We start from the raw sequence: 57,671 nt of genomic DNA, 5'->3' as shown, positions 1-57,671 counted from the left end.
TTCGACCACTCGGACATCTCTCCATATAGTATTTAATGCTTTATTATAATATCATATAATTGTTATCGATTCAACTGAATATTTTATATATAGAAATCCTATCATTTAATACAATAGAATCTATTTATTCATGTTCAATATAAACCATCATCCTTCCATCTTCGTAATTAATGCAAATAATAGGCAGAAATACTTAAAATTTAAGTACTTTTGCCTACTATAAATTACTTCTAAATTTAATTGACTATCATTTCTATAATGAAATAGATAGTAATACCACAAATTTATCTCTTAAAGTGCTTATCTAAACTTATTTATACATATACTCTCTAGTCCATGGTAAATCGTTGTTTACTCCTTTATTGAATACGAATTGATGAATACTTATATTTCCGGAGTTAAAAGATGCCGCACAAGCATTTAAATACAATCTCCACATTCTTATAAATGTTTCATCCTTAGTCTTCCTTATCTCCGGCAATGCATTCTCAAAGTTCTTTGCCCAATGCTCCAAAGTTCTTCCATAATGAAGTCTTAAGTTTTCTGCATCGATTAAAGTGAACTTTTCATCCGACATACAATTGATTAGCTCTCTAACTGCTGGAACATATCCACCTGGAAATATATATTTATCAATCCATGTATTATTTCCTCCAACCTCTGTTGATGTTATGCAGTGGAGTAAAGATACACCTTTATCATTTAATAAGTTATTGACATTTGAAAAATACTCTGCAAGATGATCTTGCCCTACATGTTCTAACATTCCCACACTAACTATTTTATCAAATGTTCTATTTTTTAGTTCCCTGTAATCTACAAGTTCAACTTCAAGAAGATCCTCTAATCCTTCATTTTTTATTCTTTCTTTAACTTTTGCTAATTGTTCAGAACTTAAAGTTATGCCCATCGCTTTTACCTTATATTTTTTTGCCGCAGATATTATCAGTTCACCCCAACCACAACCTATATCAAGTAGTGTTTCTCCTTCTTTTAAGTTTAACTTTTTAAGAATATGCTCTACTTTATTCTTTTGTGCTCGAGTTAATGAATCACTTTTTGATTTGAAGTATCCACATGAATATGTCATAGTATCATCTAACCATAATTTATAAAAATCATTTCCAATATCGTAGTGGAACTCAATATTTTTCTTGCTATTTTTGATACTATTTGTAGCCATCCTTAGTAAATTTGCATATTTGTCACTATTACTCAAAAAACTTTCCTGATTATTATATAAAGATTCTATAACCTTTTGAATGCTTCCTTCAATATCTATTTTTTTAGTCATATAAGCTTCACCAAATGTTAATGAAGGGTCCTTTATAATATCGGCTTTAGGAATAGGCTCATTAAATATTATTCTGAATTCTGGATTCCCTTCCCCATAAATTTCTGAACTTCCATCCCAAAGTTTTAATTCAAAAGTATCTGAAAATAAATTCTTAAATAATGTTTTGTAAAATATTTTATCAATAATCATGATAATCATCTCCCTATTTAAAATTAATTATTAAATATAGAACTTTAAACAGAAATATGCAAATTAAATTTCTAAATAGATTCTAAACAATATGATTTAATTCCAAGTGTTTTTGTGCCGCAATTGAAGCTGCATTAGAATCATGATCTTTTAAAGCTCTCCATATTTCTTCATGATGATTTTTTACAGGTATTTTATTAATAGTATGAACTTTTGAATTTTCAATATATTTTTCAACCAAAGAAGATATAGAAAACATTATAGTTGAAATTAAGTGATTGCCAGTAGCTTGCGCTATTTTATAATGAAATTTTTTGTCTAATATAGCACAGGCTTCAATATCTGAATTATTATTTAATTCGTCCATTATTTCCTTCAATTCTATAAGTTGTTCATCAGTTATATTTTTAGCAGCGATAGCTGCTGTTTCTGGTTCAATTATTTTTCTAAGCTCAAGAACATCCTCACTTTTGCTTCCTAGAAGTAAGAATACAATAGATAAAGGTTCAAGCAGACTATTTTCAAAATTTTCATTGATAAAATTCCCTTCCCCGTGCTTAGATTCTATAAGTCCAAGCATTTGTAAAGATTTTAGTGCTTCTCTAACAGATGCCCTGCTAACCTCAAGCTTCTCACATAAATCTCTCTCAGATGGTAACTTATCTCCACTCTTTAGTTCTCCTCTTTTAACAATTTCTTTTATTTGCTCTATTACTATTTCATATATTTTTGTACTCTTCACAGGACTTAACATCGATATCATCCTCTCAAAACTTTATATGTTTGCTTTTGATAAGTAGTTAAGTAATTCGTTGTAATTTTTTTCTGCTAACAGTTCTTTATTTTTTGAATTCTCTATTTTATGATTATGTATACTAATATTTTTTCTAAAGCTATCCAATGTGTTCATAATAGCAATTTTAAAAAGAGGAATACTATCAATTATTCTCTTTATTCCATATACATATTCATCATCACTTAGTTTAAAACATTGAAATAATCCAGAGGTCAACCTCCCATCAGAAAAGATATAAATATATCTATCGCTCATTTCATCAGATAAATTAACTTCTATTTTATGCTTATACAGTCTAAAAACAACATCTCTACTTTTTATAAATACTGGAAATATACTTGAAAAAAGCATCGCCATATTATTATCTTCCTCATCAATTAAACCAGAGAAGTCATTTTCATTAAGCTTCATTATAATTTCATCTGTGAATATGCTATTTTTTATCTCTTTTCCTAACTTTACTTTTAGCCTCTGTTCTCTCTCTTCAATTAATAAATTATCAATAGAACTAAATAACTTATTAATTGGACTCTCTCCCTTTTTGTAGTTATTTTTATCTCCATTCAAAGATAATCCCCCTAACTAATTTAAAAATACTGAAAATAAACTCCATAATACAGGTGCTATCAGTACAGTCACAATCCCAGAAATTGCAATAGTTAAACTACTCATAGCGCCTTCAATTTCACCTATTTCCATAGCTTTTGCTGTCCCAACAGCATGTGATGAACTTCCCATGGCAATTCCCATTGCTACTTTATCATTTATCCTTAATATTTTATATAGAAATGGTCCAATGATAGAGCCCAATATTCCAGTAATTATAATGGCAACAACAGCTACAGAAGGAAGCCCCCCTAACTGTTTAGATAGCGCCATTCCTATAGGAGTTGTTATGGATTTAGGAATTAATGATTTTGTAAGCTCGCTTGAAAGATTAAATGCCTTCGAAAGCAGAATTACAGATATCATCCCAGATACAGCTCCAAATAAAATACCTGATAAAATAGGCAGAGCATTTTCTTTAAACAAAGAAAACTTTTTATATAATGGTAATGCTAATGCAATAGTTGCTGGAGCCAAAAAGAAAGAAATTATTTGTCCCCCGCTATTATAATCATCATACTTAATATTAAATTTTAATAAAAATGTAATTAGAATTACTATTGCTATAAGTAATGGATTAAATATTGAAAGCTTAAGTTTTTGTTTTATTAAAAGACCTATTTCATAAGCAATAATAGATATTAAGACTCCAAAAACAGGTGAATTTATCATATCATTCATTTTGAAGTCACCTTCCTTAAAAATTTAACAACGTAGGCAGTCACAATCCAAACTACAAATGTAGAAATAACAATTATAGTGGAGAAAGGTATAATCTTGCCTTTAATTGCTTGAAATGATGTCACTAACCCTACCCCTGCTGGGATAAATAAGAATGACATATGAGTTATTAATACCTCACATATATCTTCAATCATCTCAACTTTAACAATTCCAAAATATAACGCTAAGAAAAGAAAAATGAGACCTAAAACTGTGCCTGGTATAGGTAATTTAAAAACTACTTGTACTATTGTTCCTAAAAAATATGATACTAGAATAATCATTAACTGCTTTAAATACTTCAACTAAAAATCACCTCTTGTTTAAAAATCATTGGTATAGTGGTCTGACCAGTTGCTATTACTATATCATATTTATTTTTATATCTCAACTTCATAATATTCTAAAAATGTGATTTTATTCCCCATATTTCCAATTGGCTCTCACTAACTACCTATATCTTTACTAATCTCTTTAAATAAGAAAAGCACCTTAAATCTAATACTTTTAAGATTTAAAGTGCATAGTTTATTTCTATATTGCAATAAAATTTAAAATTAATTCCATTCTTAACTATATATATTTTTTATAATTTATTTATACTTATTTCTTCTCTGGCAAAAAAACTCAAACATGATATCAGAACATTCTTTATCATATAGCCATTTGGTACTTACAAAAGAATTTAACCATTTATTATCTGTAACATCAATTACCGAACCACAAGCACCCATATCTTTATTAAATGTTCCTATATATACTTTAGATATTCTACTCTGAATTATCGCCCCTGCACACATGGGACAAGGTTCTAATGTAACATACATTTCAGCTCTATTTAATCTCCAATCTCCAATAAATTTCGAAGCTTCTTTAATAGCTAAAATCTCAGCATGAGCAGTACTATCATTTAAGGTTTCTTTTAAATTATGAGCTCTTCCTATTATTTTATCATCCAATACAATCACTGCTCCTACTGGAATCTCCCCTTTTTTCATTGCCATCTTAGCTTCTTCTTTTGCAATTTTTAGAAAATCAACCATTTGTAATGCTCCCATCATGAATTTTCTTGACTAAATATTTTTAATATTATATATGTTCCTTTCTCAATATTCTACCATATAATAAAAATATAAAATCATAAGTTTCATACTCATTATTATTAACTTATATTCAATAATCAAATAAAAATCCAAAAATATAGAAGGGATATATTTAAAATATCTCCCTCCTATATATGAATTCATCTAACTCGGCTTAATTTAATTCGTTTAGTGTCGGCATTGAGGCTATAGCCCCGTAGTTGGTGCATGTTATTGCACCTACCTTATTTGCAAATGAAACTATCTCTTTCCATCTATCAAAACTTATACTCTCTTTGTCATCAATATCGGATACCTGCCTTAATACTGCTCCAACAAATGCATCTCCCGCACCAGTGGAATCTACTTGCTTAATTTTTATAGATGGTATTACTTCATTCTTTCCATTAACACTTAAGTATGTGCCCTTAGACCCTAAAGTAACCGTTACAACCTTAACTCCAATTTCATGTAACTTGTTAACAGCGCTTTCTATATCTTTTTCTTTTGTTATTAAATATAATTCTTCATCACTTAGTTTCGTAAAGTTACTGTATCTCAAGAATTTAACACAATCCTCAACAAACAACTCTAACTTGTCTTGAGTGATTAGTGCATCGCGGTAATTAGGATCAAATGATACATATATGTTATTAGATTTCGCATATTCTAATAGTTTAAAATATGTCTTTTTTAACTCTCCATCTAAAAATCCCGTTGCAGACCCAAAATGAATTATATCTGAATTACTTATCTTTGATAAATCTATATTATCAAACGAATATTCCCCATCACTACCTCTTAGGAAGTCAAAGTTACGTTCACCATTTGCATCAATTCCAACTAATGCAATTGTTGTACTTCCTCTTTCTACAGTCATATCAGTATTTATATTCAAGCTTTTTAGCAGCTCAACTAAATGCTTACCAAAAAAATCATTACCTACTTGTCCTAAAAAATAAGCATTACCTTCTAATTTACAAATACTCGCCGCTACATTTGCTGGTGCTCCACCTGCTTTTTTCTCAAATTTCTCTCCATTTTTTAAACCTTTATTATCTACACAAACCATATCAATTAAAAGTTCCCCAATGCAAAAAACATTATTATTCATACTTCACACTCCTTAAGTTCCACATATTTAGCTCATTAATTGTAATTTTGCTATCATTTCTTATTTGAAGTTCTAATCCTTCACTCTTAGGATAATATGTTAATGTTGTTACTTCTAATCCATATTGATAATATATTTCCATCACAGAATTGTCAATGAATACATTCATTTTTAGTTCTTTTGAAGAATTTAATTTGAATTTTCTTATGCCTTTTCCGCCAATATTCATATTACTTCTATCAACTGTACATAGTTGTCTTTTATTATCATATGTTATCAGAATATATTCGTCATTAAATTTAAATTTAACTTCTGTAGATTCAATATCCTCAACTTCTATACTTATCATTATTTCTACTGAACGAGACTCTAAAGCTAAATTGTAGTTATTCAAAGTTAGCCCTTTAATATTTATTAATTCATTTTCTCTTAAATTTCTCATTTCATTAATGGGCTTTTGATAAAGGACATTATTCTTATACTCTAAAACTCTAGGCATAGTTAATGAATACATCCATCCATGCTCATATGTCGGGTATTCAGAGTCCCTATCTGGCATTCCGATCCATCCAATCATTATATTTTCACCATTATGCTTAAATATTTGTGGAGCATAAAAATCAAATCCCATATCTAATTCTTTAAATCTACTATGATTTTTCAACTCAACGCTCTCTATATCTAGCTCACCAATTACATACCCTGACTGATATAAATTTTGATTTTTCAATTCTTCTTTTTCTAAACCTTGTGGTGAAAATATAAATGCATGTTTGCCTTTACTTATCCTCATTATATTGGGACATTCCCACATGTATCCAAAGTCCTTCATATCGGTTTTTAACTCACCAAGCAAGTTCCATTTAACTGAATCTATTGATTCATAAATTAAAGCTCTTCCTTTTAAGTCTTCACTTTGAACACCTAATATCATGTAATAAGTGTCATCTTCTATAAATACATATGGATCTCTAAAGTGAGCTGTATATCCATTTGGCTGTTTATCTATAATTACTCCATGTTTCTCTATTATTCCATCTTTATGATAAATGGCTAAGCACTGATATGACTCTCTTTCTCCATTTGGACCTTTTACGTTTCCTGTGTAGTATAACTTTAACTCATTATCTTTAACCACTCCACAACCTGAATAGCATCCATTTCTATCGAACCAATCTTGAGGTTTTAACGCCATTTGGGGCTTAGTAAAGTTAATGAAGTTGGTTGTTGTTACTAATCCCCAGTGCTTTGTTTTATGCTCACATCCAAATGGATTCCATTGATAGAATATATGAAACTTATTGTCATAATAACTTAATCCATTTGGGTCATTGATCAAACCAAATGGCATCTCAATGTGAAAGTTGTTTCGCCATATACTCATTTCTTTATTACTGTAATAATTATTTAATTTTTGGTTTATTTCCTGGTATGATTTTGGGTTTGGCATCTTTCCTCTTCTCCTATTAATTTAATTAATCCCACCCACACTTTCTCTTTCTATTAGCTTCAAGGAAGTATCCTTATTCTCTTCTAACTCTTTTCCCTCTATTAAATCTAGGATTCCTTGAGCTGCTTTTATACCAATTAATTCATAATCAAAAGCTACTGTTGTAAGTGTAGGGTATGAAACACTTCCTATATCATATCCTCCAAATCCAGCTACTGAAATTTCTTCTGGAACTTTAATATTATTTTCATGTAAATATCTAAGTACTCCTAAACAAATATTATCAGTTGCACAAACTATTGCTGTGGGCTTATATTCTAATATCTGGCTAGCCTTACTGTATGCATTAGTAAATGAAAAATCAGTTTCAACAAATTGAACATTACAATCTGGATTATCTTTCTTCACAGCATCAATGAATCCATTTTTACGATCCACTCCTACTGCTATATCCCATTCATTTACTCCTAAAAACACTATATTTTTATGCCCCTTAGATTTAAAATAACTTCCAAGTATTTTTCCTGCTTCATAATCATCTATCTTTATATAATTAGTAAACTCATTTTTTTGTCCTGTAAATATAGTTGGAATACTAAGCCTACTAATTAATTGAATATGCTTTTTAGTAATAGCCATAGAATTAATGATTATTCCATCAACCCCTTGCTGATAAAGGCTATTAATGTTTGCTAGTTCTTTCTCTATATCTAATTCACTGATCAAAATAATTCCTTGATAATCATTTTCCATTAATTTTTTATTGATACCAGTTAATACTTTGCCTATTGTAACAGAATCGATTCTAGGAATTACAATTCCAACTAATCCACTTTTTTTAGTCTTTAATCTCTTTGCAAAAAAATTAGTTTCAAATCCGGTCTTTTCAATCGCTTCTTTTATCTTCTTAGCATTTTCTTCGCTCACATATCCATTATTCAAATATCTAGAAACACTACTCTTTGAAACATTAACCATATTAGCAATATCTTGAATTGTGACTTTTCGATCCATATTATCCTCCATATATGTTTTATATAAATATTATTATATATCATTAATACATATTATTGAAAAGATAACTTATAAACTTATATGGATATTAATATATAAAATATAGCTTTATATAGCTTGATAGATTTAGCAAGCAAAATTATCCCTACTAAATCTATCTGTAATTCATCTAAATATTTATTATTATTCCTATTCTTCTGGCTTGAAGAAGAACAATGTTAAACAAAAAGCAACCGCTATAGCCACAACGTTAACTAAAATGTAACTTCCAAGATTGTTCACATATAATAGCATACCTGGTAATGCTGTAATTCCCATTCCTGTACCTGCTAGGTGAAGTATTCCTGAAAGCATCCCTCCAACTGCTCCTCCTGCACATCCAAATATAAATGGCTTTATGAATCTCAAGTTAACACCAAATATTGCTGGTTCAGTAATACCTAAAAATGCTGGGATTGCTGATGAAATATATAATGAACGCTTCTTTTTATCTTTTGTTTTGAATGCTACTGCTAAAGCTGCCGCACCTTGTGCTACAATACCACAAGTTATCATTGCATTAAATGCATCTTTTCCTGTGCTAGATAGTAATTCAACTTCTAAAGCGTTTAATGCATGGTGAACTCCAGTAACAACTATAAGTTGATGTACTCCTCCTACAACTAGTCCACCTAATCCAAATGGAAGCCCCATGAATCCTTTGATTGCTCCAAATATTAATTGCTCAGCATTATGCATGATTGGCCCAACTATTAATAATCCTAGTACCATTGAAAATAATAATGTAATAAATGGAGTTACTATTAGATCCAATACATCTGGAACTACTTTCTTAAGTGCTTTTTGAGTTTTAGCTGCAATAATTCCTAATACTAATGCTGGCAATACAGATCCTTGATATCCAACTACAGGAATATTTAATCCTAGTATAGTTAGATTAATTGGAGTTGCTGTTCCCGCTGCCACAGCATAAGCATTTGGTAAGCTTGGTGATACGAGCATTAATCCTATTACTATACCTATTACTGGTGTACCTCCAAACTTTTTCATTGTTGACCATGCAACTAATGCTGGTAAAAATGCAAAAGCAGTATCTGTTAATACTTGAGTAAAGAGAATAAAATTCTCATTCATTTGGACTCCTAGATTTGTCAAAAGACCTCTTAGTCCCATAAACAAACCTGTTGCAACTAATACTGGTATTATAGGTACAAATACATCTCCAAAAGTTCTAGATATTTTTTGGATTAATGTCATTTGGCTATAAGCTTCCTCTTTATTATTTCCAGTTACTAAGTCAGAATTTTGTCCAACTATGACATCATAAACTTTATTTACAAATCCTGTTCCAAGAATTATTTGGTATTGCGCTGCCGAGAAAAATTGTCCTTTTACACCATCAATGTTTTCAATAGCTTTTTCATTTATTTTTTCCTTATCATTAAGTATAAGTCTTAATCTAGTTGCACAATGTTCTACTGATTTTATATTTTCTTTTCCACCAATGTTTTCTAGAATTTCTTTTGCTACTATTTGTTCCTTCATTAATGTCCCCTCCTAATTTAATTAACCTCGAAAACCGTTTTCATATTCATATGATACCAGTTCCATATATAATGTGTCAATACGTTTTTTACCTAAATAATAAATTATATAAATTTCCTTTCTCCCCCATGTATAATGCATGGTTTCTAATACATTATCCATTACGCCTTCCTATTCATATGATTTATATTTTCAAAAACTATAATTCATCTTATGTGGTACTGTTCCCACTATTATTGCTAATTTTAAGAATTAAATTTATATATAAAACAATTAGTTCTTAGAACATAAAAAAAGTGTACTCCTTTTTGTAGTTTAAGGAATACACTTATTAACTATACTGTATTTTTAAAATGTAATTTTTTGAACATAAATTATCTTAACTATTTTTTCAAGTTCTTCATTTAAGGCTAATTGTATTATTTTATTGTTGTTTAATTCAAAAGTATAAATCTTTAGTCCATTTATATTAGTATTATAATATGCTGCCACCCCGCTCTTAAGCGCATCTTTCCGTTCTGTAATGTATACTTTTCTCACATCATCTCTACTAATCTTCTGAGCAATCTTTCTTCTACTTGCATTATAGACCTTAGTTATTGTTATATCACCATTATATAACTCATACTCATAATCAATATACATAAAGTAACTTCCCACAAAAAATATTAATGCTACTATTATTAGCGCTATTCCGATTATTGGTGATGCAAAAACAATCATTAATCCAACTACAAAAAAAACAATTGAAATCTTTTGGAGTATGTTACTAATTCTCTTAGGCTTATCTGATGGAATAAACTGTTCTAAAACAACTTCCATATTCTCCCTCCCCCTTTAAACAGTTATATCTATAGTAAATATTTTAAATTAATTTATATCATGTAGTAAGCATAAAATCAAAATTTATTTCAATGAAAATTTCATTTTATCATTACTTAATTACTATTATACATACTAATAGCAATTAATTATATTAGTTCTTTTACTTTTTGTGAAATATTACATAGATTTCATATAAATTTCTATAATCCAGCAACTATACATTCATATCCTTTTATTAATAATGAGATGCATAAGAACAGATGAAAATTTTCATCTGTTCTTTACCACTGAAGCAATCTATCTATCTCATTTTCCTGCTCACTATCTATTTTTATAGATTCTTTTTCGTCTATGGATATAGCTGCCTCATCAATTTTATCATCACTAACTTTTTTAATCGTTGAAGGTATCATAGTACCTCTCATTTTTTCACCTATTAGTACAGTTATATATGCAGAAAAATCTAAACCCAGAGATTTAGCTTCTTTAGATGCAAATTCCTTAATATGGGGAGCTAAAGTAATTGTAGTTTTTAACTTTTTACACATTCTTACTCTTACCTATTATGTCATAAGTTTTTACATTAATCATCTGTGCATCATCTAATACTCTATAGTCTTTTAAATAATTTTTAAGCAATAAGGCTCCCCCACCTATGAAAACAAATCTCGAATATTTCGATTGCTCTGGAAATGCCTGTTTTATGGCATTTATTATTTCTCCTGCTCTCAAACTTAATACATTATCAATATCCTTGCTTACGTCTATTTCCTTTCCTTCTACAAATATAGCTTTATCTGCAATTATTTGTTCTGCTTTCATACGATTAGAGTAGTTGACTCCATATTTGGTTAACTCTTGTAGAAGTACATCATATGTCGGATTCACTCCCAATGGATACGTTCTACCTTCTTTAAATTGGCCATTGCTCATATATGCTATGTCTAGTGTACCACCACCTATATCTACTACTAGCGTATCCTTTTCTACTAATGATTTATCATATAAAAATAATCCTGCCGACTGAGGAAATACAATTACTTTGGTAATTGTAAAACTTCTATTTTCTCCATTAAGTTTCATAAAGACTCGTCTATTTTCAAGAGCTTTTATCAGAGAATTCTTTTGTTCTGCAAAAAATTGAGCAGGAAGTCCTGTTATAACCCTTACATTGTTATCTATTGTTGAACTCATTGTAGCTGCTATAGCTGTATATAGGCAAATATGAAATATAATATCCTTATCTCTTGAATGTTCTATGCTGGTAAATCCATCATCATTACCAATTAAATATGTTTTATTATTGTACTCAACAGTATATTTAGCCGTCTCTAACTCGTGCATCTTTTCTTTTACTGTCGATGAAAAGGAGCCTTCTATGTTATGTCCAATAAAATTTGTTGTATTGTAGCCTATGTCTGCACTGATTCTCATTTTTTAATCCCCCTTTTTTACTTTTACATTCTATTTGAATATCTTTTTATGGCGTTTATACCACCGTTCACCTAAAAATTATTTATCCTTATGAAATGTTTCTCCATTAATATTCCTTTGTATGTAGTTTATATAGCTATCATACTGCTAGTACCTTAGGCCATTAAACAGTATTTGTACAATGTATTGCTTGTCTATACTTTATATACAAGCAGGTAAAACTCAAGATCAACTTACTATTCTTTGGATTCTAAATTCAAATTAATATCTCCCTTTATTTCAGATAATTCAGATTCACTAATCGATTTCATCATATTAAATAGCATAAATTCTGTAATAGTCATTCCTTGCTTTCTAGCCATTCTTTTTATAGCTAGCTTCTGTTCTGTTGTAACTCTGAGCATTATGGTAGCATCTTTCATCGTATCCCCCCATTCTACGTAATGTATATAATGTAATTACGATTTATACATTACATACAATATCACACTTGTTTTACATTTTTTGTAAAAATATAGCGTAAAAATTATAAAATCTCTCGACTTCTTTCGTATTTTGTTTTTTATATTATATAAACATTATCACTTGCGTAAGTCACTCCAGTATATAGACTTGACTCTCTTGCCAGTATATTGATTTATACAAAGGATTATTTAACAACTATAATCTTAGAGAATAAAAAATAATCTAGAGCATATATTCGCATATTATACTCTAGATCATTTAAATCAACCTTCATAATTTATCATTTTAATTTATTGTATCTTTAACAAACTAGTTGTACTCTAGTAGGATTATCTCATTTACCTTCATATCCAAATCAATATGAATATCCACAATTTTATGATTATTAAGTTCTGATATTACCAGCATAGTAATATCGTCTAAGCCCTTTTCCTTAATAAATTTTCTGTCAAATCTTAAAAGAAGATCTCCTTTTTTTACCGCGTTTCCTTCTTCGCAATATAGTTCAAAACCTTCTCCGTTTAGAGCTACAGTATCAATTCCCACGTGAATTAGAAATTCTACTCCATCTTTGGTCCTTATTCCAACAGCATGCTTACTTTCCTTCATAACTGCCGCTATCGTTCCATCACAAGGTGAATATATTTTTCCTTCACTTGGTTTAATCGCAACTCCTTCCCCCATCATTTTTTGTGAGAACACTTCATCATTAACCTCACTTAGGTCAACACTTACACCATTAGCAAAAGCATAAAATACTTTATTCTTATTTTTATTAAACAAATTCTTAAACATACATACTCCTACTTTAATTCCGGCCAATAGCCCTTATTAACTTCAATAAGATCATCTAATAATAATTTAGCAACTCTAGCACTTGGTACAGTCTTAGATAAAGTAAGTGCCTGCCATAATTTCAAATAGCTATTTTCAATCCATGCCTCAACAACTAATTTTTCTACTGATACTTGTTGCTCCATTAATCCCTTTTGGAATTGTGGAATTTCTCCTTGTGCTAAAGGTTCTGGCCCATCACTTCCAACAATGCATGGAACTTCCACCATAGCTGTAGAATCAAAATTAGAAATAGCACCTTTATTTTCTACAATGCATAACATTCTTTCATGAGTGTTATAGGCAATCGCTCTAGCTAAATCTACGATAAAGGTAGCATGAGCATCAATATGGAATTCTCCGCCTTTTGCTGTTCCTGCCTTTGTAATAGCACGTGCTGCATTAAATACATCTTTTTCTCTTCCATCCATTACTTCGTTTGCCCTAGAATATTCTGCATTAGAATGTTCTACAACATAATCAGGATATAGATAGTATTTTAAATAAGTATTAGGTAAAAATCTTGGATCTACTGCTAATAAATCTTTTGCTTTTTTATGAGTTTCCTGCCAGCTTGGATCTGTATGTTGTGTTTCTACTTCTTTTACTGTTAAGTAGCCATTTTCTGCAACATAAGCTTTAATTCTGTCTGTTAAATCATTACCTTGTTTATCTTTAACGCTAGTCCACCATCCAAAGTGGTTTAATCCAAAGTATTTAACTTCCAAATCACTTGGTTCTAAGTCCACAATACCAGCCATACGACGAAGTGTTCCAACCGGCATGTCGCAAATGTTTAATACCTTCGAATTTGGTTTTAATCTACGGCAGGCTTCAGCAACAATTGATGCTGGGTTAGAGTAATTCAACATCCAACAGTCTGGTGAATATTTTTCCATCAAATCTATTAACTCTAACATAGCTCCTATACTTCTCATTCCATAAGCAATTCCTCCTGCTCCACAAGTTTCTTGACCAATCACTCCATATTTTAAAGGAATCTTTTCATCCTTCTCACGCATTTCATATTTTCCAACACGTATATGGGCCATACAGAAATCAACATCTGTAAATGCTTCTTTAGGATCTGTTGTATAAGAAAATTCTATATCTGGTGCATTTTCTTTTAATACAATTTCTAAAGCTTCACCAATGACACCTTGACGCTCAGCATCATTATCATATAATTTTAATTTTCTAATTGGAAAACGGTGTAGATTATCTAATAGCATCATAACTATTCCTGGAGTGAATGTACTTCCGCCTCCTGCAATAACAATAGAATGTTTTTTCATATATATTACCTCTTTCCTTTAATTTATATTATTCTTCAAATATTTCTACGATTTATATTATTATTCTCCTACAATTCCTAGTGCTTCATCCACTATCGATCTTATTCTAGTTACATGTAATCCATAAATTACTTGAACATTTTCTCCTTTTTTAACTACTCCTGTAGCTCCTGTTCCCTTTAATGTAGCTTCATCAACTTTTGATGTGTCATCAAGGATTAATCTTAGTCTTGTGAAACAGTTATCTACTTTTTTAATATTTTCCTTTCCTCCTAGGGCCTCTATTATTACAAGTGCTTCATTTCCTGATGTTGATTCTTTATCTCCAGACCCTTGGCCTCCTGTTACTTTATCCTTATAATCTTGCTTAGTATAAAGTTTAACTTCTTCATTACTTTCTTCTCTTCCAGTAGTCTTTAAGTTAAGCTTAACTATTAGAAATCTAAATATTACATAGTAAACTGCGAATTGCACTACACCTACTAAAATAAACATTGGCCAACCTGTTTTTTCTATACCTAATGGTAAATTATAAAGTAAGAAATCTATAAATCCATTAGGTGCTATAGCCCTTACGTTTAATATATTTAAAGCTACCATTCCAAGACCGCTTAAAACTGCATGTACTCCAAATAATATTGGTGCTGTAAATAAGAATGAAAATTCTATAGGTTCTGTAACACCTGCTATTATTGAAGTTACTGCTGCTGGTATAAGAATCGCTCTAGCCTTCTTTTTCTTATCAGCATCAGCTGTGTGGTAAAGTGCTAAACACGCTCCTACTAATCCAAACATCTTTGATAATCCTCTAGCATCCCATATAACTGTACTGGATAAAACTTTAATTGAAGGATCTGCAATTTGTGCAAAATAAATGTTTCTTGCTCCTTCTATCGCCTTTCCCCCTATAGTCTCTATTCCTCCAAGCTGACTATATAAGAATGGAGTATATACCAAGTGATGCAATCCTGTTGGTATTAAAAGTCTTTCTAGTGTTCCATACATAAATACTCCAAAATTACCACTCTTTTGTATGTAATATCCTAAACTTGATATTCCCCACTGTACTGATGGCCAAACATAAGAAAGTATAACAGCTAATACAACAACTACTGGAATTAATATTAAGAATACTAATCTTGAACCCCCATATATTTGGAATGCTCCATTAAATTCTTTCTTGCAATATTTATTATGAAAATACGCTACCACTATACCTAAAATTATTCCTAAAAAAACTCCCATATCCAAAACTTGAGTCCCTAGTACAATCGCCTGACCAGAACCTCTTAAATTATCTGGATTTACTAACTTCCCTGATAAACTCAAGAAAATATTCATGGCATTATTAAATATTAAATATACTAATACTGATGTGAAACCTGATTCTGCTTTTTTCTCTTTCGCAAGTCCTACAGCTAAACCAACACAGAATATTATTCCAAGGTTTGATAGTATAGGAACCAAGGATCCTGATAATATTTTTCCAAATCCAAATATCACACTATTCTTTAAGAACGGTGCATATTCTGCTAATTTGGTATTTGTGAGAATATTTCCAAAAGCTATTAATATACCTACAATCGGAAGTATTAATACTGGAATAAACATAGCCTTAGAAAATCTTTGCATAGCATTCATAATTTTATCCTTCATATATTCCACCTCTTATCAATTATTGTGTCATCCATAGGCTCATTATATATACGTTTTCATTTAATTGAAATAGATTGCAAGCATTAAGAAACCTGTTAGCTTAAAAGATAACAGGTTTCTTAATTTGACTATTTATTTTCTTTTCTTGTTTCTTGATAATATCTGTAGATTAAGTATTCCATAAACATAAGCATATTTGCAAAAAACGAGTTAGGCAGCACATTACTGTCATCTAATTTATGCATATCAAATATCTTAAATGAAATATCCGAAAGAGCTGAAATACTGTTTTCTACTTCCTTTGTGAAGGAAATTACTACTTTATTTTTCTTCTTCGCCACTTGAACCTTATCTAATACTTCTTTAGTCTCTCCAGACTTTGATATTACTATTAATGTTTCCATGTCTTCTAGATTATTTTCAAAACTCCCCTTAGAATCTATTAATATGCTCTTTATCCCTACCCCAAGCAGCTTTTTGTTAAAGTATTCTCCAGTGATTTCAGAGTAGCCTCTTGCATAAATAAAAATATACTTTTTGGTTCCACTTGCTAATATTTCTATAAACCTTTTTACATTTTCCTCATCTGTATATTTAGATAAAAACTTAATATCAGTACCTATTAATGCTTCTGACTCTTCTATAATTCCCGTGCCACCACCATCTATTAGTGGTGTTATATTATAAATCATATCTATAAATCCTGTAAAACCTAATTTTTTTGAAAGTCTCATAATAGTTGATGTAGATGTGTAGTTTTCGGCAGCAACCCCTCTAACGCCAAGATCCATTACACTATCAATATTATTGATTATATATTCTAATACTTGTTCTTCTATCGGTGTGATTTTTTTATTATTAACAATTTTGCTTAGATCAACTTTCATTTTTAATCATCCTCTAATTATTATACGATTTCAATAGTTGCAATAACATTATTGTAATACATTACTATCTTATTATTCAATCTTAGCACACTATTATATATGTTGTCATAACTACTTTCTTGTTCTTATATTCTATTCAAATACTTTTATATGGCATTTGTAATATAATCTACTTATAAATTGCTTATCCAAACGTAATACTTATTTCAGTATTCTTTTTTATGTCATTAGTATGGTTTTTATACATCAATTACCTTATACAAAGTCCAAATATCCTTAATCTTACCTAGAAAAATATGTACTGTATTGCTTGTTTATACAATATACACAACATTTAATTTACAAAAATTTTATTTTATCTACTTAGAATATAACTTCTTAATCTATATGTAATTATAGATATAGAAACATACTACTCGAAGTTTATTTATATTCTTAGTATCAAAATATGAAAAACATATTATTAACTTATATGAACGCTGGATATTCCTCACTGCGAAATTAGTCTATTTATATAATCCAAATCTAAAGTATTTTCAATAATTTTATATTCTTTATTAGAATTATTAATATTATTAACAATACTGATATATTCCTTGCCTTGTATAATAACTTCAGCAGATATACTATTTTTATCGTAAATATATATATGATAAGAAACTTTTGTCCTATTTGATATGCTACCATAATGTTGAATTAGTTTTATTTTAGATAAATTAAATAAAATATCGTTTATCTCAATCTTATCTTTAATTGTTTTATCTTCCCCTCCCGATGTGCTTCTAATCTCAATTTCCTCTATATTTTCCTTGTTATAATTACTAAATAAAAAATCATTTAAAGTTCCTTTTCTAGGATATAAATAATATGATGAGCAAACTATTAGCACAGTAATAAAGAATATGCATATACTTAATCTTTTTCTCATGATAATTCTCCTACATAAGTAAAGAAATACTTAAAGTTCTTATTACTTTAAGTATTTCTTTTACTTATTATCTTATATTTATTGTAATGGCTTTATCATAATTGCTAATAGTAGGAAATTTTCTAGGATATGCTGTATCAGGGTTGTTAAAAGAAGTTCTTGGGATTATCGTTACACTTCTCATATCAGTTGTGTCAACAAAATAATTTAACATTATACTTTTATCAGATCCATGACCATCTGATTCCTTAATCTTATTTCCTTTATCATCCGTAAGTTCCCATGATGCCATATCTGTAGTATCACTAAAACTATCGATATCACTGCCTCCTGTAAATTCAATTCTGTATGGGAATATTTTTATATTGTGCACATATAGTTCATGGCCATCTATTACTAGAGTCTGATTAATATCCTTGGCTAAAATCGGCTTGTCTATTTGAGATGCGCCAATTGCAAAATTGAATTTCCAATTCCCTGTTACATACGAGTCAATATTGGATGTACTAGTTACCCCTATCCTATCATAATCTATTAAAATATTTAAATTTTGACTTGTATCTATATTGTCTAAGTAAATATGTGTCACTATATCACAAGTTCCATCATCGTTATGGATGTAATCGTACTTAAATTCATTTGTTTCATTATTTATTATCTTTCCATTAATAGATATACTTGGTTTCAACTCTTGTGCATAATCACCTCTTTCTCTACTATCCAAATGTGTTGTAAAAGTAAGCATATGAGTATCTGCATAACAATCAGATAGAGTAACCTTAATTCCCTTATCTTCAACAGTTTTTCCAATCACTATTTTAGATTTTTCAGGTATTGAATAATTTTCTTTTTCTGAAACAGAATTTCCGCTAGCATCTTGAATTGCAGATGTATTATTAACTACTGCAGCACTAGAATATTGGCAATTACCTGCAGTAATTACTGAAATAAGTGCAATTGCTCCAATAAGTAAACTTTTAGATTTTTTATTTCGAAAACCTACTTTTATTTTTTTCATTATCTTATTCCTCCCACATAACTTTTCATTTTTTTGATATCACTGCAAGTCCACTTTTAATAATAATTAAAAATGATCTTCTGTTATCATTCGTTTTTTATTGACAGCCTCCTTTCTTGTTGTAAATAATATTAAATTATACGCCCAATTTCTATTTCATACAAATAATTACATATATTGAAATAGCTTGTTGGTAGATTTGAGAGAAAAACTCTATCTCTTATCTCTTGATTCCTCATCTCTTTTACATTTATAAATCCAAATTCTTTGATATAGGATGCTAGCATTTAATATCAAGTATTAGCGTATATATGCACTAAACTCCTAAAATATTTATCTATATTTTTTTGACTTTCCTTTTAAGAATCAGTATGAAAACTTTTGTTCATTTTTTTGTTTAATTTCTTATTATTTTTTGCTTATCAAAATAAAATAGTACAACTACAGTACAATTTTAAGCTCTATTTCTTTTTCGCCTAACATGATTTTTATTTCCTCTACTTAATTTAATATTTACTTTGAGTATTTTTATTTTAGTTCCTCTAGTTGTTCCTTTTTATATAATTTCATCATCGTTAGTACCTCTTCAAAATAGAAAAAGGAATACTCAAAGTTCCTATTACTCTAAGTATTCCTTTTATACCAAATTGTAATATATATTTGATTATATTTTTTAATTCACTAATATATACTAACTTACACTCCAAGAAATTTTTCTTCTGTCGAAAGCCTTAATACAACTTCTTCCTCTTTCTATTCCAAGTTTCTCAATTCCATCATTCAGAATTAGAAATATGTACTGGCCCTCAAAGTTACGTGTCTCCTTAACGATATTACTTAACTCCATTAAATCAATATTTTCTAATTTATCATGAATTTTAAAAATTGGCATATGATATACCTTATTTATAATTAACTTAACATGAACTAAATAAAAACAAATGATCATTGCTTTCTTTATTCCAGTTCCAGGCTTTCCATTAATTCCAATTATCTTAACAGGAATTTCATCATCATTATATTTTAAATACAGTGGCAAATGGCTATCCTACTACTACATAAGTTAATTCTTTAAAATAATCATCTAAATTTTCTTTAATATCTTCCGTATCCTTAAATTAAAATATCTCGCTATATGCTTTCTAACAAGCACGGTTCCACCTGTATAAATGTAAGTTTCATAAGCTCCACCTTCTGATTAACTTAAAAATATCCTAGAAATCACTTGGTCTAGGTGCAGAAGGTCCAAGACCAATAGAACAAAGCCAATTCAGTACTACCTCATGCAGCACATTTATGTTGTCTACCTGGCAGTGTTCTAATCCGCCAAGTCTTCTATCCTCTATGGCGAAGAACGTCTTGTTTTTCGAACCAGCCTGCTCGTAATTTTTAAGAGCTTGTGTTAGCGGATTGGGCTGAACCAATATCTCTTCCGCACCGTGCATCACAAGAAGTGGGCATTCTATCTGGTGAAGCACGCCCTCAAGATTGTAGGCAAAACGAGGATTTCCAGCAAAGTCATCCAAGCTTTTTGCACCCAAAATTCTCATGCCGTGAGCAGCTAAACTTGGTGGCATCCATTTTAGCATTGCCTCCCAGTCGAACGCGTGGGTTCCTCCGTCAGAGATGACGGCAGCAATCCTGTTGTCGAATGCAGCAAATCTAAGGGAGTCATATGCCGCAAAACTCTCACCATGAACAATAATCTTGTTAGGATCCACTTCCGGTCTAGTTAGAAGAAAGTCAATTGCTCTTGAATGAAAAGCCTCGCTGTCAGCTCTTCTGCCCTTTCCTTTTTCGTACATTGAAAGACCAGTTCCAGGCTGATCATAGACCATAAAGTTATATCCACACGAAATAAAGGCAGGTCCTAACCAGAAATAGTTCTCAATTGACCACTCATCACCACCATTGAGGGCCAAAATTGTGGGCTTCGGACCTTTTATCCAAGGAGGTGAGAAAAAGTACCCATCCAACTTGACATCCTCATAATCTACTTGGATTTTCTCTGGTTTTACATCAAAGTACTTTCCAGCAGCTTCAAAGAGTTCATTTACTTTCCTAAATATACGGAGTTTCTCGGCATCATTATCCATCACAGCATATTCAGCGATTCGGTGGTAATTGCAAGCACGAATGTAACAGTTACGTGCTGTATACCAGTTTCCAACCGCTTCTGCCTCCTTACCATGCCTTTCCAAAGCATCTGCTGTTATGAGCCATTCCCTATGCCATGTTTCCTTATCATTTGGATCTATTTTTTTGCATGCTTCATAAATTTCGGTGACGTCAGCAGCACCAAGACTTGCCAAACCTAGAGCTTTAGTTACTTGATATGACATCATATAGTTGTTTGGCCAACGGCTAAATTCAATTGACATTGCAGTATCCTCCTTCTCTAGTTATATTTATTACTTCCATCCTTCTCTGATTAAGCATAAGAGTACATGTTTCGAAATAGCGGCACCTATCTATGTCCGTGCCACGAACTTGATTCTCTACCATATCATTTCCTCCTATCAATTTACTTGTAGTTTTTAAGCTACAAGTAAATTTTACGATATAAAAATAAAGCTGCCCTAAAAGGAAAATAAATCTTTATAAAGAGAATGTAAAAAATTATAAAGTATTAGGAAGCAAAAAAGCCACTGCCGGTGTTCTCTACGTTCAACCAACAGTGACCTTTAATTTATTTTAGAGAAATAAAATTAGTGTTGTACAAGTGGAAGGCTGAACTTTATACCCAGGCCACCATATTCAGAAGAATATGCATAGATTTCTCCACCATGATATTCAATAATTGATTTACAGCTTGCTAGTCCAAGTCCTATCCCACCATTTTCAATTTGCCTGGATTTATCCACAGTGAAAAATTTAAGAAATAGTGAAGATATATCCTTATCCGGTACTCCAATCCCATTATCCTCAATTTCAAAATAGGCATAAGCCCCTTGTGAGTATCCAGTCATATACACTTTCAACTCATTTTTTCCTCCATATCTTACAACATTACTGAATAGATTACCAAAGACTCGACCTATCATAATCTCATTGACCATAAGCATCATATTTTCCTTAAATAAATGTTTGTAAATAAGCTCATAGTCAAATCCTGATAGCTCATGTTCATATTCTAGGGCAATGTTCTCAAATAATTTTGATGCATTAACGGGTTTCACGGTCATGGATTCTAAATTCAGTTTCTCTTTGATGAAGCTTACAAAGTCGTTGATAAGTTCAGCCATATATTTTGACTTTTTTTGAATCAACTCATAATATTCCTGCTTTTCATTTTCTGGTAGACCCTTTTGCATGGCTAACAGTTCAGCAAAACCATTAATAGATGTTAATGGTGCTTTTAGATCATGAGCAATGGCAGCAATCATATCTATTTGCTCTTTATGTGCTAGTTGGAGCCTCTTTTCCATATTATTAAAATGATTATAAAGGTCTCCAATTTCATCATTACTCCTTAGCGCAAGTGGCGGCAATGGATGCACAATATTTATTCTTTCTAGTCTGGAATTAAGTAGTCTTATTGGTTCTTCTATACAAAAATGGATATACATAATTAAAATAATAAAGATGAAACAGGCAATAGCAAATATGGGAAGGAGTAATACTATATATGATGGATCCAGTAATGAACTAGATATAGGTGAATATTCTGCAAAGATAAACTTCAAATAGATTCCAATTGAAGCCATAAAAACTATAAACATAACCAGAAATAGTAAAGGAAGCTTTATTTTCAGTTTCATATTATCACTCTCTTTCCTTGTACTTATATCCAATTCCCCAAATTGTTTTAATAAAATCATATTCAGGACCAAGTTTCTTACGGATATTTTTTATATGAACCGTTACAGTATTTAATTCTCCGTATTCGTCTCCCCAGACACATTCATATATCCGCTCACGAGTCAATACATTATTGGGGTTATGCATGAGCATGGACAATATTTGAAATTCCTTTGTTGATAAGTTAAGCTTTTTGTTATTTAGAAATGCTTCAAAAGTCTTATCATTCAAAATGAGAGGAGAATCAATCTTTTCTCTATTTGGACTAAGTTCATTCCACTCTTTAAACAGCCTGTCGACTTTCCTGAAGTTGGCCCTTATCCTGGAATTAAGCTCCTGAATACTAAAGGGCTTTGTCATATAATCATCTGCCCCTATTTCGAGCCCAACGATCTTATCAATATCCTTATCCCGGGCGCTTAAAAACAGAATTGGAGCATTATAAGATTTTCTGATGCTTCTGCAGACATCAAGGCCATCCATATCAGGCATCATTATATCAAGAATGATGAAATCAATATTATTTTCTTTCAATACACATAAGGCCTCTTTCCCAGAATATGCCGAAATAGTTTCAAATCCTTCATAGCTTAAACTCTTTGTTATAAGTTTTACTATATCTTTATCGTCATCTATAACTAATATCTTTTTTTGCACTTTTGCACCTCCGATCTGCTTCAATAAACGTTCTCTTCTACAGGCCTTCCACACAATACTATCTCATTTATAATTATCAAGGATGATAAATTTAATGCCTTTTCAGAAGTAGTATTTAACGAAAGTGAAATCTTATTATGATTATCTGCTCTTGTTATAATTGTTCCAATTCATTTGCGAATGTCATTTTTCTCATTTGAATCAGCATAATTCCACCATAATATATTGACATAAACACCAATAAATACAATGGCTGATACAGTTAATGAGCCGAGGATTACTTATATATATATTTCAGGGATTTTCAAATAAAGTACCATAGTACCCTATATAAAAAAAGTATAGCACTCTTTTTTTTAATATTCAATTAGATACTTATTTTATTTCATGGTGCCAAAAAAGTAGTAAATTCTTAAGTAAAAAAAATATAGAATCATAGAAATATGTTATAACAAACTAATTCTTAAAATAATTCATCATTATTCCCCCATATCTGTATATATTTTTATTAATCATATTACACTTAAGTACTTTTATATGGCGTTTATATAGATATCCAATCATAATTTATTTGATATGTCTTAAATTTATAGTGTAATATTCTTTTTTATGCTGTTCATATGACATTTGTACTACTATTACCATATAATCTTTAATAGAACAAGAATATTAAAAAATAATTGTATTGCTTGTATATGCAATATATACAAAACTTCACATAAAATAAAGCACCTATATCTATATAGATGCTTTTACAACTCACGATTTCTGGATTCGATTAACTCATTTTCTATTCAGTATACATTATTCTGTAAATATTAGTATTTAAGCAATTTTGTCAGTTCCATTTTTCATTGTGACTTATTATTTTCTATAATTGGTGCAATCTACTGCACCATCATTGCACCATTGACTTAATATTTATCTTATCATAAATATACTAAAAACCTGCAGCTTATTCATTCAATTAACTGCAGGTTTTTTTATGGTACTCACAGCGGGTAAAATAACGCTTGTCTTATAGTTTTCATAAATATAATATAATGTTTTATAAAACCTTTATTAATCAGACTTTACACACCCTTTAGTATTTTATAATTATCTATATTTCTTTGCTTTTGAAAATAAAATAGTACAACTGTAGTACAACGTAATTTTTATTTAAATCATTGATTTATTTGCTCTTGTCCTGCTCTATATTTGTTTGATTTGATTTATCTTGTGCATCATTGGCACTTAGCTTAGATAGCGCCAATGTATTTAAGACAACTAATATTACAAGAATTATTATAAATGCAGCAGCAAAATGCTTATTATCTTTATTATTTATAAAAATTAATATTAATCCCATAAATAATGTTACGACTAATGCTAATGATAAATCTACTAACATTAAATTTTGAATAGATAAATTCATCTTAGAAAATGCTTCAAAATTTATTGTAATTAATGAAAATATACTAACAAATATACCCATAAAAGTTAATATATTTGAGTAAATTTTGCTTTCTTTACTTTCTATATCACTTTTTACCTTTTCAAGCTTCTTCATACTTCTCTTGTATTGATTTTTATAATTTCCATATCCCCTGTATGTGTCTTCATTATTAAAAGATGAATCACTCTTTATATTATATGGAATTTCAGGTGTTTCCTTTAATTGTTCAAAAATAATTTGAGCTACCTTTTGGTTTTTATTTAATGTTATTCTTCTATAAGATGTATTATGAACTCTTAAGAAAGCATATGTAGTATGTCCAGGTTGATAATGTGGACCACTAACAACTAACCCTGTTCTCATAAGAGAATTTTTTTCAGCAACTCTCCCCAATATATTTATTGGAATCTTCAACTGTTCATTAGTTTTTATAAAAATGAATTCATTTGGCTCTAACGTATAAGTATCAATTTCTTCTACCACCTCTTCATCATTTTCCTTTGGCTTAACTATTGATCCAATGGTTAAGTCATAAGAAATGGAATTCACATTACTTTCATCATATCCCCTTATAATTAGCTCTCCACTGTTAACTAATTCCTTAATGTTTCTATCAATTAAAATCATATCATTTCATCTCCATTTAGTAATTATATTACTTTTTAATTAAATGTCCACGATTTATCTCCAATGAAACTATTCAATTAATATTCATTTATTAAAAACACAACCAATTTTTAAAACAAAAAAACACCACACTTTCCCCCAAAATATAAAATAGGTGTAAGAAAAACCATACACCTATAGATATTCAGCATTTACCTCTTCGAATTCTCTTCTTGATTAATTATTGCTTTGATTTCAAGGTCAAAGGATATATTTAATCATATAAATTTAATCTATTTCTCTAATTAAAAATAGCTGTTACTAAAAGTTCCAATATTAGATATGAAAACTAGAATAAAAATAAAACATAAACACTTATCCTTTATTGTTTATGTTTTACCTAATAAATTTAAAAAACTACTATTTTAATATACCCAAACTACCTTATTCAGTCACCCTCCATACTAAATCCCCCTAGTTCTTAATGAATTTATAATAGCATAGTTATTATTTGCAATCAAGTTACACAAATTCCCATTCAATGCTGTAACTATAAAATAAATTAGGCTTTTCTCTCTCTAGTTCATATATTTCATATTTTTCATCTTCTATTGAAGTTGATTTTTTCAATGGAATTTCATCGAACTTATTTTGCATAAGTAAATCTGCATACTCCACAAAACGAACTTCTTTGATTAATTCTTTACTTTTAGGGACAAAAACTCTTAATGTAAGTCTATCAGTCTTATTCTTAACTCTATGCGAAAAATATGGTTCCATAATTTTCTTTTCATCTTTTAATTCTGTTTGTATTTTATATTTTACAATCTCATCTTTGCTGATCCTTTTATTAAAATCAATTGAATAATGATAGTATGCTTCTTTTTTATTTCCCTCAGTTAAACTGCATTTAGGATCAGAACTAATTAATCTTGTACCATCATATGAACTTCCAGTCCAAATCATCATTTTATCTATTTTCTCAAATCCATCTTTTAAGGCTTTCATCTTAATTTCTCTTGTGCATATAATCTTGCTTCTTGATTCAAATATAAGCTCTAATTTAACATCCTCATATTTTATCTCATCAATACCTAATTCAACTTTTTTTAGATTACCATAATTTTTAGCTTCATCCTTACAACTTATGCCGCTCGCTAATTCTAATTCATCTTTTAAAGCCATCCTTGTGCCATACAAAGAAAGATAAGCATTTCCAATCGCACCTGAAAACAAAATCGTTTTAGGATTATTTTTACTTCCAAATTTTAATATATGTTTCTGTGATATTCCAGGATATGGATCTATATAATAGATTTCTTCAATTCCTAACTGATATGCTTTCTTGGCACACAACTCACACGGACTAGCTGTAGTAAAAAGTTTTCCATTTAATACACCTTGTCCACCATATTTTGAAATCTGCAGAAATGCATTTTCTTCGGCATGAAGAGCTCTAGTATATACCTGATTTTTGGATTTCTCAATCCCATTATAAATATCTTTAAAACAATATGCGAAAGTTTTTCCATTCAATTTTTTATCTGAAACCTTATCATTTAAACATTCCATTACCTCTTCAAACTTCTTATCACATAATTCATATTCACTAAATGTTTCATTATCCCTGTTTAAGCAATAGCTTTTAACATCTCTCAAATTACAAGGTATTTGTCCCATCGGAACATCATTCCACCCCACAGATTTAACAGAAAAGTCTCTATCTGTTACAACTGCTCCAACCTGTCTTGATAGGCATCCTGAATTATATTTTGCATTATATGCCAGCTGCATACATCTTTCCACATGTGTTGGTGTAATAAGTCCTGGATGAAGCATTAATGCAATATACTTTAATATCTGCGTTGTTAAATCATAATACTTGGAACTTTTAATGTCATGATTAATTATATGAATATCTGCAATTTCTAAACATTGTTGTATATTTTGATGATAAAATAAATCTTGAGGAGTATCAGTTTTAGATGGATATTCTATTCTATCTAAATTCGTCAATTCTTCCCCATCAATCTTTTTTAGTCTACTTAATCTATCCTTATCTTCAGTACTTACTGCTACAAGGTAAAATGCTCTATACCTATCCCTTAAATAATATGCTTCAAAAGGATTTCTAATTGCATCTATACATATTCTCACACTTTTCGTCTTATCATTTTCCATATGTTGATTAATAATTTTTATGACACTATTTATTCTAGAAACTAAGCTATAATAATTTTCCACATTAAATTCGCTACTATACGGATCACCTGAGCTCCTAATATTATTCCCGAACTTTTGCATCAGATATGTATATAAATGGTATCTTATCATTTTCTTTTCTTCTAGCTTTGTTTTCGTCATCTCATAACAAGAATATGCTGATAACATGTCTTTTACTCTATTTCTATAGTTCACAATTGTTTTTGTATAAAAATAAAAATAATTACCAACCTTCTCTTTGTCCGAATATATGAAATCTTTAATATCACTTACTGAATACCTCTTCATTTCATCAAACATATAATTTAATTCACCTATATCTTTTTTTACCTTCTCGAAATCAGCAATATTAAAAATTATTTTCTCTTTTTCTTGCAATAATGTTTCTAAATACTTTATTAATTTATCAATACTTTTTTCCAATACAAACGACAAAATAATACTGCTTACTTCAATTGATACAAATGCCTGCCACTTATGTCCTTCCTCCATAAATCTTTTAATAACACCATATTTACGTTCGTCTGAATTATTAAAGTCACGTGTTTTTACATCACAAAGATCCAAATCTTTAATGTTTTCTTTTTTTAGTATTTTTGCAACAGTTGAGCATCCTGAACCAGTTCTTCCAGTCAAACCAATTAATATTAATCTCTCTCTTTCTCTATAAACCGTATCAATTGCCACATTTAAGTTATCCATTTTAATCATCCTATTCTTAAATATTTTGGGGACAATGCATTATATATAATGAGACTTTTTTCTTATAATCCTATTCATATATAATTTATTCATTAAATAAATCTAGTTGTTTAATATGTACTCCATCTTCATAAGAAAATTTATCTTTTGATTTCTTGCTAAAATATATTTTTGCCACATTTATCTTTTTAGTAACCCTGCCCTCGCTACTACTTGATGTTGTTGTTTGTTTTCTAAAATCCTCATCATTTTTAAATGCATCTATTTTACTTAATATTTCCTTTTTACTTAATTTATCAATAAAATCAATATTATTAGAAAAAGAAATCATTATAGGATCATATACGCTGGTTGAGAACGGAAGCGTTACCAAATCAAATATATTTCTGTCTAAGTCATTTATTTTTTTTACTACCCTCATAAATAGCTTTTCTTCATTTTCATAATCAAAACTCATCTCTCCTTTACTAACCTCTAGCATATAATCATCCATATGTTTTTGAATGTGTTTATACTTAGTTCCTCTATTTTTTAGAGTAAAATATCTTAAAACTAACTCTTGCAAGTACATTCTTTCTTCTTGTAATAAATTTATGTGAATGTTATCTTTAAATTCTTTTGATTTAGATAATCTTGTAATAAATTCATTGAACTTATTTCCATACCCTCTAAATATGCAATTTCTTATTTCTTGTTCACTTAATTCTACTCCCCCTGTGTTTAACCTATTAAATAACTCATATCTCATTTCAACATCACTATCATATCTAATAATTTCTACTCTACAAACAGCTCTTTTTAATGCTAATTCATATCTCTTAGGTAAAGTCTCAATTTTCATTCCCTCTAATTCTTTTATTAATCCACCTTTTGTTAAAACAAGATGATTCTTTTCTTCACTTTTTAATTTCCCAAAAAACGATAAAATTGTAGATAACCTTTGTAATCCATCAACCAGTTCCCACTTACCTTCATCTGTTTCTGCAACGAATATTGGTGGTATAGGTATACCTAATAATAGTGATTCAATAAATTTTGTTTGCCTATCTTCTTTCCATCTAAAACCTCTTTGAAATTCGGGCGAAATAATAATTTCTTCCTTTTCATACATGTTAATTATTTCACCAAACGTCATATCTGCCCTATCTGGTTTCATTTCCCTTCTTTTATTATCAACTCTTTTTATCAATGCTTCTTGTTTCGCTGCAATTATTTCTTCATCAATTGATTTTATAACTTTCATTTTCTCAATCCTCTCCATTGCATAACTATAATAAAACTAAATATATATTATAATTATGCATAAAACGGAATATTCCTTCCATGTATTGAGTTTTTATCAAATAATAATCCATATCTTACATATATTACTTTTAATATTAATCTCATCCGCAATCTCTTCTAAATCTAATTTTAAGTTGTACTTGCTGTAACTAAATTTAAATTTCTATTTTTATTAGATTCATTTAAGTTATCTTCTCGTTTTCTTTTAGCAACATGCTCTTCAATGGTAAATATGGAACTTCTCCTAAAAACTTAATAAAGTAACTGAATTTTATAGGAAATTTAACCTTAAATGCTATAAAAAATTCATAATGGATTCATATTAGTTTTAAATAAATAAAGGTATTAACTTAAGGTTCAATCTAAGTTAATACCTTTTATATGACCTTACATTATATAAAAATTCTATTTAGCTCAGGTTATAAACCTAAAAATAATAAATAGATACCGTTAATATATCAACATAAATTAATTATTTAAAATGTAAATAACTAATAATCAGAAAATAATTGGTCAATATAAATATTTTGTCTAATTATATTATAATTTAAATTACAATTAAAGCAAATATTTCATTTAAAACTGTATATATAAATACTTTTTGTAATAAAGTGTAATTAAACAAAAAACATATTTACCCTTATATTGAAATTTATATGAAAGTATCCTTACTTATCAGTCACTTCAATTGGACAAAATATTTATATTGTTTAATAAATTATATTAGAAAAATAATATAAGAGTTTAAATGATATAAGAGCATCTAAATATCATATATTTATTACAATAATTTCCTGATAATACAATCTGGCAATATTGTGAACAAAATTCAAAGAAAGAGGGAATGATAATTAGTGAATTTATTAAATATTATAGGCATGAAAGTTAATCCGATTCTTTTACCATTAATTTACACTATAAGAATAACAGGAACTTTATTGCTAAAAAAAATTAATGTATCAAATACATACAATCAAAATCTCAAATTTATACATATTAATAGAAATGGAGGAGTAACTTATGGAGAAAGGTAATACTGAATTAACTGAGGTAGAGCTAAAAGACATTATCAATTTAAATTTCCTCCAAAAATTCCAAGATGATTTTTCGAAAAGTATGAATATCGCAAGTATTACAGTAGATAGAAATGGTATTCCTTTTACAAAACCAAGTGGTTATACTAATATTTGTTCTAAACTTACTCAATCTACAGAGCTTGGGAAAAAACGTTGTGCTCAATGTCATGCTGCAGCCGGAGAGGAAGCCTTTAAAACTGGAAAACCATACATTTATAAATGTCATTCTGGACTTATTGATTTTGCGGCTCCTATAAAAGTACAGGGGGTTCTCATTGGCACAATACTTGGGGGACAAATACTTTTTGATGATCCTAAAGAAATGGAATTCAAAAATACTGCAAACGAACTCGGGTTGGACCAGGATATATATGCTAATGCTGCTAAAGAAGTAAAAATAGTAGATAAAAATAATATTGAGTCAGCAGCAGAAGTTCTATTCTCAGTAGCTAATACATTATCACATGATGGATATCAACGTTTAAAAATTAAAGAATTAACAGGAACACTTACTGAGAGTTTTGAACAAATATCTTCTGCAACTCAACAACTTGCTGCATCATCAATGGAAGTTACCGAAAACCAAAATTTATTAAATAGTGAAATATTAAATGTGAAGGAAGTTTCTAACGAAATTAATCTTGTTCTAGGATACATAAAAGATATAACGAATCAAACAAAAATGCTTGGGCTTAACGCTTCCATTGAAGCGGCAAGAGTCGGAGAGTTAGGTAAAGGATTTTCAGTTGTTGCAAAAGAAATTAGAAATTTGGCAGAAAGCTCTAAAGAAACAGCAAAGAGTATTTCTGATCTTGTAGAAAAAATACAAGTTTCAGTAGAAAAAACTATTCAAGTTTCAAATACTACACTTGATATAACTGGGCAGCAATCAGCTGCAATAGAAGAAACAAATGCTAGTGTTGAAGAGGTAACAAGTTTTACTATGGAATTAGATAAAATAGCTAATTCAAAGTAAATCAACCTATTTTATTTACATAAAATCAGTTCATATTAGATTGGGTAAAATTCTAAATTTTTTACCCAATCTAATATAAATCTATTCCATAATATATCCTTTTTACCAAAAATAATTAATACCGCAATCAATGCTAAAAGTACTATTGCAAATCCTATTTCTTTATATTGCTTTATTGCATCGTTTATGATGTTCGTTATATATACCGTCACGATTATGAAAAATAATTTCTCCCAATAATTAAATGTTTCACTGTAATTTTTATTTATTTTAGACTGCAAAATGCTTTTTCATATTCAAAATTCAACTCATTCGTATTTAATTTTTCTTTGTACATTTCTAGTATATCATTGTATACCTGCTTAATGTCATCCACTCTATTTCTAATTGTTTCTCAGAACTATTATGTATATTTCTATAATTTCCAATTTTAAAATATGCTTGTTCCTAAATAGTACTACTCCTTAATATATGGCTAATTATACAAAAAATGAGAAACTCTTTTTAGATGGTATAAAACACACCTGATTCTATAATCATTTAATCTTTATTTTCATAGAAAAAATTTAATTTCCTTCTCAGATTATTTCTGAAGATTGACATTAAAGTCATTTATATCAGTGTTATTTTTCTTTAGTTTTTAGGCATAAAAAGGGCATCCAATTTCTTAGATGCCTTATCCCTTATTAATTTTACTTCATCAGAAATTCTTTTTAACATAAAAAATACTCCTCCTTATAATAGACATTTTATTATTTTATGTGTCTACCATAAAGGGAGTATATAATTTAGCTTCTTAACAACTTATTTTTACTTAAAATCTCCAATTATAGTATTGAGATTATTTTTTCCACAGATCGGCACCCTCGAGAGGTACTCCTGCAGCTGATCCCTCTAAATTATACTGTGAATCTATCTATTTCTTTCTTCAATTTTTCAGCTAAATGCTGTAAATCTTCCGTCTGCTGACTAAATCCGTTCATTGTAGCAGACACTTCTTCTGCTGATGCAGTTACTTCCTCTGTTGATGAAGCTGTTTCCTCAGAAATAGCTGAGCTATTTTCTATTTGAGTAACAAAGACCTGCTTTTGAGCTTGCATATCATCTATTGAAATTTTAACCTCTCCAACCTTTTCTGTTAAGCTTGTAATAGATAATAATATATCAGTAAATATCGATTCGGTTCTTATTACAGCTTCATTTTGTTCAGAATTGATTTGCTTATTATTATCCATTGCCTCTACAGCTATCTCTGCCTTGGACTTAATAGTACCTATTATAGACTTAATTTGTTCTGTAGAATTTTGTGATTCTTCTGCAAGTTTTCTAATTTCTTCAGCTACTACGGCAAAACCCTTACCTGCTTCTCCTGCACGTGCTGCTTCAATAGATGCGTTTAGTGCCAAAAGATTTGTTTGCTCTGTTATTTCCGTTATAGCATTAGAAATTGAACTAATCAGCTGTACACTTTCATTCACACTTAAAACTATATCCGATACTTTTGTTGTAGCCTCCATTGTTTCATTATTTTTATTAATCAATACATTTACAGTATTTATTCCTTGTTTACTTAATCTTTTAGTTTCTTCTGATACATCACTCATATCTTCAGTCGTATCTGCAATTTTATCTAATTTTTTAGATAATTCCTCAATACCAGTTGCAGTTTCTTGAGAATTTTCAGCTAAACTGACAGCTCCTTGAGATATTTCTGAAACAGCAAATGAAACTTGTGCCATTGAAGCTGTTGTTTCTTCTGCCATACTTGAGATATTTGCAGTCGTCTCAAATACTGTATTGGAAGTTTGCTTTGCACTTTCTAATAGTTCACCTATATTTTTAATCATAGAATTATAGTCATTTGCAAGTTGACCAAGCTCATCCTTTGATTTAACCTCTACAACTCCTGATAAATCTCCCTCCGAAGCTTTAGCAAATACTTCTTTTAAATTTTGAATATTAGTCGCAAGACCCTTACTTAATATCAACGATAAAATAATTGCAATTATTGCAATTATAACTGTTATTATGGCAGTAGTTAATAGTATTGCTCTCGTATCATTTGACAATTCACTTTCTTCCAGCCCAGCTATTAGCTTCCACCCTGTGATTTCATTAGTTTCATACACACCAAATTTGGGTATTCCATGATAATCATAAGTAATGAATCCATCTTTGCTAGACTTAACTTCATTCCAATAAGATAATTTTGTAACTGTATCTTCACCAATTAAGCTTTTATCGGCATGAGCTATCATTACTCCATCTGCGTCAGTAATAAATACAACTCCTGAATTTCCTATTTTTTTTTCTGCTATACGTTCCGAAAGTGTACTTAATGTACAATCCATTCCAACAACACCTACAATTTGGCCATCCTTTACAACTGCTTGTGTAATACCCACAACAGTATTTCCTGTAGCTGCATCTTTATATGGCTTAGTTATTACAGGTTTTCCTTTTGCCTTTATTGCTTCTTGATACCAAGATCTTTTAGTTGCATCATATCCCTCTGGCATATTTGTTTCTGGATATATTGCAAACTTACCAGATGCACTTCCATAATATGTATCAAAAATATCTTTATTACTTTCTTTTAGGTTTTTTAATAAATTAGGTATGTAATCAAAATTATTTCCATAATCAACGTTCACTAGGTTATAATCATTTGATAACATTGTAATTCTTTCTGTAAATCCAGCAAAATAGTTATTTAATCCGCTATTCACCTCAGAAAGTGTCTGTTCACTTGTAATATCTAATTTTTTGCTAAGTATTGATTTTGATTGATTATAGGAAATTACTCCCACTATAATCAATGGTATTACACAAATCAGAACTAAACTAAGAATTAATCTTATTCTAATACTGCGTAAATTCAATTTTTTTTGTGACATTTTTTCTCCCCCTTATCTTCCCTACTAAAGCAAAAACTGATAATTCCAGTATAAAGCTTCTTATTCCAATTATTATCATTTTTTGCAAAAGCAACAAGAATCATTTACGTTATTGTCAAATATATATTAATAATATCACACTAGAGATGTAATTATGCTAATATTTATCCATGCTTTTATTTTAGCACTTAAAGTTTTTATATATTTACCTTCTAGCTTATAAATAAAACATCTTTTTACTTTATAAAAACAATATAACGTACATATAAAAGAACTAAAAGTGATAACAAATAATTAAAGTAATAAACGTACTCACCCATAATTCTACCTTTACTGTATTGCCTAGATAATCGAATAATATATTGCCTCTTGTTAATACTACTAAGAAAATCATAAATGCATCCATTATTAACAAGCTGTACATAGCCCACGTTATAATTATCTCAAAAATTGATTGCTTTCTTGGAACATTTTTATAATTTGCCTTAGCTGTTTAAATAAAAAAATCTCTAGGTATTTTTATATAAAAACTTAGTACGGCTCCTACTGTAGTTAATGTTAATAGTAAATTTCTTAAATAGTTAATCATTATTCCTCCATATCTGTATATATAATATTGCACATTTATACATATATTCAAGAAAATAAATAATGTATTCATATATATTTTTATTAACCATATTATACTTAAGTACTTTTGTATGGCGTTTATATAGATATCGCATCATAATTTATTTGATATGTCTTAAATTTATAGTGTAATATTCTTTTTTATCCTGTTCATATGGTATTTATACTACTATTACCCTATAGGCTTTAATAGAACAAGAATACTAAAAAAATAATTGTATTGCTTGTATATGCAATATATACAAAACTTCACATAAAATAAAGCACCTATATTTCTATAGATGCTTTTATAACCTACGATTTCTGGATTCGATTAAATCATTTCCCTCTTAGTATTTGTTTCCCTCTAACCACTAGTATTCAAGCCATTTTATCAGTTCTATTACAGCTTAGTATTTTCTATAATTTGTGCAATGCACTGCACCATTATTGCACCATTGATTTAATATTTGTTTAGCAAGAACATACCTTTCTTATTATAATAATGCAAAAAAACTGTAGCTTATTTATTCAATTAGCTACAGGCTTTTATGATAATCCCAACGGGATACGTCAAGCATATTCAGCTATGTTCATCTATATTGATTTACTATTGTTATTCTAAAAATAGTTTCCATATTGCAATCATTTTGCAAAAATGTTAAAATAGTTTCCATAAAGAAACTACTTTTATAAATATTAAGGAGATACTTACTTTATGAACAAACAATTATATACTTCTAAATTAGAAGAGGGATTATCAAGACTTCAATGTGAACTTGTTGCCGAAAGGAATACTATAAATACAGAGAATATTTCTTGGTTTCAATATGATTTATTAGAATCCTTATATCACACAAATGGAAGTCGCCCTGCAGAATTAAGCATTAACTTAGGTGTTTCACGTTCTAAAATATCTAAGGGATTAAAAGCTCTTAAAGATAAGGGATATGTAAAACAAGAAAAAAGCAATTCCGATGCAAGGGCACTTTGGACAGCATTAACAGATAAAGGTTTCAAATTTTTAAAAGAAATAAAAAAAGGTCATGAACATTTAGCTAAAATTGCATCCTCTGCCTTAACTCCAAGTGAACAAAAACTTTTTGCTGAGCTATGCCTAAAAGTGAGCAGTGCTTTTGAAGAGAGAAGGCGCTAATATGTCAAAAGAACTGATTGAAATCTTCCATGCAAATGAAAATAATCTTAAGGATATATCTATAAATATACCTAAGAAGAAAATCACAATAATTACAGGTTTATCTGGTTCAGGGAAGTCTTCTCTAATCTTCGATACCTTAGCTGCTGAATCTCAAAGGATGTTAAATGATACATATTCCGCTTATGTTCAACAATTATTACCTCACTATGGCAGACCTAATGTTGAAAAAATCAACAATCTTCCTGTTTCTATAATTATAGACCAAAAGAAAATAGGTGGAAATGCACGTTCAACAGTTGGTACCGTCACTGATATATATACCTTACTGCGCCTTCTGTTTTCTAGAATAGGGAAACCTTTTGTTGGCTACTCAATGAATTTTTCTTTTAATAATACAAATGGTATGTGTACTTACTGCCAAGGATTAGGAGTAATTAAAGATATTGATATTCATAAATTAATAGACTTTGACAAAAGCTTAAATAATGGTGCTATTAAGTTTCCAACATTTCAACCCGGAGGATGGAGATTAAGCCGTTATACAGAGTCTGGTTATTTTGATATTGAAAAACCAATTAAAGATTACTCAGATTTAGAACTTAATACTCTACTTTATGAAGAAGAAAAAGCTCCTGATAATCCTACAAGTAATTGGCATAAGACAGCAAAATATATTGGCCTTATTCCAAGAATCAGAAACTCATTCTTAGAAAAAGATCAAAAGCAATATAAAAAAGAGCTTGAGCAGCTTGTTGATGAACAAATCTGTCCTCATTGTAATGGAAAACGTCTTAATGATACTATTTTGTCCTGCAAAATCAATGAAAAGTCAATTGGTGATTGTAATGATATGTCAATAAGTGAATTGAAGTCTTTTCTTAAATTAGTCCATGAGCAAAAAGTTCAAACAGTTATTGATGATATTCTCAAGAGTTTACGTACATTAGAAGAAGTTGGATTAAATTATCTTACATTGAATCGTACAACTAATACTTTATCTGGTGGTGAATCTCAGCGAATTAAAATGTCAAAACATTTAAACAGCAGTCTGAGTGATGTTCTCTATATATTCGATGAACCTAGCATTGGATTACATCCTCATGATATAACTGGTATAAATAAGATATTCAAAGGGCTTAAAGAAAAAGGAAATACAGTTATAATTGTGGAACATGATCCTGATGTAATAAATATAGCAGATCACATTATTGACATGGGGCCTGAATCAGGAGTTAAAGGTGGAGAAATTACTTTTGAAGGTACATATAAGCAGCTCTTAAATAGTGATACTTCCACTGGAAATGCTTTATCTAATAAACATGAAATAATTACAGAAAATAAGGAGTTTCACGAATTCTACGAGCTTAATAATGCAAATATGTTTAATTTGAAAAATATTTCTATAAAAATACCTGGGAATGCCTTAACAGTTGTAACTGGAGTAGCCGGTTCAGGTAAAAGTACATTGATTACACGTCTTTTCCTTGACAAGTATCCAAACAGTATACTCTTAGACCAAAAAAGAGTCCATACCTCTTCTCGCTCAATACTCGCAACATACATGGGCTTTTTTGATAAAATTAGAGCCATCTTTGGTAAAGCAAATAGTAAATCACCTTCACTATTCAGCTTTATTGGAGAAGGCGCATGTCCTTTGTGTAAGGGAAAAGGTATAATAAAAACAGATTTAGCTTTTATGGATGATGTTGAAGAAACTTGCGAATTATGTGATGGAACAAGATACAAACAAGAAATATTAAATTATAAGTACAGTTCATATACAATAAGTGATATCCTTAACCTCTCTGTTGATGAAGCTTTGGCAGTCTTTATTGACAAAGAGCTAAATAAAATATTGTATACTATTTCTGAAGTAAATCTAGGGTATATTAAACTCGGTCAATCTCTTGACACAATGTCAGGTGGAGAACTTCAAAGATTAAAAATTGCTGTAACTCTTTTAAATAACGCTGGTGAAATTTACATATTGGATGAACCAAGCACAGGCTTGCATGAGTCCGATATAAAAAATTTGATAAAGTTATTTAATAAATTAATTAATAAAGGAAAAACAGTTATAATTTTAGAACATAATTTAAGTATAATGTGCAAAGCTGACTGGATTATTGATTTAGGTCCACTAGGCGGCTTTAATGGAGGAGAGCTTGTTTATATAGGCTATCCTAGCGGCATTACAAAATGTTCTTCATCTTTTACAGGAAAAAGATTATTAGAATATATATCTTAAAATATATATTAAGATAACTGTATAATTTATCTCATTTTGGATATTCTTTAGTATTAAATAAATTTATTATATACTTATATTATTATGCTTTATTAATGGAATAAGTGCCTTAATCATTAGTAATTCTAGTGTTAAAGGCACTCCACTTACAAATTTGCTTATACACATGTAAATTTGTCACTTATACTTAATGCTAAATTATTAATACTAACTTGTATAATGTATTAAATATTATTACCGTTGAAAAAATCTCCATTGTTTCCTTCTTTATCGTCAAAGCTTTAATTGCAATTCTTTTATTGTCTTTCTTATACTTATCAATGGCATATTCTTATTAAATCAAGTATACTTATCCTTTAGTTATGATATTGTTCACCCTTCATTATCCCAAGCCTATTTCGTATTTACTTTAGATAAAACTCATTAATAAAATCTATTTTTCTTCATATAATTTAATCCATCAAAGCCCAATTGGAGAGCTACAGTAAGCCTTGGATACACGAATGGTAAAAAGAACGTTGAAAGAAAGCAGGGCTTTAAAACTAAAAAAGAAGCTGAAGCATGGGTTACTGAAGTCTTATCAAAAAGAAATAAAGGATTTATTTCTCCAACTGAAGGTAATACCTTATTTAAGGATTATATATTAAAATGGTTTGACGAATATAAATCTAAACACATAAGCATGAATACCAGGACAAATTATAAGTCAAGAATTGATACTCACATAATGCCAAAATTGGGTGAATATAAGCTAAATAAAATTACTAATGCAATTATTCAAGATTTCTATAATAGCCTTATAGGAGAAGGTCTTAAGCCTTCCAGTGTTAAAAAAATCATGGAAACTATGAATGGTGTTTTAAAATATGCTCAAAAAAGTAAGTTAATATATAACTTACCTACTGACATAGAAAAGCAGCCTATGAATAAGCCTAAAGTCAAGTTTTGGACTAAAGAGGAAATTGATTTTTATTTAGATAAGATTCACGATTCATATCTCTACACACCAATTTTGATAGAAATATTTACTGGCTTGCGTGTTGGAGAACTCTGTGGAATAAGATGGTGTGATATTGATTTCGAAGATAGGTATCTAACTGTTAATAATCAGGTTATTTATGATAGAGAATTAAAAATATTGGTATTTTCAAAAATATTAAAGACTGATACGAGCCATAGAAAGATAACTCTACCTAAAATATTAACTGATTATTTAAAATCAATTAAAGGTGATGCACTTGATACTGATTTTGTAGTATTAGATCGTGAAGGTTCAATGTGTAATCCTAGAAACCTATCAATGAATTTCACTAAATCTATACACAAATATAGAAAATCTATTGATGATTTAAAAAGAGAAGGTAAAAATATTCCTCAAAATTACATGCAGCTCAAACAAATAACATTTCACGCTCTTAGGCATACTCATGCCACATTATTAATATTCAATGGTGAAAATATAAAGGTCATATCAGAAAGACTTGGCCATAAAAATATATCTACTACATTAGATAATTATACTCATGTTATGGAAGATATGAAAAATAGTACTGCAGATTTATTTGATAATATTTTTAGATATATACCTAGTACAACATAGTACAAAAAAGCTGAATGAAAAATTTAGTACAATTTATAGTACAACTTTTTGCATAAGAAAAGGCTTAACCATTGCAGTTAAGCCATTCTTCTTTGCACATTGGTACTCCCAGCGGGAATCGAACCCACATCTATCCCTTAGGAGGGGATTGTTCTATCCATTTAACTATAGGAGCATGATATTTAAATACTCTTTTTGTTTAATTTGTACTTATAAAGTTTATTACAATTATTTGTCATTGTCAAACTAATAATTTATTTTTACATAAAAAAATAAATTATACTAAATATTAAATCTCCGGTTACTACTTTTCTAAAATAAAAATTTTGATAAATGCTTACTAAAATACAGCTATTGTAATCTATTATTCATCTATCTTCATATAAAATTCTAAAATAATAAATCTAGAGTCGTAATGCATTTAATCCAAAACTGTAAAAATGAAGCTTAAATACCCTCTATATGTATTTAAGCTTTATAATTTTAAATTGTTTTAACCTTAAATTTCTTATTAACTCTAACTCTAAATACATCTACAATTTTGGTTATCAGAGGACTGGATGCTATTATTACTGCTAGCGATATGAGCCAATGACTTAATTGTATTTTAGTTAAGCTAAATATATATCTTCCTATTGGTGTTAAGAACCCTAACACTATTATCCCAAACATAGATAAACACATTATCGTTTTAAACTTAGTTAACGGTCTTGCGACTCTAAGCAATACCACCATACTAATTCCAGAAAACATTAGTACTGCTAAAGTTCTACTGTAATCCATTGGGAGATTCATTTGTATTGATATAATAAATGTTATAAGTATAAATATAGCAAGTAATATCCCGTTAGGAATACTAACAGTTAATATTCTTGTTAAAAATCCCTTTTTAACTCCACCCGTGCTAGGCAATAACGCTAAAAAGAATGATGGAATTCCTATAGCGCAACTTCCCACTAATGACAACTGTATTGGAAGTATTGGATACTCTATAAATAATATAGAACATACAAATGATAAAATTATGCAAAATACAGTTTTGGATAAAAATAATTCTGATACCCTCTCCAAATTATTAATTTGCTTTCTTCCCTCTTCAAGAACTTTAGGAAGCGCAGTGAAATCAGATTTCATTAATACTAATTGGGCTACAGCCTTTGTTGCATCGGAGCCATTTGCCATTGCAATGCCGCAATCAGATGATTTTAAAGCAAGTACATCATTTACTCCGTCACCTGTCATTGCAACAGTATGCCCCATCTCCTGAAGAGCTAAAACAATTCTTTTCTTTTGATGCGGAGTAACTCTTCCAAAAACAGTCATCTCCTGAATCAAATTCTTCAATTTTTCATTATCCTCTGGCAACTCTCTTGCATCCACATATTTCTCCCAGCCACTTACGCCTGCTCTTCTTGCGACCTCTGAAACAGTAATAGGACTATCTCCAGAAATAATCTTCACCCCTACGCCTTGACTATCAAAGTACTTTAATACATCAGGTGCTGCTTCTCTTATGATATCCTCAATTAGCAATAGTGCTACACTTTCTATCTTACCTTCTAATTTTTCATTCAAATTATTATGAAGATTTGCTAGTAATAAAACTCTTTTTCCTTTTCTAGCTTCTTCTTTAACTATTTCTTCTATTAACTGATATTCCTTACCCAATATTATTTCCGGTGCGCCAAGTACCCATGTCCCAAGCTTTTCAAAAGTAGCTCCACTCCATTTTCTTTTAGATGAGAAAGCAATTTTGTCTAAAACTTTGATTTCCTTATCATATTCCTTATATTTTTCTAATATAGCTTTCTGAGTTGGATTATTACTTGGTAAATTATTTATTAATGCTACTAATACATTATCTATATCTTCAGAACTTTTAGAACTAATATTCTTAACTTCTGACAATCTTAACTCTCCTTGAGTCAAAGTTCCTGTCTTATCTAAACAAAGTACATCAACTCTTGCTAAGACTTCTGTAGCACTCAACTCTTGAACTAAAGTATCATATTTAGATAATTTTATAATTGACACTATAAATGTGGCACTCGTTAGTAATACTAATCCCTCTGGTATCATTCCTACAATTCCTGATACTGCTCCTATTAATGCATCCTGCCACGTATTCCCTGGTATTCTTAGTTGAGTTACTATTAATAATGCAGATAGAGGAGGTACAATCCATATTATTACTCTAAAAATTTTATCTATTGCTGCTTGTAGCTCTGAATTTATTATTTTAAATTGCTTAGCTTCCTCAGCAAGAGTAGACGAATATGTTTCTTTACCTACTTTTGTAACAATCGCATATCCCTCTCCAGATACTACGAAACTTCCAGATAGCAATGTCTCTTTGTAATTTTTAGATATTGCATCAGCTTCTCCTGTTAACATAGACTCATCTATTTCTAATCCGTTACTATGCAAAACTTCTCCATCAGCCAATACCTGCATGCCGGTTTCCAGATAAATCACATCATCCAATACAATTTCTTCTATTGCAATCTCCTTTATTTCACCATTTCTAAGAACTTTTGCATGCGCAGAACTTATGACTGATAACTTTTCTAATGTGCGCTTAGCTTTAATTTCTTGAACCACTCCAATTAATGTATTTACTATTATAACGCCCACAAATATAGCATTCTTAGGTGATCCTGCTAGAATAATTATTGCTGCAAGTACAAAGTTTATTGCATTAAACCTTGTAAACAAATTAGCTCTTATTATTTGAGGCATAGTTCTTGATGGTGTTTTCGGAATGTGATTTACTTTTCCTTCTTTAATTCTCTGCTTAACTTCTTCAGATGTTAAGCCAATTATAGTTTCAGCATCTTTCTCCTTCATATTCAAAGTATTATTATTTAAATTCATCAAATTTCTCCTGCCTATGTAAATTATTTGCTATACTATTTCATAGAATTATCATTGTCTTATATATTATACATTTTTTAATATTATTTTACCCTAATTATTTACTTAATTTTAAATTAATTTTATTGAATTTTTAATAGGTATGTAATCTATTTAGTCTTTCAATCTATTAATTTTTATACTATACTGATTAGTGTAAAAATTAATAGATTAAGGGTGTGTAATTTTTAATGTTAAGAACTATCTATTTTTATCTCGGATTAATAATAAGTCTTATATTTTCATCTATTTATAGAATTAGAATAAAAATCTTAACCAATAAAGGTGATATTAAAGGAAGAAAATATTTCATTCATAAAGTAAGCCATTCTTGGGGCAAATTTATAATGAAAATATCAGGTGCAAAAATTAATGTTATAGGTTTAGATAATCTTCCAAAAGATAAAACTGTATTATTTGTATCTAATCACCAAAGTAACTTTGATATTCCGTTGCTTCTAAGCTGCATCGACATTCCAAAAGGATTTATTGCAAAAAAGGAGCTTGAAAGGCTACCTCTTATTAGTACTTGGATGAAATATATAAATTGCATTTTTATGGATAGAGATAACTTAAGAAAATCCGCTGAATCAATAGTTGAAGGCGTTAATTTATTAAAGTCTGGTTATTCAATGGTAATATTCCCAGAGGGCACTAGAAGCAAAGGTAAGTCTGTAGATGAGTTTAAAAGTGGAAGCTTTAAGTTGGCTACAAAATCTAAATGTCCTATAGTTCCACTAACCATAAATGGGACATATAAGCTTATGGAAGAAAATAACAATGCAATAAAAAGTGCTGATATAGAATTAGTGATACATCCTGTAATAGATGTTGCTGCTCTAAACAAAGACGAGCTAGAAAAACTCCCTGAAACTGTTCATTCTATCATATCTAGTGCTTGCAAGCTACACTAATATAAAAAGCGAGTTGCCTTAAATTAGGCAGCTTATTTTTATGCATCAATTTAAGTATATTTTATACTAAATGCTGCTAATAATATATTTAGATTATAATATCTTTTGACATGAATTTATCTATTGTGTTATAATGAATTCATTTGACTTATATATAAAAATTTAATATAAGTTATCGAAACAAAAATAACTAATTTTGAAACAAAGAAACGAGGATATTTAATGAATGATAATCAATTTGCTACATTAGGTCTTAAAGAGAGTATTGTTAAGGCAATATCAGACCTTGGTTTTACAAAACCATCTCAAATACAAGAACAAAGTATCCCTGTAACACTTAGTGGCGCTGATTTAATAGGGCAGGCACAAACTGGTACCGGAAAAACTGCAGCTTACAGCTTACCAATTATCACCAAGATGAGTGATAATAAAGGAATCAAATCTCTTATTTTAGCACCAACAAGAGAACTTGCTGTTCAAGTTAATGAGGAGATACAAAGACTTTCTAAATATGAAAAAATTGGAACTCTAGCTGTTTATGGTGGAGATTCAATCGACAGACAAATCAGAGCACTAAGAAAAGGTGATGTCGATATTGTAGTTGGAACACCTGGTAGAATATTAGATCTTGTAAAAAGAAAATGCCTTCATTTAGAAAGTATAGAATTTCTAGTACTAGATGAAGCTGACGAAATGCTTAACATGGGATTCATCGATGATATTCAAGAAATTCTTAGTCATACACCATCTGAAAGACAAACTTTATTATTTTCAGCAACAATGCCTGATCCAATAGCAAAGTTGGCTAAAAAGTATATGAAACCAGATGCTAAACTTGTTAGTATTAAGAGGAGTTCATTAACTGTATCTAAAATTGAGCAAAGTTATTTTATGATTAATAATAAGCATAGATTAGAAGCTCTTTGTAGGTTACTTGATCTAGATAATCCTAGTTCGGCTATAATATTCTGCAGAACTAAAAGAGGTGTTGATGAGCTTGTACAAGAGCTACAATCAAAAGGTTATATGGTTGAAGGTATGCATGGAGATATGACACAAGCTCACAGATTAACTACTTTAAATAAATTTAAAGAAGGTACACTAAGCCTATTAATAGCTACTGATGTTGCTGCTAGAGGTATAGATGTAGAAGGTGTGACTCATGTATTTAACTATGATTTACCTCAAGATGTAGAATCATATGTTCACAGAATTGGTAGAACTGGTAGAGCAAATAAAAGCGGTACAGCTTATTCTTTAGTAACTCCAAAGGATTTTTCAATGCTTAAACAAATTCAAAATGTTACTAAAAGTTCAATCACACAAAAGCCAGTTCCAACTGCAGAAGAAATTAATAATAAAAAATTTAAGGACATGATGTCAGAAGTTGAGAGTACTATTAAAGCTGGTGATCTTACTAAGTTTATACCAAGTGCAATAGAATTGACTGAATCTTATGATGCAGTATCAGTTATTTCAGCTCTAATGAAAATGAAGTTTGAAAATGAAATTGTATTTGATTACAGTTCAAACAAATTAGAAGCGCCTAAAAAAGAAGATGTTCGTTTATTTTTCTCTGTCGGCAAAAGAGACGGTTTGACTCCAAAAGTATTAATTAATTATATTAAAGATATGACAAAAGTTAATGCTTCAGCAATTGGTCAAATAGACCTTATGGAAAACTTCTCATTTGTAACTGTTGATGAGTCTATATCTTCTAAAATATTAAAAAATTGTCCTGGTGGAAAAATTAATAAGAAGAAGGTTAATGTTGAAGTTGCTAATAAGCGTAAGAGATAATAAAACTTTTTATTCTTAATACTCTTACTTAAGGGAAGATTTAAATTTAGGTATAATGCCTAGAGCTTATCCTCCCTTTTTTGCTTTTATTATAAAAATAACTACTCTAAAAATAACATTAAAACATTTCATGCTATTCCTTATACATTACTGTATATCCGCATCATCTTGATAAGAATCCACATCTATTATATTCGATGTATTTTCTAACGAATACTTTTTCTGCATTATTATACTAAGAACTCCATTATCAATACTTTTAAGTATCTGATTTGTGTCTATATCCTCAATATCATTAAATTTTTTATTATAAGCCTTCTTAACAAGAGCAGTATTAGAAAATATCCCAAATCCACTTTTTTTAATTTCTAATCTATTTAGGTTTATATCTAATATTCCTGGATCATATCTTATGCTTAACTCTCTAAGATCAATACCTTTTAGATCTATAGTTAGATGATACATATCATCATACCGATTAAGTTTTATAAAATTATTATATTCTTCTCTATTTCCTTCATCAGAAGAAATATCCTCATTATTTTTAGCAAATTCATTTATATTAAAGTTATCTAAAAATGAATTCATAATTCCACTTATCTTTTCTATATTGTTTGGATTAAAAACATTATCAAATCCAAAAGTAAAAATTTTAAACATATCTTCCTCCCAATATATTTCTTAACACTTATATAATATTTATAAACTTCCAATTTGTTTAAATCATTTATCTTAATTTTAGTTGTATTTTTAAGCTTTAATTAGTGTATCAATTCTAAATATTACTTAATTTTTTCAAGTGTATAATATCATTACTTTTTAATACTCTATTAATCCAAAGCGTTTCTTTTTTCAATATATATCAATACACTATTGAATAATCTCATATAAGATATTACAATATTTATTATATATAGGAGGATACTATAATGAAGCGTATTGATAAGATTTATAACTATATTTTTAAAAATTCTAGGAACTTTAATAAAGATAAATTTTTAGATCAAAAGGGGTTCAGTGCCCAAGAAATTGGTGAAAAATTAGATATATTAAGGAATAATGTTTCAAAAGAGCTTAATATTCTCTGTAGAGAGAAGAAAATTATAAAAATAAAAAATAGGCCAGTTATGTATTTTGATAGAAGTTGCCTTGAAAATATACTATCTATAAAGCTACCTGAAGATTTAGAGGAAATATCAGATGTTAATATATTACTTTCTTCTCCTTCAAATGCATTTACTGAGAATAAGTCACCTTTTAACTATCTAATTGGCGCTAATACAAGTTTAAAAAATCAAATTGAACAAGCCAAAGCAGCACTGGTGTACCCACCAAACGGATTGCATACATTAATAATTGGTGGTACAGGCGTTGGTAAAAGTTTATTTGCTAACATAATGTATGAATACTCTAAATATATAAAAAGGCTCTCAAAAGATGCTCCTTTCGTTGTTTTTAATTGTGCTGATTATGTTAATAATCCACAACTTCTTCTATCGTATATTTTTGGACACATCGAAGGTTCCTTTATAGGTGCCGATAAAGAGACAGATGGTATTGTTTCAAGAGCCGATGGAGGCATTTTACTCCTTGATGAAATACATAGATTACCACATGAAGCTCAAGAAATGGTATTTCACTTCATGGATACAGGAACTTACAATAAACTTGGCGAAACAGGTAGCACCCGAAGAGCTAGTATACTATTAATAGGTTCCACAACGGAAGATCCTAATTCCACATTACTTAATACTTTCATAAGAAAAATTCCAATAACTATAACTATTCCAAGTTTTGATGAAAGACCAATTGATGATCAAATTGAGTTGATACACTATTTGTTATCAAATGAAGCTCAAAGAGTTAACAAAGCTATTAAGATTTCAGCTGAAGCTATTGAAGCTTTAATAAGAAGTACATCTTACGGAAATGTTGGACAGCTTAAATTGAATATTCAATTAGCGTGTGCAAAAGGATTTTTAAACTGTATTAACACAGATGAATGTATTGATATAAATTTAAACTTATTCCCATCTAATATAAAAAGCAAAATTTTAACTTTTAGCGATAAAGGAACGGTTAATGTAACAGAATGTGATACAATCCCCAACACAATTACAATTCAACCCGATGGTGATAAAACTTTCTTAGAAACTGATGATTATAAACCACCCTTTAATATTTATAACATTGTTGATGATAAAACTTCTGCTCTTCATGAAGAAGGCATGAGCGATGATTATATAAAAGATTTTATAACTACTGACATCAATATTCATTTAAAGCAATTCTATGCTAGGCTTAAAAACTATACAAATCGTCGTGAAGTCTTATTAAAAATTGTCAATAAAGATATTGTTGAATTTGTTGAAGAGATCAAAGCTCTGGCAGAATCCAGATTAAATAGAAAATTAAATGAACGATTTATTTGTGCAGTAAGCCTACATTTTAGCGCTCTGTTTAATAGAATTAAGAAAAGAAAGGTTTCCTTTTCATCACATATTGAGCTACAGTTATCTGTTAACAATAAAGAATATGATGTTGCAACTGAAATCCATCAGTTGACCCAAAAACGTTATAATATGACTATTCCTGCAATTGAGGTTGATTATCTAGCATTGCTTTTAGCTTCAATACAAGAATCCTCTCACCAAGAAAGGGTTGGGATAGTAGTTGCTTCTCATGGTTCGAGTGCAGCAACAAGTATGGTTGCTGTTGCTAGAAAGCTCTTTGATGTTGATAATATTTTAGCTGTAGATATACCTCTTGAAATGACGCCTTCTGATATATTACAAACTGTTATTGAAAAAGTTAAAATAGTCGATGAAGGTAAAGGAGTATTGCTTTTAGTAGATATGGGATCATTAAATAATTTGAGTGATGTTATAAATGAACATACTAACATTAATACTAAAAGTTTAGATATGGTATCAACACAATTAGTTCTAGAGGCTGTTAGATCATGTTCCCTCTATAATACAAATCTAAACACCGTTTATTCTTATCTAATTAATGGTTTTAGAGGCTATGCAAATAACATTATTACTGAATACTAAACTTCATCCAATTCTGAATTTAGTATCAAAATAATCTTGTAAATATTAGATAATATATTATTTCTAAAATACTGTGTATTAAAGCATTAATATACAGTATTGACTTTGTATAATTTCACTCTATTAAATACAATAGAACTGTATTCTTAATAGTATTGAATATTCTCTGACACACTAATGAGGCTGTTAATGCTATATATTAGTATCCAAATAGTAATTAAAAGGTGGTAAAGTAGTGATTTCATTAATTGTAGGCATTTATAAAAATTTTTCAAAAAAGCCTATCAAATCAGCAAAAATGATTTTCGGTACTTAAAAATGTAGACATAGTTATATTAAAATCACGTGAGGATATAGGTAATCTAGTTGGAACATATATTAACACAATTTTCACCTTCAGGTGTTCAATCTCACATAGTTGATTAAATTTGTTAAAAAATGTAGTTAATCTACATTTTTTTTAACAAATTTAATCACTTACATTCAGATGATTATTTATTTTTTCTTTTGAAATCAGTTATTTTTTCTTTAAACTTTCTTACTTCCTCTTTTGTTTTATTTATTTCTATATGATCTAAATTACCTCTACCTAACCTATCTGAGAGGGAAACTAAGAAAATCTCATTTATATCTACATCTCTTAGCATGTCTCCTATATTTTGAAATTTCATATCTTTAGTTACAAATAAACTTTGCATATGCCATCTTACAAGCCCTCTTACTTCATCTATAAAGTTTTCTTCCATATTAAAATATGTAAGAAATTCTCTAGCCATTTCAGCTCCTACACTGTCGTGGTTATAAGATGTTAGTCTTCCTTTTCTTAATTTAGTAGTAGGTTTTTTACCTATATCATGCAATAGAAGCGCCCACATAAATACTCTTTTATCTCTGCTTCTTTCTCTATTTACTGCTCCTTGATCAATAACCATCATTGTATGTACAAAGACGTTCCCTTCCGGATGAAATTTAGGATTCTGATCAACATCTCGTAAGTCACTTATCATTGAAAATGGATAATTATCAAGATTATGATTTTTTAGTGCATTCTCTAAGTAAATAGATGGCTTATCGTCGCTAATTAAACGCTCCTCAATATCTAAAAAAATTTCTTTTTCATTCATAATATACTCCTATTAGACATTTTCTACTGAACCAATAAACTTTATTTTAATTCAACAATATTAGTATATCTAATATCAAAATTATTAAACTCAGAAGTTTTTAAAAAGTCACTTTCAATATTAATACATTATTTATATATAGAAAATAGTAGGTAAATCTATATCAAAACAGATCAACCTACTATTTTCTATATATTTTATTCTTATTGCTTACTGCAAGTTAGATTCTATATTAATTGGTGAATACTTTATTTCTATAAAGCTGAATTTCCTCTCTCACCTGTTCTAATTCTTATAGCATCTGCAATATCAATTATAAATATTTTTCCGTCTCCAACTTCACCAGTCCTAGCAATTGAAGTAATAAGTTCAATTACATCTTCTACCTTATCATCTTCTACAACTATTTTAACTTCTATCTTTGGTAATACATTTGTTGTTATTTCAGTACCCCTATGATATTCCTTCCAGCCACGTTGTTGTCCACATCCCATAACTTGACTTATAGTAACACCATTTATATTTTTATTCTTTAATGCTTCTTTAACTTCTTCAAGCTTCGAAGGTCTTACAATAGCTTCTACTCTTTTCATAATATACTTCCTCCCTAATCATCTATATAATGTATAATATTATTTTAACAATATATATCTAAAAATTATACAACTAATTTTTATACAAATACTTTATCACAATATATACATTACACAATACTATAAAGTTTCATGGATATATTAATATTTAGTCTAATCCAGTAAACGCTGGGTATGCTGTTTCACCATGCTCAGCGACATCAAGACCATCAGCTTCTTCTGCACTTTCAACTCTAATAGTCATAAATAATTTCATAACTTTCAAGATAATAAATGTCATAACCGCTGCAAAAACTATTGTTATTGCTATACCTTCTATTTGAGCTATTAAAAGCTTAATATCTCCAAAGAAAAGACCATTCCATTGTGCTACAGAGTTTATTGCTGTTTGTCCAAATAGACCTGTTGCAATACCTCCCCAAACTCCTCCAATTCCATGACATCCAAAGGCATCTAATGCATCATCATATCCGAATTTAGATTTAACTGCAGTCATGAAGAAGAAGCATATTGGAGATACTATAGCGCCTATTATAATTGAACTCCAAAGGGGAACGAATCCAGCCGCCGGTGTTATTGCAACTAATCCTACAACAGCTCCTGTTGCAGCTCCGAGTATTGTTGGCTTTCCATGTTTTATTTTCTCAATTAGCATCCATGAAAGTAATGCTGACGCTGCCGCAGTATTTGTTGTCATGAAAGCATGAACTGCAAGTGGACCAGCATTTAATGCACTACCTGCATTGAATCCAAACCAACCAAACCAAAGTAATGCGGCTCCAAGAACTACAAATGGAATATTGTGTGGCTTATATGACATCATACCATATCCACGTCTTTTACCTAATACAATACAAGCTACAAGTCCTGAAACTCCTGAACTTATATGAACTACATCTCCACCAGCAAAATCAACTGCTCCTAAAGAGTTTATTAATCCACCTGAACCCCACACCATATGTGCTAGTGGGTAGTATACTAAAATTGACCACAATGCTATGAATATAAATAGTGCTGAGAATCTCATTCTTCCTACTAAAGATCCTGTTATAAGAGCCGGAGTGATTATTGCAAACATCATTTGAAATGCTGCAAAAAGCTCATGTGGTATAGTAGGTGCATACGATGAAGGATCTCCACCTACTCCATTAAATCCAAAAAAGTTAAGTCCTCCTATTACTCCTCCAATATTATCCCCAAATGCTAGTGAGTAGCCTATTAAAACCCACATTACAGATGCTAATCCACAAATAAAGAATGAAGACATTAACGTATTTAAAACATTTTTTCTACGAACCATTCCACCATAAAAGAATGCAAGTCCTGGTGTCATTAAAAGTACAAGTGCTGAACAAATCAATATAAAACTGCTATCGCCAAAATTAATTTCCATAAAAAATCCCCCTTAAATATAGTAAGTTTAAGATATAAATTGCTAATTAACATCTTGAAATTACTTAAATTTTTTCAAATAACTGTTAATAGAGAGATAACTGCGCACATTATCTAAAAATCAATTTAATAGTCTCTTAGAATTATAATTATAATTTTTATAAATGAAAAAAGGTGCTTGAGAAATATACTTTCGAGTATATTTCTCAAACACCATTGTTCTTATTGATAGTATATTATCTCCATATAAAATTGTCAACATTTTTTTCAAGGGAGATTTAATTTTGTTTAACATCTAATCAAAAACACTTAATGTATTAATTATTATTTTTTTTATGTTTTCATGCTTAATTGGCATTTCCTCATTCGTTCCTATTAATTGAATCAAATTTACGAGATCTCTTAGCTTACTTATGTTATACCAATTTTGAGTAAGCTTATAATCTGAAAATTTATTATACTCATATTCAAATGCCTCAATTAATTTTCTATTAAAATATTCTTCATATCTAAAGAACTGTCCTATATCTGCTAAAGGGTGCCCTGCTATTACGAACTCCCAATCTAATATACCTGCTAGCATTTTATTTTTTATTATTATATTAGTCCCCTGAAAATCGCCATGAACAAGCCTAGGATCCTTATCTAAATCTCTTAATGCTTTTTCATTCTTCCTAACTACGCGATTAATGTCATTTACAATAGTTTTTCCTAAACGCTTCTTAGCTATATCTCCCATGAAGCTTTCATACCATGAAACAAGTGGTGGTAGTTCTTCTCTTATATGTAAACATTCATCTAAAGCCCCAACCTTAGAAAACTTATAGCTATGTATTTTAGCTAAAGCCCTTGCAACGTTTCTAACAAAACTATCCTCCAAACTATAACCTTCTCTTATAGCCTGCCCTATAGTCTTTCCCTCAATATATTCATAAATGGCATATTCTCTGTTTCCAATATCCTCATCTTCACTTACTCTATATACTTCTGGTACAGGTACGAACTTAGAGTTTCTTAAAAAATTTAATAATTTAATTTCTTTCTTATAATCCTGCCCCTTTATAAAAAATATTTTTAATATATATTTTTTTTCTAGATTATTAGATTCAACAATATAATTTGTAGTCCTGCACCCAGAATCTATTGGTATAATATTATTAATGTCACATTCTTTCAATATACCTTTAAATAACTTTTTAATCGTTGCACTACTAACTTCCAAAAATGGAAATGTCCTTTCCCATCTATATTCCATGCCTTACCTCTTTATTTATTCAACTTATTGCTTATAATCAAAATTAAATGAAAATATTCTTAAAAAAAGTTTTTTTATGAGTCCCATTACTTTTAAGTAAAATATTAAAATTTACGACAATATCTAAACAATATATTTTATTATTTCCTTGGGAATAATCCACTAGGATACTTCTAATTCCTTTACATAATCATAAGCTTTCTCTATAGCTTCTGTTTTTGTTTCGTATATATGACTTACTCCAATTTTAACTACAAACCCCATCTTATTTAGTACTTTCATAGGTTGATTTTGTACATGTGTTAAGCAAAGTTTTATATTCAACTCATTACAATGTTTAAGTAATCTAGTTAATGCATCTATTGCAGATGCATCTATTGCGTGAGTATGCCTCATGTCTAAAATTACAACCCCCACTGAAGATTCAATTTCCTTCATTTTATCAAAAAACTCATTTACTACTCCAAAGAACATCGGACCATTTACTTGATATACGCGTATTCTTCCATCTGCTTTTTCTAGTACAGTATTAGTATCTTTATCAAAAACCTTTTCCTCTACCAAATCTCTGATTTTAGTAGTATCAGATACTCTCTTCATAAATAAAAACATTGTCATAATCATTCCTATTGCTATTGCTACAACTAAGTCAAATATAACCGTACATGTAAATGTAAGTAATAATACAATAACATCACTTTTAGGTGCCTTTAATAATGATTTAAATACTTTCCACTGACTCATATTATAAGCAACTATTATTAAAATTGCTGAAAGTACTGACATTGGTATCATCCTTGCAAGTGGCATCAAAATTAACATAGTAGCTAACAATGTTACAGAATGTACCATACCTGATATTGGACTTCTTCCATTTGATTTTACATTAGCAGCAGTTCTTGCAATCGCACCTGTAGCAGGTATTCCACCAAATATTCCACATATAATATTAGCTAAACCTTGAGCTATAAGTTCCATATTTGAATCATGTTTATCTGATATCATTCCATCCGCTACTGTTGCCGATAATAGTGATTCTAATGCTGCCAGTATAGCAATAGTAATCGATGGAGCAAATAATTTATTTATTACATCCATATTTATCTTAGGGAAAATAGGCATTGGTAATGTTGATGATATCTCTTGAAACCTACTTCCTATAGTCTCTACTGGTATATTAAATATTTTCACAAAAATAGTAGCGACAATTAGCGCAATCATTGATCCAGGTATTGTCTTACTAACTTTAGGCCAAAATATCATTATAAAAATACAGCTTATACCTATTATTAGCGACCATGTATTTAACGTTCCTATATTGGTAAGATAACTTTTCCATTTTGCAAAAAACTCTGCTGGAACATTTTCAATTTTCAATGCTAAAAAATCTTTGACTTCAGTGGATACTAGCGTTACTGCTATACCAGCAGTAAATCCTATTGTTATTGTCTGGGGTATGTACTTAATTAATGAACCAAACTTTAAAATCCCCATTATTATTAACATAATTCCAGCCATTATCGTTGCTACAACAAGTCCACCTATACCATACTCTTGAATAATAGAATAAATTATAACGACAAAAGCCGCTGTAGGTCCACCTATTTGAACTTTACTTCCACCTAAGAGCGAAATAATAAATCCTGCAAATATTGCTGTCGTAAGCCCTTTCTCTGGAGATACTCCCGATGATATTCCAAGTGCTATTGACAACGGTAATGCTATTACAGCTACAATAACGCCAGCTATAATGTCCTTCATAACTTGCTCTCTAGTAATTTCCTTGTTCTTAATCATAGAAAAGAACTTAGGCATCATTTCTAATCACTTCCTTATTAAATTTGTCAGTCTCTATCTTACTCCTAAATGCTAGAGTAGTCAAAATAATCCCTTGTTATTACTACATTACTAGAATAATTTATAGAGAAATTAATAAAAAGTGATTTTTATTAAAGTTAACTTATTCAATTTTTTTAACAATTATCTATAACATAATTATGCTTTTTCTCTTAAATACCTAATATCTTATCTATCTTACTTTCTAGTCCTTTTGTAATGTTCATCAATGGCAATCTAACCTCATCAGAATCTATTAGCCCTAGTTTCTTTAGGCTATATTTAAGAGGTGTTGGGTTGGGTTCTGAAAATAATAGCGGTATCATTTTATATAGAGAATTCCATTTTTTTAGTGCAACTTGATGATCATTAGCCTTAGCTAAGTTATATACCTCAATAAAATCTTTAGTATTTAGATGTGCTGATGCCATTATTCCGCCTTGTCCTCCAAGCATAAGCGTCGTATAAAAATACATATCTTCACCTGTTAAGATGGAAAAATCTTTTGGAGGATTCATTAATAGTTCAGTTGTTTGCTTCATGCTTCCACAGCAGTCTTTTATTCCTATTATGTTTTTTAACTGAGATAATACATGCACAGTTTCATTTTCAATATTAGCTCCAGTTCTATATGGTATATTATAAAGTACTATATCCAAATCAGTTGATTCTGATATACTTTTAAAATGCTCATAAATACCTCTTTGATCTGGTCTCGAATAATATGGTGTAACTGATAGTATTCCATTCACCTTATGCTTTTCTACTAATTTTAGCTTTTTAATTACTTCACTTGTATTATTGCCGCCTAATCCTATGTATACTGGAACTCTATTCTTATTATATTCAACAGTTTTTTCTAAAATTTCTTCATATTCATTCTCTAGTATTGTAGGTGATTCTCCTGTAGTTGCAAGTGGTATAATTCCATTTACTCCTTCTTCTACGTAATGATTAATCATTCTTTCGTAAGATTTAAAATCTACCTTTCCATCTTTAAATGGTGTTAATAATGGTACTAGAACTCCTTCAACCTTTGCCAACTTTTCCAACTCCTCAAATCTATTTTATTAAATAAGAAAACCCGTTAGCATATATACCAACGGGTAGAGTTAACCGCATAAAACTTGTACAAAACTAAAACATAATAATATCATAACTATAACATTATTATCTATAGCTTCACCAAATCCTTGTAGCTCTCCACTTTCGTGACAGTTATGCATATATTTTATGCATACCCAGAAATAAATTTTTGCATAATCTAAATCTTCGGCTATAATACCTTTCTTTATTAGTCAACGTTTGCCAACTCATAATAAATACTCTTTATTAATAGCACCTCTACCTTAGGTTTTCGTTATTACATTATTAAAATTATATCATTTAATTAACTACTTGTAAATAAAATAGCATCTATCACTTTGCCAAATAACATAATTATTACTAATATTATTATCGGCTTTATAATCTTCGCTCCACTTTTAATTGCAAAATGTGCCCCTAAATAATTTCCTAAACTAGCACATATAGCTGCAGGTATACCTATCATAAATAAAACCTTGCCATTTAATATATAAGCTATTAGTGCTGCAAAATTAGATGCCAAATTCACTATCTTAGCATTACCAGACGCAGTTATAAGATTGAATCCTAAAAATGATGTAAAGGCTAAAACTAAAAATGTTCCTGTTCCCGGACCAAAAAATCCATCATAAGCTCCTATTACTAAACCTATTATTCCTGCCACTAAATAAATCTTTCTATGTTCTACTTTCTTTTCGTTATTTTCTACTCCAATTTTTCTATTAAACAAAAGAAAAATTGCAACAATAGGTAAGATGATAATAAGACAGTATTGCAAATACTTTTCATCTAGTAGCAATACTAATTGCGTTCCAAACCAAGATCCTATAATAGCACCTATGGCTGAAATTAATGCTGGTTTAATTTTTATATTACCACTACTTAAAAATTTTATGGAAGCCGCAAATGTTCCAATGCCATTTGCAAACTTATTGGTTCCATATGCCATATGTATTGGCATTCCAGCAAAAATATATGCTGGCAAAGATATTATTCCTCCTCCACCTGCAACAGCATCCACGAAACCTGCGCAAAATACTAATGGGCATATGATAAGCAATGTCATATTATATGAATACATAACCTCTCCTAATGACAATAAGCTAATTATATTCTCTATAAAGATAATTAACTTATTACGACTTTAATAAAACTAAAATAAAAAAGATAGTCATTACAACTATCTTTTGCTTATCTCGCAACGTCCTACTCTGCCACACAGTCTCCCATGCAGTACCATCGGCGCTATAGACCTTAACTTTCCTGTT

Annotated in this window: 45 protein-coding genes, 2 tRNA genes, 1 pseudogene and 1 riboswitch (1 of these 49 running past the window's edge); of the genes and pseudogenes, 7 read left to right on the top strand and 41 right to left on the bottom strand. The window is 29.6% G+C overall.

Going from position 1 to position 57,671, the window contains the following annotated elements:
* The 29 genes from L1S46_RS11330 to L1S46_RS11190 form a co-directional block, all read right to left on the bottom strand.
* Nucleotides 1-23 (bottom strand) — tRNA-Ser (locus L1S46_RS11330) (it extends 67 nt beyond the left edge of the window).
* Between the two features lie 287 nt (nucleotides 24-310).
* Nucleotides 311-1,486 (bottom strand): cyclopropane-fatty-acyl-phospholipid synthase family protein, encoded by a 1,176-nt coding sequence (locus tag L1S46_RS11325; protein WP_275298994.1) that lies wholly within the window; start codon nucleotides 1,484-1,486, stop codon nucleotides 311-313.
* 82 nt (nucleotides 1,487-1,568) lie between these two features.
* Complete coding sequence (locus L1S46_RS11320) at nucleotides 1,569-2,240, bottom strand: FadR/GntR family transcriptional regulator (RefSeq protein WP_041900610.1); 672 nt, start codon at nucleotides 2,238-2,240, stop codon at nucleotides 1,569-1,571.
* Nucleotides 2,241-2,261: 21 nt separating this feature from the next.
* Nucleotides 2,262-2,849 (bottom strand): hypothetical protein, encoded by a 588-nt coding sequence (locus L1S46_RS11315; RefSeq protein ID WP_012061154.1) that lies wholly within the window; start codon nucleotides 2,847-2,849, stop codon nucleotides 2,262-2,264.
* A 15-nt stretch (nucleotides 2,850-2,864) separates the two neighbouring features.
* On the bottom strand, nucleotides 2,865-3,569 hold the full coding sequence (locus tag L1S46_RS11310) for an LrgB family protein (protein WP_017212306.1): 705 nt from the start codon (nucleotides 3,567-3,569) through the stop codon (nucleotides 2,865-2,867).
* The gene (locus L1S46_RS11305; RefSeq protein ID WP_017212307.1) at nucleotides 3,566-3,916 is read right to left on the bottom strand and encodes a CidA/LrgA family protein; all 351 of its coding nucleotides are present in this window, start codon (nucleotides 3,914-3,916) and stop codon (nucleotides 3,566-3,568) included. The genes L1S46_RS11310 and L1S46_RS11305 overlap by 4 nt, the downstream gene beginning before the upstream one ends.
* A gap of 288 nt (nucleotides 3,917-4,204) precedes the next feature.
* Nucleotides 4,205-4,654, bottom strand: coding sequence for a nucleoside deaminase (locus L1S46_RS11300; protein ID WP_238900041.1), 450 nt, complete (start codon nucleotides 4,652-4,654; stop codon nucleotides 4,205-4,207).
* 214 nt (nucleotides 4,655-4,868) lie between these two features.
* On the bottom strand, nucleotides 4,869-5,807 hold the full coding sequence (locus L1S46_RS11295; RefSeq protein WP_041900614.1) for a carbohydrate kinase: 939 nt from the start codon (nucleotides 5,805-5,807) through the stop codon (nucleotides 4,869-4,871).
* A complete protein-coding gene (locus L1S46_RS11290) occupies nucleotides 5,800-7,257 on the bottom strand; it encodes a sucrose-6-phosphate hydrolase (protein ID WP_238900040.1) in 1,458 nt (485 codons plus the stop codon). Before L1S46_RS11290 ends, L1S46_RS11295 begins: the two co-directional genes overlap by 8 nt.
* 21 nt (nucleotides 7,258-7,278) lie before the next feature.
* Nucleotides 7,279-8,271, bottom strand: a complete 993-nt coding sequence (locus L1S46_RS11285) for a LacI family DNA-binding transcriptional regulator (RefSeq protein ID WP_012061160.1) — start codon at nucleotides 8,269-8,271, stop codon at nucleotides 7,279-7,281.
* Between the two features lie 189 nt (nucleotides 8,272-8,460).
* Entirely contained in the window at nucleotides 8,461-9,816 is a 1,356-nt protein-coding gene (locus L1S46_RS11280; RefSeq protein WP_105411662.1) for a sucrose-specific PTS transporter subunit IIBC, read from the bottom strand.
* Nucleotides 9,817-10,164: 348 nt separating this feature from the next.
* Nucleotides 10,165-10,638, bottom strand: a complete 474-nt coding sequence (locus L1S46_RS11275) for a hypothetical protein (protein WP_017212314.1) — start codon at nucleotides 10,636-10,638, stop codon at nucleotides 10,165-10,167.
* A gap of 284 nt (nucleotides 10,639-10,922) precedes the next feature.
* Nucleotides 10,923-11,189, bottom strand: coding sequence for a hypothetical protein (locus L1S46_RS11270; protein WP_012061163.1), 267 nt, complete (start codon nucleotides 11,187-11,189; stop codon nucleotides 10,923-10,925).
* Nucleotides 11,182-12,075, bottom strand: coding sequence for a ParM/StbA family protein (locus tag L1S46_RS11265; RefSeq protein WP_012061164.1), 894 nt, complete (start codon nucleotides 12,073-12,075; stop codon nucleotides 11,182-11,184). The genes L1S46_RS11270 and L1S46_RS11265 overlap by 8 nt, the downstream gene beginning before the upstream one ends.
* A 236-nt stretch (nucleotides 12,076-12,311) precedes the next feature.
* Nucleotides 12,312-12,497 (bottom strand): DUF1778 domain-containing protein, encoded by a 186-nt coding sequence (locus L1S46_RS11260; protein ID WP_238900039.1) that lies wholly within the window; start codon nucleotides 12,495-12,497, stop codon nucleotides 12,312-12,314.
* Between the two features lie 352 nt (nucleotides 12,498-12,849).
* Nucleotides 12,850-13,335, bottom strand: coding sequence for a PTS glucose transporter subunit IIA (locus L1S46_RS11255; protein WP_238900038.1), 486 nt, complete (start codon nucleotides 13,333-13,335; stop codon nucleotides 12,850-12,852).
* Between the two features lie 8 nt (nucleotides 13,336-13,343).
* The gene (locus L1S46_RS11250) at nucleotides 13,344-14,669 is read right to left on the bottom strand and encodes a 6-phospho-alpha-glucosidase (RefSeq protein WP_238900037.1); all 1,326 of its coding nucleotides are present in this window, start codon (nucleotides 14,667-14,669) and stop codon (nucleotides 13,344-13,346) included.
* A gap of 60 nt (nucleotides 14,670-14,729) precedes the next feature.
* Complete coding sequence (locus tag L1S46_RS11245) at nucleotides 14,730-16,325, bottom strand: PTS transporter subunit EIIC (RefSeq protein WP_012061168.1); 1,596 nt, start codon at nucleotides 16,323-16,325, stop codon at nucleotides 14,730-14,732.
* Nucleotides 16,326-16,453: 128 nt separating this feature from the next.
* Nucleotides 16,454-17,212 (bottom strand): MurR/RpiR family transcriptional regulator, encoded by a 759-nt coding sequence (locus L1S46_RS11240; protein ID WP_012061169.1) that lies wholly within the window; start codon nucleotides 17,210-17,212, stop codon nucleotides 16,454-16,456.
* A 490-nt stretch (nucleotides 17,213-17,702) separates the two neighbouring features.
* On the bottom strand, nucleotides 17,703-18,140 hold the full coding sequence (locus L1S46_RS11235) for a hypothetical protein (RefSeq protein WP_077830646.1): 438 nt from the start codon (nucleotides 18,138-18,140) through the stop codon (nucleotides 17,703-17,705).
* A 67-nt stretch (nucleotides 18,141-18,207) separates the two neighbouring features.
* Nucleotides 18,208-19,158: a DUF4179 domain-containing protein gene (locus L1S46_RS11230; RefSeq protein ID WP_238900036.1), complete on the bottom strand. Its 951-nt coding sequence runs from the start codon at nucleotides 19,156-19,158 to the stop codon at nucleotides 18,208-18,210.
* 691 nt (nucleotides 19,159-19,849) lie between these two features.
* Nucleotides 19,850-20,197, bottom strand: coding sequence for a DUF2326 domain-containing protein (locus L1S46_RS11225; protein ID WP_012061172.1), 348 nt, complete (start codon nucleotides 20,195-20,197; stop codon nucleotides 19,850-19,852).
* A 175-nt stretch (nucleotides 20,198-20,372) separates the two neighbouring features.
* A complete protein-coding gene (locus L1S46_RS11220; RefSeq protein WP_017212321.1) occupies nucleotides 20,373-21,539 on the bottom strand; it encodes an alpha/beta hydrolase in 1,167 nt (388 codons plus the stop codon).
* A complete protein-coding gene (locus L1S46_RS11215) occupies nucleotides 21,529-21,663 on the bottom strand; it encodes a hypothetical protein (RefSeq protein WP_017212322.1) in 135 nt (44 codons plus the stop codon). Before L1S46_RS11215 ends, L1S46_RS11220 begins: the two co-directional genes overlap by 11 nt.
* Before the next feature lie 203 nt (nucleotides 21,664-21,866).
* Nucleotides 21,867-22,919: a HAMP domain-containing sensor histidine kinase gene (locus L1S46_RS11210; RefSeq protein WP_238900035.1), complete on the bottom strand. Its 1,053-nt coding sequence runs from the start codon at nucleotides 22,917-22,919 to the stop codon at nucleotides 21,867-21,869.
* A gap of 4 nt (nucleotides 22,920-22,923) precedes the next feature.
* Nucleotides 22,924-23,616: a response regulator transcription factor gene (locus L1S46_RS11205; protein ID WP_343217254.1), complete on the bottom strand. Its 693-nt coding sequence runs from the start codon at nucleotides 23,614-23,616 to the stop codon at nucleotides 22,924-22,926.
* 1,174 nt (nucleotides 23,617-24,790) lie between these two features.
* Complete coding sequence (locus L1S46_RS11200; RefSeq protein WP_238900033.1) at nucleotides 24,791-25,681, bottom strand: hypothetical protein; 891 nt, start codon at nucleotides 25,679-25,681, stop codon at nucleotides 24,791-24,793.
* A 501-nt stretch (nucleotides 25,682-26,182) separates the two neighbouring features.
* Nucleotides 26,183-28,585, bottom strand: a complete 2,403-nt coding sequence (locus L1S46_RS11195) for a dCMP deaminase (protein ID WP_238900032.1) — start codon at nucleotides 28,583-28,585, stop codon at nucleotides 26,183-26,185.
* A gap of 85 nt (nucleotides 28,586-28,670) precedes the next feature.
* Nucleotides 28,671-29,828, bottom strand: coding sequence for a DUF262 domain-containing protein (locus L1S46_RS11190; protein WP_238900031.1), 1,158 nt, complete (start codon nucleotides 29,826-29,828; stop codon nucleotides 28,671-28,673).
* 1,061 nt (nucleotides 29,829-30,889) lie between these two features.
* Between L1S46_RS11190 and L1S46_RS11185 the strand changes: the two genes are divergently transcribed.
* The gene (locus tag L1S46_RS11185) at nucleotides 30,890-31,921 is read left to right on the top strand and encodes a PocR ligand-binding domain-containing protein (RefSeq protein ID WP_238900030.1); all 1,032 of its coding nucleotides are present in this window, start codon (nucleotides 30,890-30,892) and stop codon (nucleotides 31,919-31,921) included.
* A gap of 35 nt (nucleotides 31,922-31,956) precedes the next feature.
* Here L1S46_RS11185 and L1S46_RS11180 read toward each other — a convergent pair whose 3' ends face one another.
* Entirely contained in the window at nucleotides 31,957-32,133 is a 177-nt protein-coding gene (locus L1S46_RS11180) for a hypothetical protein (protein WP_238900029.1), read from the bottom strand.
* A gap of 687 nt (nucleotides 32,134-32,820) precedes the next feature.
* Nucleotides 32,821-34,818: a methyl-accepting chemotaxis protein gene (locus L1S46_RS11175; RefSeq protein ID WP_238900028.1), complete on the bottom strand. Its 1,998-nt coding sequence runs from the start codon at nucleotides 34,816-34,818 to the stop codon at nucleotides 32,821-32,823.
* 1,327 nt (nucleotides 34,819-36,145) lie between these two features.
* Between L1S46_RS11175 and L1S46_RS11170 the strand changes: the two genes are divergently transcribed.
* From L1S46_RS11170 to L1S46_RS11160, 3 genes and pseudogenes are all read left to right on the top strand, one after another.
* A complete protein-coding gene (locus tag L1S46_RS11170) occupies nucleotides 36,146-36,583 on the top strand; it encodes a MarR family transcriptional regulator (protein WP_238900027.1) in 438 nt (145 codons plus the stop codon).
* Nucleotide 36,584: 1 nt separating this feature from the next.
* A complete protein-coding gene (locus tag L1S46_RS11165) occupies nucleotides 36,585-38,834 on the top strand; it encodes an excinuclease ABC subunit UvrA (protein WP_238900026.1) in 2,250 nt (749 codons plus the stop codon).
* A 460-nt stretch (nucleotides 38,835-39,294) separates the two neighbouring features.
* A pseudogene (locus L1S46_RS11160) lies at nucleotides 39,295-40,434 on the top strand (site-specific integrase); the annotation flags it as partial.
* 100 nt (nucleotides 40,435-40,534) lie between these two features.
* On the opposite strand, the gene L1S46_RS11155 reads toward L1S46_RS11160, so the two are convergent.
* Nucleotides 40,535-40,609, bottom strand: a tRNA-Arg gene (locus L1S46_RS11155).
* Nucleotides 40,610-40,917: 308 nt separating this feature from the next.
* Nucleotides 40,918-43,308, bottom strand: a complete 2,391-nt coding sequence (locus L1S46_RS11150) for an HAD-IC family P-type ATPase (RefSeq protein WP_238900025.1) — start codon at nucleotides 43,306-43,308, stop codon at nucleotides 40,918-40,920.
* Nucleotides 43,309-43,538: 230 nt separating this feature from the next.
* Between L1S46_RS11150 and L1S46_RS11145 the strand changes: the two genes are divergently transcribed.
* Complete coding sequence (locus L1S46_RS11145) at nucleotides 43,539-44,261, top strand: lysophospholipid acyltransferase family protein (RefSeq protein WP_238900024.1); 723 nt, start codon at nucleotides 43,539-43,541, stop codon at nucleotides 44,259-44,261.
* 222 nt (nucleotides 44,262-44,483) lie between these two features.
* On the top strand, nucleotides 44,484-46,061 hold the full coding sequence (locus L1S46_RS11140) for a DEAD/DEAH box helicase (protein ID WP_238900023.1): 1,578 nt from the start codon (nucleotides 44,484-44,486) through the stop codon (nucleotides 46,059-46,061).
* A 147-nt stretch (nucleotides 46,062-46,208) separates the two neighbouring features.
* Here the strand turns inward: L1S46_RS11140 and L1S46_RS11135 are convergent, their stop codons facing one another.
* The gene (locus L1S46_RS11135) at nucleotides 46,209-46,721 is read right to left on the bottom strand and encodes an Hsp20/alpha crystallin family protein (protein ID WP_238900022.1); all 513 of its coding nucleotides are present in this window, start codon (nucleotides 46,719-46,721) and stop codon (nucleotides 46,209-46,211) included.
* 269 nt (nucleotides 46,722-46,990) lie between these two features.
* Between L1S46_RS11135 and L1S46_RS11130 the strand changes: the two genes are divergently transcribed.
* Nucleotides 46,991-49,117, top strand: a complete 2,127-nt coding sequence (locus L1S46_RS11130; RefSeq protein WP_238900021.1) for a sigma-54-dependent transcriptional regulator — start codon at nucleotides 46,991-46,993, stop codon at nucleotides 49,115-49,117.
* Between the two features lie 491 nt (nucleotides 49,118-49,608).
* Here the strand turns inward: L1S46_RS11130 and L1S46_RS11125 are convergent, their stop codons facing one another.
* The 7 genes from L1S46_RS11125 to L1S46_RS11095 all read right to left on the bottom strand — a co-directional run bounded on the left by L1S46_RS11125 (nucleotide 49,609) and on the right by L1S46_RS11095 (nucleotide 57,484).
* Nucleotides 49,609-50,241 (bottom strand): HDIG domain-containing metalloprotein, encoded by a 633-nt coding sequence (locus L1S46_RS11125; RefSeq protein ID WP_077830643.1) that lies wholly within the window; start codon nucleotides 50,239-50,241, stop codon nucleotides 49,609-49,611.
* 254 nt (nucleotides 50,242-50,495) lie between these two features.
* Nucleotides 50,496-50,834: a P-II family nitrogen regulator gene (locus L1S46_RS11120; RefSeq protein WP_012061182.1), complete on the bottom strand. Its 339-nt coding sequence runs from the start codon at nucleotides 50,832-50,834 to the stop codon at nucleotides 50,496-50,498.
* A gap of 148 nt (nucleotides 50,835-50,982) precedes the next feature.
* The gene (locus tag L1S46_RS11115) at nucleotides 50,983-52,227 is read right to left on the bottom strand and encodes an ammonium transporter (RefSeq protein WP_012061183.1); all 1,245 of its coding nucleotides are present in this window, start codon (nucleotides 52,225-52,227) and stop codon (nucleotides 50,983-50,985) included.
* A 294-nt stretch (nucleotides 52,228-52,521) separates the two neighbouring features.
* A complete protein-coding gene (locus L1S46_RS11110; RefSeq protein ID WP_023974954.1) occupies nucleotides 52,522-53,481 on the bottom strand; it encodes an aminoglycoside phosphotransferase family protein in 960 nt (319 codons plus the stop codon).
* A 162-nt stretch (nucleotides 53,482-53,643) separates the two neighbouring features.
* Nucleotides 53,644-55,299, bottom strand: a complete 1,656-nt coding sequence (locus L1S46_RS11105) for a SulP family inorganic anion transporter (protein ID WP_238900020.1) — start codon at nucleotides 55,297-55,299, stop codon at nucleotides 53,644-53,646.
* Nucleotides 55,300-55,490: 191 nt separating this feature from the next.
* Nucleotides 55,491-56,360 carry a 4-hydroxy-tetrahydrodipicolinate synthase gene (gene dapA, locus L1S46_RS11100; RefSeq protein ID WP_012061186.1) on the bottom strand — a complete coding sequence of 290 codons (870 nt, stop codon included), beginning with the start codon at nucleotides 56,358-56,360 and terminating at the stop codon, nucleotides 55,491-55,493.
* A gap of 145 nt (nucleotides 56,361-56,505) precedes the next feature.
* Nucleotides 56,506-56,672, bottom strand: a riboswitch (Lysine riboswitch).
* Between the two features lie 35 nt (nucleotides 56,673-56,707).
* The gene (locus L1S46_RS11095) at nucleotides 56,708-57,484 is read right to left on the bottom strand and encodes a TSUP family transporter (RefSeq protein ID WP_012061187.1); all 777 of its coding nucleotides are present in this window, start codon (nucleotides 57,482-57,484) and stop codon (nucleotides 56,708-56,710) included.
* Nucleotides 57,485-57,671 lie beyond the last annotated feature (187 nt).

This window comes from Clostridium sp. YIM B02500 (assembly GCF_022324665.1).
GTDB classification, from domain to species: domain Bacteria; phylum Bacillota; class Clostridia; order Clostridiales; family Clostridiaceae; genus Clostridium; species Clostridium beijerinckii.
The sequence above is the reverse complement of the archived record's forward strand: the minus strand, read 5'-3'. Positions and strand labels throughout refer to the sequence as shown.

Coding starts and splice junctions, on each gene's coding strand:
- L1S46_RS11190 (WP_238900031.1), bottom strand. CDS start 29,828: ATGAAAGTTATAAAATCAATTGATGAAGAAATAATTGCAGCGAAACAA.
- L1S46_RS11220 (WP_017212321.1), bottom strand. CDS start 21,539: ATGTCAATTGAATTTAGCCGTTGGCCAAACAACTATATGATGTCATAT.
- L1S46_RS11140 (WP_238900023.1), top strand. CDS start 44,484: ATGAATGATAATCAATTTGCTACATTAGGTCTTAAAGAGAGTATTGTT.
- L1S46_RS11145 (WP_238900024.1), top strand. CDS start 43,539: ATGTTAAGAACTATCTATTTTTATCTCGGATTAATAATAAGTCTTATA.
- L1S46_RS11240 (WP_012061169.1), bottom strand. CDS start 17,212: ATGAAAGTTGATCTAAGCAAAATTGTTAATAATAAAAAAATCACACCG.
- L1S46_RS11125 (WP_077830643.1), bottom strand. CDS start 50,241: ATGAATGAAAAAGAAATTTTTTTAGATATTGAGGAGCGTTTAATTAGC.
- L1S46_RS11280 (WP_105411662.1), bottom strand. CDS start 9,816: ATGAAGGAACAAATAGTAGCAAAAGAAATTCTAGAAAACATTGGTGGA.
- L1S46_RS11290 (WP_238900040.1), bottom strand. CDS start 7,257: ATGCCAAACCCAAAATCATACCAGGAAATAAACCAAAAATTAAATAAT.
- L1S46_RS11285 (WP_012061160.1), bottom strand. CDS start 8,271: ATGGATCGAAAAGTCACAATTCAAGATATTGCTAATATGGTTAATGTT.
- L1S46_RS11210 (WP_238900035.1), bottom strand. CDS start 22,919: ATGAAACTGAAAATAAAGCTTCCTTTACTATTTCTGGTTATGTTTATA.
- L1S46_RS11170 (WP_238900027.1), top strand. CDS start 36,146: ATGAACAAACAATTATATACTTCTAAATTAGAAGAGGGATTATCAAGA.
- L1S46_RS11150 (WP_238900025.1), bottom strand. CDS start 43,308: ATGAATTTAAATAATAATACTTTGAATATGAAGGAGAAAGATGCTGAA.
- L1S46_RS11185 (WP_238900030.1), top strand. CDS start 30,890: ATGGAGAAAGGTAATACTGAATTAACTGAGGTAGAGCTAAAAGACATT.
- L1S46_RS11200 (WP_238900033.1), bottom strand. CDS start 25,681: ATGATTTTAATTGATAGAAACATTAAGGAATTAGTTAACAGTGGAGAG.
- L1S46_RS11295 (WP_041900614.1), bottom strand. CDS start 5,807: ATGAATAATAATGTTTTTTGCATTGGGGAACTTTTAATTGATATGGTT.
- L1S46_RS11270 (WP_012061163.1), bottom strand. CDS start 11,189: ATGTGTAAAAAGTTAAAAACTACAATTACTTTAGCTCCCCATATTAAG.
- L1S46_RS11130 (WP_238900021.1), top strand. CDS start 46,991: ATGAAGCGTATTGATAAGATTTATAACTATATTTTTAAAAATTCTAGG.
- L1S46_RS11120 (WP_012061182.1), bottom strand. CDS start 50,834: ATGAAAAGAGTAGAAGCTATTGTAAGACCTTCGAAGCTTGAAGAAGTT.
- L1S46_RS11110 (WP_023974954.1), bottom strand. CDS start 53,481: ATGGAATATAGATGGGAAAGGACATTTCCATTTTTGGAAGTTAGTAGT.
- L1S46_RS11215 (WP_017212322.1), bottom strand. CDS start 21,663: ATGGTAGAGAATCAAGTTCGTGGCACGGACATAGATAGGTGCCGCTAT.
- L1S46_RS11095 (WP_012061187.1), bottom strand. CDS start 57,484: ATGTATTCATATAATATGACATTGCTTATCATATGCCCATTAGTATTT.
- L1S46_RS11245 (WP_012061168.1), bottom strand. CDS start 16,325: ATGAAGGATAAAATTATGAATGCTATGCAAAGATTTTCTAAGGCTATG.
- L1S46_RS11250 (WP_238900037.1), bottom strand. CDS start 14,669: ATGAAAAAACATTCTATTGTTATTGCAGGAGGCGGAAGTACATTCACT.
- L1S46_RS11325 (WP_275298994.1), bottom strand. CDS start 1,486: ATGATTATTGATAAAATATTTTACAAAACATTATTTAAGAATTTATTT.
- L1S46_RS11195 (WP_238900032.1), bottom strand. CDS start 28,585: ATGGATAACTTAAATGTGGCAATTGATACGGTTTATAGAGAAAGAGAG.
- L1S46_RS11105 (WP_238900020.1), bottom strand. CDS start 55,299: ATGATGCCTAAGTTCTTTTCTATGATTAAGAACAAGGAAATTACTAGA.
- L1S46_RS11310 (WP_017212306.1), bottom strand. CDS start 3,569: ATGAATGATATGATAAATTCACCTGTTTTTGGAGTCTTAATATCTATT.
- L1S46_RS11135 (WP_238900022.1), bottom strand. CDS start 46,721: ATGTTTAAAATTTTTACTTTTGGATTTGATAATGTTTTTAATCCAAAC.
- L1S46_RS11300 (WP_238900041.1), bottom strand. CDS start 4,654: ATGGTTGATTTTCTAAAAATTGCAAAAGAAGAAGCTAAGATGGCAATG.
- L1S46_RS11255 (WP_238900038.1), bottom strand. CDS start 13,335: ATGTTTAAGAATTTGTTTAATAAAAATAAGAATAAAGTATTTTATGCT.
- L1S46_RS11235 (WP_077830646.1), bottom strand. CDS start 18,140: ATGAGAAAAAGATTAAGTATATGCATATTCTTTATTACTGTGCTAATA.
- L1S46_RS11320 (WP_041900610.1), bottom strand. CDS start 2,240: ATGTTAAGTCCTGTGAAGAGTACAAAAATATATGAAATAGTAATAGAG.
- L1S46_RS11165 (WP_238900026.1), top strand. CDS start 36,585: ATGTCAAAAGAACTGATTGAAATCTTCCATGCAAATGAAAATAATCTT.
- L1S46_RS11115 (WP_012061183.1), bottom strand. CDS start 52,227: ATGGAAATTAATTTTGGCGATAGCAGTTTTATATTGATTTGTTCAGCA.
- L1S46_RS11260 (WP_238900039.1), bottom strand. CDS start 12,497: ATGAAAGATGCTACCATAATGCTCAGAGTTACAACAGAACAGAAGCTA.
- L1S46_RS11230 (WP_238900036.1), bottom strand. CDS start 19,158: ATGAAAAAAATAAAAGTAGGTTTTCGAAATAAAAAATCTAAAAGTTTA.
- L1S46_RS11175 (WP_238900028.1), bottom strand. CDS start 34,818: ATGTCACAAAAAAAATTGAATTTACGCAGTATTAGAATAAGATTAATT.
- L1S46_RS11275 (WP_017212314.1), bottom strand. CDS start 10,638: ATGGAAGTTGTTTTAGAACAGTTTATTCCATCAGATAAGCCTAAGAGA.
- L1S46_RS11265 (WP_012061164.1), bottom strand. CDS start 12,075: ATGAGAATCAGTGCAGACATAGGCTACAATACAACAAATTTTATTGGA.